The sequence below is a fragment of the Vreelandella arcis genome (assembly GCF_900103865.1).
GTDB lineage: Bacteria > Pseudomonadota > Gammaproteobacteria > Pseudomonadales > Halomonadaceae > Vreelandella > Vreelandella arcis.
Genome location: NZ_FNII01000020.1, coordinates 1 through 56,483, shown reverse-complemented (window position 1 = coordinate 56,483; position 56,483 = coordinate 1). Strand labels below are relative to the sequence as shown.

The 56,483-nt window shown below is 56.5% G+C and carries 53 protein-coding genes and 1 pseudogene; 29 read left to right on the top strand and 25 right to left on the bottom strand.

Annotated features, from left to right (window positions below):
- Both BLR97_RS17815 and BLR97_RS17810 read right to left on the bottom strand, forming a co-directional pair.
- Positions 1–212 (bottom strand): transposase (locus BLR97_RS17815; protein ID WP_211605194.1); only part of this gene is annotated, 212 nt, incomplete at its 3' end.
- Between the two features lie 58 nt (positions 213–270).
- Positions 271–939, bottom strand: coding sequence for an SDR family NAD(P)-dependent oxidoreductase (locus BLR97_RS17810; protein ID WP_089708007.1), 669 nt, complete (start codon positions 937–939; stop codon positions 271–273).
- Positions 940–1,171: 232 nt separating this feature from the next.
- Between BLR97_RS17810 and BLR97_RS17805 the strand changes: the two genes are divergently transcribed.
- The 5 genes from BLR97_RS17805 (at position 1,172) to recQ (ending at position 7,346) form a co-directional block, all read left to right on the top strand.
- Complete coding sequence (locus tag BLR97_RS17805; RefSeq protein WP_089708006.1) at positions 1,172–2,338, top strand: ABC transporter ATP-binding protein; 1,167 nt, start codon at positions 1,172–1,174, stop codon at positions 2,336–2,338.
- An 11-nt stretch (positions 2,339–2,349) separates the two neighbouring features.
- The gene (locus tag BLR97_RS17800) at positions 2,350–3,633 is read left to right on the top strand and encodes an ABC transporter substrate-binding protein (RefSeq protein WP_089708004.1); all 1,284 of its coding nucleotides are present in this window, start codon (positions 2,350–2,352) and stop codon (positions 3,631–3,633) included.
- A 74-nt stretch (positions 3,634–3,707) separates the two neighbouring features.
- Positions 3,708–4,592 (top strand): carbohydrate ABC transporter permease, encoded by an 885-nt coding sequence (locus BLR97_RS17795; RefSeq protein WP_089708002.1) that lies wholly within the window; start codon positions 3,708–3,710, stop codon positions 4,590–4,592.
- Entirely contained in the window at positions 4,589–5,443 is an 855-nt protein-coding gene (locus BLR97_RS17790) for a carbohydrate ABC transporter permease (protein WP_170833054.1), read from the top strand. The genes BLR97_RS17795 and BLR97_RS17790 overlap by 4 nt, the downstream gene beginning before the upstream one ends.
- Before the next feature lie 64 nt (positions 5,444–5,507).
- On the top strand, positions 5,508–7,346 hold the full coding sequence (recQ, locus tag BLR97_RS17785; RefSeq protein WP_089707998.1) for a DNA helicase RecQ: 1,839 nt from the start codon (positions 5,508–5,510) through the stop codon (positions 7,344–7,346).
- Between the two features lie 185 nt (positions 7,347–7,531).
- Here the strand turns inward: recQ and BLR97_RS17780 are convergent, their stop codons facing one another.
- Complete coding sequence (locus BLR97_RS17780) at positions 7,532–8,293, bottom strand: 3-keto-5-aminohexanoate cleavage protein (RefSeq protein ID WP_089707996.1); 762 nt, start codon at positions 8,291–8,293, stop codon at positions 7,532–7,534.
- Positions 8,294–8,405: 112 nt separating this feature from the next.
- Between BLR97_RS17780 and BLR97_RS17775 the strand changes: the two genes are divergently transcribed.
- The 6 genes from BLR97_RS17775 to BLR97_RS17745 all read left to right on the top strand — a co-directional run bounded on the left by BLR97_RS17775 (position 8,406) and on the right by BLR97_RS17745 (position 13,835).
- Entirely contained in the window at positions 8,406–9,359 is a 954-nt protein-coding gene (locus BLR97_RS17775; RefSeq protein WP_089707994.1) for a helix-turn-helix transcriptional regulator, read from the top strand.
- 384 nt (positions 9,360–9,743) lie between these two features.
- Positions 9,744–10,382: a TetR/AcrR family transcriptional regulator gene (locus BLR97_RS17765; protein WP_211605192.1), complete on the top strand. Its 639-nt coding sequence runs from the start codon at positions 9,744–9,746 to the stop codon at positions 10,380–10,382.
- A gap of 73 nt (positions 10,383–10,455) precedes the next feature.
- Positions 10,456–11,676: an MFS transporter gene (locus tag BLR97_RS17760; RefSeq protein ID WP_089707989.1), complete on the top strand. Its 1,221-nt coding sequence runs from the start codon at positions 10,456–10,458 to the stop codon at positions 11,674–11,676.
- Positions 11,677–11,701: 25 nt separating this feature from the next.
- A complete protein-coding gene (locus BLR97_RS17755) occupies positions 11,702–12,583 on the top strand; it encodes a DMT family transporter (RefSeq protein ID WP_089707987.1) in 882 nt (293 codons plus the stop codon).
- A 173-nt stretch (positions 12,584–12,756) separates the two neighbouring features.
- Positions 12,757–13,158 (top strand): MbcA/ParS/Xre antitoxin family protein, encoded by a 402-nt coding sequence (locus tag BLR97_RS17750; protein WP_089707985.1) that lies wholly within the window; start codon positions 12,757–12,759, stop codon positions 13,156–13,158.
- Positions 13,155–13,835: an RES family NAD+ phosphorylase gene (locus BLR97_RS17745; protein ID WP_089707983.1), complete on the top strand. Its 681-nt coding sequence runs from the start codon at positions 13,155–13,157 to the stop codon at positions 13,833–13,835. Before BLR97_RS17750 ends, BLR97_RS17745 begins: the two co-directional genes overlap by 4 nt.
- On the opposite strand, the gene BLR97_RS17740 is transcribed toward BLR97_RS17745, so the two are convergent.
- Positions 13,832–14,761 (bottom strand): LysR family transcriptional regulator, encoded by a 930-nt coding sequence (locus BLR97_RS17740; RefSeq protein WP_089707981.1) that lies wholly within the window; start codon positions 14,759–14,761, stop codon positions 13,832–13,834. The two genes, BLR97_RS17745 and BLR97_RS17740, sit on opposite strands and share 4 nt — an antisense overlap.
- Positions 14,762–14,850: 89 nt before the next feature.
- Here BLR97_RS17740 and BLR97_RS17735 point away from each other — a divergent pair, with 89 nt between their 5' ends.
- The 3 genes from BLR97_RS17735 (at position 14,851) to BLR97_RS17725 (ending at position 16,224) form a co-directional block, all read left to right on the top strand.
- Complete coding sequence (locus BLR97_RS17735) at positions 14,851–15,279, top strand: DMT family transporter (protein ID WP_089707979.1); 429 nt, start codon at positions 14,851–14,853, stop codon at positions 15,277–15,279.
- Positions 15,280–15,307: 28 nt separating this feature from the next.
- Positions 15,308–15,784: a DMT family transporter gene (locus BLR97_RS17730; protein ID WP_089707977.1), complete on the top strand. Its 477-nt coding sequence runs from the start codon at positions 15,308–15,310 to the stop codon at positions 15,782–15,784.
- Between the two features lie 155 nt (positions 15,785–15,939).
- Positions 15,940–16,224 carry a YrhK family protein gene (locus tag BLR97_RS17725; protein WP_089707975.1) on the top strand — a complete coding sequence of 95 codons (285 nt, stop codon included), beginning with the start codon at positions 15,940–15,942 and terminating at the stop codon, positions 16,222–16,224.
- Between the two features lie 50 nt (positions 16,225–16,274).
- Here the strand turns inward: BLR97_RS17725 and BLR97_RS17720 are convergent, their stop codons facing one another.
- The 5 genes from BLR97_RS17720 to BLR97_RS17700 form a co-directional block, all read right to left on the bottom strand.
- Positions 16,275–16,541 (bottom strand): DksA/TraR family C4-type zinc finger protein, encoded by a 267-nt coding sequence (locus BLR97_RS17720; protein WP_089707973.1) that lies wholly within the window; start codon positions 16,539–16,541, stop codon positions 16,275–16,277.
- A 45-nt stretch (positions 16,542–16,586) separates the two neighbouring features.
- Entirely contained in the window at positions 16,587–17,147 is a 561-nt protein-coding gene (locus tag BLR97_RS17715; protein WP_089707971.1) for a YgjV family protein, read from the bottom strand.
- 55 nt (positions 17,148–17,202) lie between these two features.
- Positions 17,203–18,372, bottom strand: a complete 1,170-nt coding sequence (locus tag BLR97_RS17710; RefSeq protein WP_089707969.1) for an MFS transporter — start codon at positions 18,370–18,372, stop codon at positions 17,203–17,205.
- A complete protein-coding gene (locus tag BLR97_RS17705) occupies positions 18,357–19,367 on the bottom strand; it encodes a GlxA family transcriptional regulator (RefSeq protein ID WP_089707968.1) in 1,011 nt (336 codons plus the stop codon). Before BLR97_RS17705 ends, BLR97_RS17710 begins: the two co-directional genes overlap by 16 nt.
- A 121-nt stretch (positions 19,368–19,488) precedes the next feature.
- Positions 19,489–20,172, bottom strand: coding sequence for a GntR family transcriptional regulator (locus tag BLR97_RS17700; RefSeq protein WP_089707966.1), 684 nt, complete (start codon positions 20,170–20,172; stop codon positions 19,489–19,491).
- 157 nt (positions 20,173–20,329) lie between these two features.
- On the opposite strand from BLR97_RS17700, the gene dctP reads away from it, so the two are divergent.
- The 5 genes from dctP to BLR97_RS17675 all read left to right on the top strand — a co-directional run bounded on the left by dctP (position 20,330) and on the right by BLR97_RS17675 (position 26,176).
- Positions 20,330–21,325, top strand: coding sequence for a TRAP transporter substrate-binding protein DctP (gene dctP, locus BLR97_RS17695; protein ID WP_089707964.1), 996 nt, complete (start codon positions 20,330–20,332; stop codon positions 21,323–21,325).
- 106 nt (positions 21,326–21,431) lie between these two features.
- Positions 21,432–21,950 (top strand): TRAP transporter small permease subunit, encoded by a 519-nt coding sequence (locus BLR97_RS17690; RefSeq protein ID WP_089708010.1) that lies wholly within the window; start codon positions 21,432–21,434, stop codon positions 21,948–21,950.
- Positions 21,951–21,952: 2 nt separating this feature from the next.
- Positions 21,953–23,287 carry a TRAP transporter large permease gene (locus tag BLR97_RS17685; RefSeq protein WP_089707962.1) on the top strand — a complete coding sequence of 445 codons (1,335 nt, stop codon included), beginning with the start codon at positions 21,953–21,955 and terminating at the stop codon, positions 23,285–23,287.
- 13 nt (positions 23,288–23,300) lie between these two features.
- Positions 23,301–24,656, top strand: a complete 1,356-nt coding sequence (locus tag BLR97_RS17680) for a malonyl-CoA decarboxylase (RefSeq protein ID WP_089707960.1) — start codon at positions 23,301–23,303, stop codon at positions 24,654–24,656.
- Positions 24,653–26,176 carry a malonate--CoA ligase gene (locus BLR97_RS17675; protein WP_089707958.1) on the top strand — a complete coding sequence of 508 codons (1,524 nt, stop codon included), beginning with the start codon at positions 24,653–24,655 and terminating at the stop codon, positions 26,174–26,176. The genes BLR97_RS17680 and BLR97_RS17675 overlap by 4 nt, the downstream gene beginning before the upstream one ends.
- Before the next feature lie 74 nt (positions 26,177–26,250).
- Here the strand turns inward: BLR97_RS17675 and BLR97_RS17670 are convergent, their stop codons facing one another.
- From BLR97_RS17670 to BLR97_RS17615, 12 genes are all read right to left on the bottom strand, one after another.
- Complete coding sequence (locus BLR97_RS17670) at positions 26,251–27,846, bottom strand: solute:sodium symporter family transporter (RefSeq protein WP_089707956.1); 1,596 nt, start codon at positions 27,844–27,846, stop codon at positions 26,251–26,253.
- Between the two features lie 319 nt (positions 27,847–28,165).
- Positions 28,166–29,371: a molybdopterin molybdotransferase MoeA gene (locus BLR97_RS17665; RefSeq protein WP_089707954.1), complete on the bottom strand. Its 1,206-nt coding sequence runs from the start codon at positions 29,369–29,371 to the stop codon at positions 28,166–28,168.
- Positions 29,364–29,885 (bottom strand): molybdenum cofactor biosynthesis protein B, encoded by a 522-nt coding sequence (gene moaB, locus BLR97_RS17660; protein ID WP_089707952.1) that lies wholly within the window; start codon positions 29,883–29,885, stop codon positions 29,364–29,366. Before moaB ends, BLR97_RS17665 begins: the two co-directional genes overlap by 8 nt.
- A gap of 5 nt (positions 29,886–29,890) precedes the next feature.
- Complete coding sequence (locus tag BLR97_RS17655) at positions 29,891–30,214, bottom strand: DUF1244 domain-containing protein (protein WP_089707950.1); 324 nt, start codon at positions 30,212–30,214, stop codon at positions 29,891–29,893.
- A 102-nt stretch (positions 30,215–30,316) separates the two neighbouring features.
- Positions 30,317–31,411, bottom strand: coding sequence for a formate dehydrogenase subunit gamma (locus tag BLR97_RS17650; protein WP_089707948.1), 1,095 nt, complete (start codon positions 31,409–31,411; stop codon positions 30,317–30,319).
- Between the two features lie 11 nt (positions 31,412–31,422).
- Positions 31,423–32,037, bottom strand: coding sequence for a formate dehydrogenase FDH3 subunit beta (fdh3B, locus tag BLR97_RS17645; protein ID WP_089707946.1), 615 nt, complete (start codon positions 32,035–32,037; stop codon positions 31,423–31,425).
- A 66-nt stretch (positions 32,038–32,103) separates the two neighbouring features.
- Positions 32,104–34,959, bottom strand: a complete 2,856-nt coding sequence (locus BLR97_RS17640) for a formate dehydrogenase subunit alpha (protein WP_089707944.1) — start codon at positions 34,957–34,959, stop codon at positions 32,104–32,106.
- A gap of 24 nt (positions 34,960–34,983) precedes the next feature.
- On the bottom strand, positions 34,984–35,184 hold the full coding sequence (locus BLR97_RS17635; protein WP_089707942.1) for a twin-arginine translocation signal domain-containing protein: 201 nt from the start codon (positions 35,182–35,184) through the stop codon (positions 34,984–34,986).
- 100 nt (positions 35,185–35,284) lie between these two features.
- Positions 35,285–35,899, bottom strand: coding sequence for a TorD/DmsD family molecular chaperone (locus BLR97_RS17630; protein WP_089707940.1), 615 nt, complete (start codon positions 35,897–35,899; stop codon positions 35,285–35,287).
- Positions 35,900–35,902: 3 nt separating this feature from the next.
- The gene (locus BLR97_RS17625) at positions 35,903–37,642 is read right to left on the bottom strand and encodes a 4Fe-4S binding protein (RefSeq protein ID WP_089707938.1); all 1,740 of its coding nucleotides are present in this window, start codon (positions 37,640–37,642) and stop codon (positions 35,903–35,905) included.
- 248 nt (positions 37,643–37,890) lie between these two features.
- Positions 37,891–38,520, bottom strand: coding sequence for a DUF3306 domain-containing protein (locus BLR97_RS17620; RefSeq protein ID WP_089707936.1), 630 nt, complete (start codon positions 38,518–38,520; stop codon positions 37,891–37,893).
- Entirely contained in the window at positions 38,517–38,957 is a 441-nt protein-coding gene (locus BLR97_RS17615) for a DUF3305 domain-containing protein (RefSeq protein ID WP_089707934.1), read from the bottom strand. The genes BLR97_RS17620 and BLR97_RS17615 overlap by 4 nt, the downstream gene beginning before the upstream one ends.
- Positions 38,958–39,121: 164 nt before the next feature.
- Here BLR97_RS17615 and BLR97_RS17610 point away from each other — a divergent pair, with 164 nt between their 5' ends.
- Genes BLR97_RS17610 through BLR97_RS17590 form a run of 5 tightly spaced genes read left to right on the top strand, consistent with a single transcriptional unit; the run spans position 39,122 to position 43,845 of the window.
- Positions 39,122–39,982 (top strand): formate dehydrogenase accessory sulfurtransferase FdhD, encoded by an 861-nt coding sequence (locus BLR97_RS17610; RefSeq protein WP_089707932.1) that lies wholly within the window; start codon positions 39,122–39,124, stop codon positions 39,980–39,982.
- On the top strand, positions 39,979–40,590 hold the full coding sequence (gene mobA / locus BLR97_RS17605; protein WP_089707930.1) for a molybdenum cofactor guanylyltransferase MobA: 612 nt from the start codon (positions 39,979–39,981) through the stop codon (positions 40,588–40,590). Before BLR97_RS17610 ends, mobA begins: the two co-directional genes overlap by 4 nt.
- A complete protein-coding gene (gene moeA / locus BLR97_RS17600) occupies positions 40,587–41,834 on the top strand; it encodes a molybdopterin molybdotransferase MoeA (RefSeq protein ID WP_089707928.1) in 1,248 nt (415 codons plus the stop codon). The genes mobA and moeA overlap by 4 nt, the downstream gene beginning before the upstream one ends.
- A complete protein-coding gene (gene moaA, locus BLR97_RS17595) occupies positions 41,831–42,823 on the top strand; it encodes a GTP 3',8-cyclase MoaA (RefSeq protein WP_089707926.1) in 993 nt (330 codons plus the stop codon). Before moeA ends, moaA begins: the two co-directional genes overlap by 4 nt.
- A 2-nt stretch (positions 42,824–42,825) precedes the next feature.
- Positions 42,826–43,845: a CobW family GTP-binding protein gene (locus BLR97_RS17590; protein WP_089707924.1), complete on the top strand. Its 1,020-nt coding sequence runs from the start codon at positions 42,826–42,828 to the stop codon at positions 43,843–43,845.
- Here BLR97_RS17590 and BLR97_RS17585 read toward each other — a convergent pair.
- Entirely contained in the window at positions 43,842–46,532 is a 2,691-nt protein-coding gene (locus BLR97_RS17585; RefSeq protein WP_244511378.1) for a bifunctional diguanylate cyclase/phosphodiesterase, read from the bottom strand. The two genes, BLR97_RS17590 and BLR97_RS17585, sit on opposite strands and share 4 nt — an antisense overlap.
- A gap of 160 nt (positions 46,533–46,692) precedes the next feature.
- On the opposite strand from BLR97_RS17585, the gene BLR97_RS17580 reads away from it, so the two are divergent.
- A complete protein-coding gene (locus BLR97_RS17580; protein WP_089707922.1) occupies positions 46,693–47,604 on the top strand; it encodes a LysR family transcriptional regulator in 912 nt (303 codons plus the stop codon).
- A 61-nt stretch (positions 47,605–47,665) separates the two neighbouring features.
- Here BLR97_RS17580 and BLR97_RS17575 read toward each other — a convergent pair whose 3' ends face one another.
- On the bottom strand, positions 47,666–49,186 hold the full coding sequence (locus BLR97_RS17575) for an NCS1 family nucleobase:cation symporter-1 (protein WP_089707920.1): 1,521 nt from the start codon (positions 49,184–49,186) through the stop codon (positions 47,666–47,668).
- Between the two features lie 543 nt (positions 49,187–49,729).
- Between BLR97_RS17575 and BLR97_RS17570 the strand changes: the two genes are divergently transcribed.
- Genes BLR97_RS17570 through preA form a run of 4 tightly spaced genes read left to right on the top strand, consistent with a single transcriptional unit; the run spans position 49,730 to position 54,815 of the window.
- On the top strand, positions 49,730–50,596 hold the full coding sequence (locus BLR97_RS17570) for a nitrilase-related carbon-nitrogen hydrolase (protein ID WP_089707918.1): 867 nt from the start codon (positions 49,730–49,732) through the stop codon (positions 50,594–50,596).
- Between the two features lie 34 nt (positions 50,597–50,630).
- On the top strand, positions 50,631–52,070 hold the full coding sequence (gene hydA, locus BLR97_RS17565; protein WP_089707916.1) for a dihydropyrimidinase: 1,440 nt from the start codon (positions 50,631–50,633) through the stop codon (positions 52,068–52,070).
- Between the two features lie 34 nt (positions 52,071–52,104).
- The gene (locus tag BLR97_RS17560; RefSeq protein WP_089707914.1) at positions 52,105–53,484 is read left to right on the top strand and encodes an NAD(P)-dependent oxidoreductase; all 1,380 of its coding nucleotides are present in this window, start codon (positions 52,105–52,107) and stop codon (positions 53,482–53,484) included.
- On the top strand, positions 53,481–54,815 hold the full coding sequence (preA, locus tag BLR97_RS17555) for an NAD-dependent dihydropyrimidine dehydrogenase subunit PreA (protein WP_089707912.1): 1,335 nt from the start codon (positions 53,481–53,483) through the stop codon (positions 54,813–54,815). The genes BLR97_RS17560 and preA overlap by 4 nt, the downstream gene beginning before the upstream one ends.
- Before the next feature lie 130 nt (positions 54,816–54,945).
- Here the strand turns inward: preA and BLR97_RS17550 are convergent.
- Together BLR97_RS17550 and BLR97_RS17545 are read right to left on the bottom strand one after the other, a co-directional pair.
- A pseudogene (locus BLR97_RS17550) lies at positions 54,946–56,148 on the bottom strand (methyl-accepting chemotaxis protein); the annotation flags it as partial.
- A 9-nt stretch (positions 56,149–56,157) separates the two neighbouring features.
- On the bottom strand, positions 56,158–56,483 hold a 326-nt coding region (locus tag BLR97_RS17545; RefSeq protein WP_139172921.1), incomplete at its 5' end, for an IS30 family transposase.

Genomic DNA, 56,483 nt, shown 5'->3' with positions numbered 1-56,483 from the left:
CGCTGACGAACCAGAGTGTCGAGCTTATGACGAACCTGTTCTGGTGCGCGGGGATCAAGAAGCACGGCGGCCAAGCGGCGTGTCAGGCGATGCTGTTTATCGACTTCACGAAGCAGGAGTAATCCGGCGTCCGACGTGATGTGGCCCCCGGAGAAGTCGGCTTCAATTTGGCGGCGCGAGAGTGGCGAGAAGGTCAGCTTTTCAGGTACCATTTTGGAAGCGGCTGTTGGTGCTTGATGGATTGGTTAGGTTCTTGAAATCATAGCACTTTCAGCCGCTTTCTATTATCCCCTGTGAGAAATTCGGGCTAGAGGTAATATAATTATAGCGTTCTTTATCTTCTCTGATAGCAGCAGTGTTATCTGTAACCATATACCCTGGAGCGATCGCGTTAACATTTAACCCCTTGCCAGCCCATTCATTCGCAAATGATTTTGTTAAACCGGCAATTGCGTGTTTAGTGGCCGCATAAGCTGGCACCTTCAATCCACCCTGGAAAGACAGCATTGAGGCTATATTAATAATTTTTCCTGATCCATTCTCGATCATGTGCGCGCCTATCCCCCGCGTTAATCGAAAAACAGCATTTAAATTCACATCAACGACGACATCCCAATCTTCATCTGTAAACTCTTCTGCTTTATTTCTTCTAATCACCCCTGCATTATTCACAAGAATATCCACTCTACCTGTTTTGCTGATGGACTCCTCTACAATGCGAGAAATCTGATCCTGCCGAGACAAATCAGCTTGAATTTGATAAAACTTACGACCTATATTTTCGATTGCTCGTTTCGTGTCCTCTTGATTACGTCGAGAACCAATTCCGATAATATCAGCACCTGCTTCAGCCAGGCCGATTGCCATGCCTTGCCCTAGACCGGCAGAGGATCCTGTTACCACTGCCACTTTACCTTCTAATGAAAATATCTTAGTCATAGTGCATCTATCCTATAAAACCCATAACTATTGATTTTTTTATAAAAATACAAAAAAGGCTACCTCAAATCTGCCATTGATATGAAATCCATATCGTCATCAGCAAAAATCATCAATGTCGCCTAGTAACTTTGCCCACATGACACTAGATTGCTATATAAGTGTCATGCAACGGCAACATATTCCACACAAGCTGGATCAATAATAACCCACAGTTCGTGATGTGTGTGCTATGTCAAACCAATCGCGTATCCGCCTGGAACGCGTTACCAAACGCTGGGACGCAACGCCTGCCGTCGATAGTATTTCCTTCGACGTCACGCCTGGGCAATTCGTCATTCTGCTGGGCCCGTCGGGCTGCGGTAAATCCACCACGCTGCGCATGATTGCCGGCTTGGAAGAAGCCAGCGACGGGCGTATTTACATCGGCGAGCGTGACGTCACCCGCCTACCCCCAGGGGATCGCGGGCTCAGCATGGTATTTCAGTCCTACGCACTGTTTCCGCATTTAAACGTGGCGGACAATATCGTATTTGGCCTGCGCAGCCGTAAAGTGCCTAAAGCCGAGCAGCGCGAGCGGCTGGCCAAGGTCGCCGAACTGGTCAGCCTCACTGATTACTTAAACCGCAAACCCGCCCAGCTTTCAGGCGGCCAGCGCCAGCGGGTTGCTTTGGCGCGCTCGGTAATTTCCGAACACCCCATCTGCCTGATGGACGAGCCGCTATCCAACCTGGACGCCCGGCTGCGCAGCGATATGCGCCGGGAAATCAAAGCGCTGCAAAGCCGCCTGGCCATGACGGTGATCTACGTCACCCACGACCAGGTCGAAGCGATGAGCATGGGCGATCGCGTCATTCTGATGCAGCACGGCAAAATCGTGCAGGACGACACCCCCGACGAGCTGTATAACCGCCCCGCGAGCGCTTTTGCGGCCAGCTTTATTGGCAGCCCGGCCATGAACCTGCTGCCGCTAGTAAAAGGCGAGCATGGCGCCACTATAGAAGGCGAACCCAGCACGCCGGTTGCACCCTTGGACGCCGCCGGTGGGCAGTTGGGTATTCGCCCGGAAGATATAGAGCTACGCCCCGCGTCGGCCTCCGGCGTACCGGCCAAGGTGCTGAGCGATGAGTATCTCGGTGCTGACACCATCGCCCATCTGGCGGTCGGTGAACACACACTTAGAGTGCGTTTGAGCGGCCGACACGACATTACCGGCCAACCATGCCGGATTGGCTGGCCCACGCCGGCGGCGCATCTATTCGGTGGCGATGGCCTGCGGCGTGATGACCTTGCCCTCTACCCACTGATGCCCACTGAGGCAATGGCGGTTGAAAGCCCTGCACCAGTGGGCACATCGCCAACCGATTCGCTCCAACCCCAGTACCATGCCCAACGTTGAGGTGCTTCCCCATGCGTGCACGTATCCCGTTTGCCCTATCGGCACTAACCGCTGGCTTGTTGACCGCCGGCCAGGCCGCCGCCAATGACCCTATCGAACTTACCATGTACTACCCGGTTGCGGTGGGCGGTGCGCTCACCGATGTGGTCGACAACTTGGTAGAAGAGTTTGAAAGCGAACACCCTGACATCGACGTAGAAGCCATCTACGCCGGTAACTACGACGATACCCGTGTACGCGCGATGTCCGCGATGGAAGCTGGCGATACGCCTCAGCTGTCGGTCATGTTCTCCATCGATCTTTACGAGTTGCTTGAGCAAAACGCCATTGTGGCCTTCGATGACCTGGTAGAAAGCGACGAGGAGCGCGAATGGCTCGACAGCTTCTACCCAGGCCTGATGGAAAACGGCCAGCTAGACGGCAAAACCTACGGCATTCCCTTCCAGCGCTCCACCATCGTGCTGTTCTGGAACAAAGACGCCTTTGAAGCCGCCGGGCTAGACCCCGAAACACCGCCCAAAAACTGGGAACAGATGGCCGAAATGGCGGCGACCGTGCGCGACGCCTCCGACGGTGAGCAGTGGGGCGTGATGGTGCCCTCCACCGGCTACCCCTACTGGATGTTCCAGGCCTTCGCTTTCCAAAACGGTCACCGGCTAATGAGTGAAGACGGCACTGAGGTCTACTTTGACGACCCAGCCGCCGTTGAGGCACTCGAATATTGGGTATCGCTTGCCACTGAACACGAAGCCATGCCTGACGACACCATTGAGTGGGGCACGCTGCGCCAGAATTTTCTCGAAGAGTCGACAGCCATGATGTGGCACACCACCGGCAACCTGAGCGCCGTGCGCAGCGAAGCGGACTTTGACTTTGGCGTGGCCATGCTGCCGATGAAAACCCAACGCGGTAGCCCCACTGGCGGCGGTAACTTCTATATTTTCGAAGACACCAGCGAAGAAGAGAAACGCGCAGCGATGACCTTCATCCGCTGGATGACCGCCCCAGAACGCGCCGCCGCCTGGTCGATCGAAACCGGTTATATGGGCGTCAGCCCCGCCGCCTACGAGACCGAGGCGCTGCGCGATTATGTTGAAGATTTCGCACCGGCCGCCGTGGCCCGCGACCAGTTGGAACACAGCACGGCGGAGCTCTCCACCTACCAGGGTGGCCGGGTGCGCCGCGCCTTGGATAACGCCGTACAAGCCGCGTTAACCGGCCAAATGACGCCTGAAGAAGCACTTAGCCAGGCACAGCAAGAGGCCGACAGCGTGCTGCGTCGCTACGCTCGCTGAGCCTCCTCTCTTGAGTTAACGGTTTTCCATGCTCGCCGGGGCGCGCCCCGGCTTTTTCAACTAGCGGTGCTCCTATGACCTTAAACGCCCACCGCAAAATGCAGCTATATGGCGCGCTGCTGTTACTTCCCGCTGCGCTGCTGTTAACCACCTTCGCTTACTTGCCCACCGTCACCACGGTTATCAATAGCCTATTTTTGCCCGGCTTTCGCGGCGAGCCCGCCGAGTTTGTCGGGGTCGAAAACTATCAGGTGCTGTTCGATGACCCCACATTTTGGCAGGTCGCCCGCAATAACCTAATCTACGCGCTGGGCACCATCCCTACGTCCATCGCGCTGGCCTTAGGCATGGCGCTGTTCGTCAACGGTAAGCTGCCGGGGCGCGGCTTTGTGCGCATGGCGTATTTCACACCCACCATTCTGCCGATGATCGCCGCCGCTAATATCTGGATGTTTTTTTACGCCCCACAAATTGGTCTGTTCAATAGCCTGCTCGATTCGCTGGGCATTCCTGGCGTTAACTGGTTGGGTGACCCAAGCGTTGCGTTAAGCTCGGTGATCGTGATGTCGGTGTGGAAAGAAGCCGGCTTTTTTATGATCTTCTATCTGGCGGCGCTGCAAAGTATACCGCCCGAGCTTAAAGAGGCCGCCGACCTTGAAGGCACCAGCCGCTGGAGCTTCTTCTGGCGGGTCACTTTTCCACTGCTGATGCCCACCACACTGTTTGTGCTGATCAACGCGCTGATCAATTCGGTACGGGTCGTCGATCACCTGTTTATTCTGACCAAAGGCGGGCCCAACAACGCCACCAACCTGCTGCTGTATTACGTCTATGAGAACGCTTTCTCGTTCTTTGACCGTACTACGGCGGCAACCATTACGGTGGTGATTCTGATTGTGCTGGCGGTAGTGGCCACACTGAAGTTCACGATTTTAGATCGCAGGACGCATTACCAATGAGTTCAACCTCATCGACATCAAAAATGGTCGCGCCCCACTCTCGCTTTGTCTCCGTTCCATCGCTGGAAACCGTGGCTGCATGGCTACTGGCGATTATTTGGGTGTTCCCGCTGCTGTACGCCTTTTGGGCGGCGTTTCACCCTAGCGAGTTTATGGTGAATTTTTCTCTATTTGCCCCGCTGACGCTGGAAAATTTTACCGATGCCTGGTCACAGGCGCCCTTTGCCCGCTACTACCTAAATACCTTTGCGCTGGTGACAGGCGTGGTGATCGGTCAGTTCATCGTGTGTACCCTAGCGGCGTTTGCCTTTGCGCGTTTCCCAATTCCCGGCAAGAACGTTCTGTTTATGCTGGTGCTGATCCAGTTATTTGTGTTTCCCGAAGTGCTGATCGTCGAGAACTACGCCATTGCCAGCGAGCTGGGGCTGATCAATACCATCACCGGGATTGGCTTACCTTACGTGGCCAGCGCCTTGGGTATTTTTCTGCTCCGCCAAACCTTTAAAACCATCCCAAGGGAGCTGGAAGACGCCGCCCGCATCGAAGGCTGCAACTGGCTGGAAATTTTGTGGAAGGTTTACGTCCCACTGGCTAAGCCCACCTATTTGGCTTATGGCCTGGTATCGATCAGCCACCACTGGAATAACTTTATCTGGCCCCTAGTGGTCACCAACTCGGTAGAGAGCCGCCCGCTAACGGTGGGGTTAGGCGTTTTCTCTGCGCCAGAAACTGGGGTTAACTGGGCCACCGTCAGCGCCGCCACGCTGTTAAGTATCGCCCCCCTACTGGTCGCCTTTCTGCTGTTCCAGCGCCAGTTCGTGCAATCGTTTTTACGGGCGGGGATTCGCTAGGCTGACGCCCCTCACATTTTTCGTGCACAATTCTCTCTTAAGTATGAGACACGGGAGAGCATTGATGCACGGCGACACCCACCCGGAAGCCCTAAAGGTGCTGCAGGAGGTATTTGGCTACGACAGCTTTCGCGGCCCGCAACAGGCCATCATTGAGCATGTGATGGCCGGCGGCGATGCGCTGGTGCTGATGCCCACCGGCGGTGGCAAGTCGCTGTGCTACCAGATCCCTGCACTGCTGCGCGAAGGCACCGCGATTGTGATCTCGCCGCTGATCGCGCTGATGCAGGATCAGGTGGCGGCGCTTGAGCAAAACGGCGTCAGAGCGGCTTACCTGAATTCCAGCCTCGATTATCACGAGGCAGTCGAGGTGGAGAACCGCCTGCGGGCGGGGGAGCTGGATCTTTTGTATGTCGCGCCCGAGCGACTGGCCACGGCGCGTATGCAGATGCTGCTGGAGCAGACCCAGATTGCGCTGTTCGCCATTGATGAAGCCCACTGCGTCTCTCAGTGGGGCCACGATTTTCGACCCGAGTATCGCCAGCTCTCCCATCTGCATCAGCGTTTCCCCCAAGTGCCCCGCATCGCCCTGACCGCCACTGCCGATGTGCCCACCCGGGGCGATATTATGGAGCATCTGCAGCTCCAGGAGGCAGCGCTTTACAACAGCGGCTTTGACCGACCCAACATTCGCTACCATATCGCCGAGAATCAGGGCAACGCCAAGGAACAGCTGCTGCGCTTTATCCGCGAGCACCACGACGGCGAGGCGGGTATCGTCTACTGCCTTTCCCGGCGCAAAGTGGAGGAGACCGCCGCCTGGCTGGAACGCCAGGGGCTGACGGCACTGCCCTACCACGCGGGGCTTCCCCCCGAGCAGCGACAGTACCACCAGACCCGTTTTCTGCGGGAAGATGGCGTAGTCGTAGTGGCCACCATCGCCTTTGGCATGGGCATCGACAAGCCCGACGTGCGCTTTGTCGCCCACCTCAACCTGCCCAAGAGCATCGAAGCCTACTACCAGGAGACCGGCCGCGCCGGGCGTGACGGCCTGCCCGCCAATGCCTGGATGGCCTACGGGCTTCAGGACGTGATCACGCTGCGCCAGATGCAGCAGGACTCCAGCGCCGCTGACCATCAAAAGCGCATCGAACAGCAGAAGCTCGACGCCATGCTGGGGCTGTGCGAAATCATCAGTTGCCGCCGCCAGGCGCTTCTTCATTACTTTGGCGATCATCTGGACGCAGCCTGCGGCAACTGCGATAACTGCCTGACTCCACCCGAGACCTGGGAGGCCACCGTGGCGGCGCAAAAGGCGCTGTCATGCGTCTACCGCACCGAACAGCGCTTCGGCGTAACCTATCTTGTGGACGTGCTGCTAGGCAAAAGCAACGAGCGCATCGCCCGCTTTGGCCACGACCGCCTCAGCACCTTCGGCATTGGTAAAGACCTCGCGGCCAGCGAGTGGAAAGCGCTCTTTCGCCAGCTGATTGCCAGCGGCTTTTTAAGCGTGGATATGGAGGGGCACGGCGGCATTAAGCTCACTGCCAATGCCAAGCCGGTGTTGCGCGGCGAGCAGAGCCTCACTCTGCGCAAGCCAAGCAAAAAACCCAGCAAAGCCAAAACCGCGCGACGGGGAAGCAAAAGTACCTCCGCGCCCCAGGGCCACGGCCCGCTGTGGGAAGCCCTGCGACAGCACCGCCGGGAACTGGCCGAAGCCCAGGGCGTGCCAGCCTATGTGATCTTCCACGACGCCACCCTGGCTGAAATGGTCGAGCAGAACCCCCAGAGTTTAGCGGCACTGGGCGCCATATCCGGCATCGGCGCGCGCAAGCTGGCGGATTACGGCGAGGGCTTTCTAGACGTTATTCTGGCGCATCAGGAAACCGAGCAAAGCAGCTGAACCAGCATGCCCAAGGGCAGTAGCGCTGTGGCGTCCGTCGCCCTGCTCTTCCAGCCCCCGTTCGTGCAGTCTTTTATAGGTATCCGGATTAACTGGTTGAAGGGGCCCTCAAGCCTTGCAAACCCTTAATCCTCCCAGGAGGTTGATAGATCGACGCCGACGTTCTGCTCTGGCCTCTTGGTCATTTAGGTATGGCAGACGTTACTCTCGATTAATGAGCGGGCAGCTTCAACCAGCTCGGCATTGCTTTTCGCCGCTCGACCATCCGGTAAGACTGTCACATCTTCTATCCCTGTCCTGATACCATGTCCCAACGAGAGCGCTCGTTGGTTCACCGCCCAACACGACCCATCGTATCCATGATGCACCTGCGGAAGGGTCAGGCCAGCAGACGATACGATTTCCCCCATTTCTTCCGCATCGCGCAAGGCAGCCACAGGATCTGGGTTGCAGGGTTCTATAAGGATGCGATGGCATCTATCGCGAAGCGGTGAATCAACAAAGATTCGGGCATCAGCGGGCGACAGTAATCCCGCTTCGATACCAACCCCACGCGATATAAGCCACTCACATAGTGCAATAATTCCTTTCTCCCCCTGATTCGCGGTTACCAGGTCTGGGAGCTCAGTCCAGGACTGCACCGTCTGCAAACGCCGTAAAGGATCGGAAATAATCGTTTCGGAAGTAGTAAGTGAAATTGGAACACCTGGACAACGAGCTCGGATTGCCCGTATGACAGCACCGCATTCAAAAGAGTTTAGAGTCTCTTTCCCAGCATTATCGTAAGCATGGACATGAACGGAATGAGCGCCAGCTTTAATTGTTGCCGCCGCGTCATTTCCAATCTCCTCAGGGGTCCTAGGGGCCGCCGGGTGTCGACGATCGCCATTTAGGGATACCTGTAAAAAGACCATGTTCGTCTCCATCGGAAAGCAATTCTTGTTCATTGACAGCCCCTCTATGCGCTCTATTACGAAAATCAGCGACTTCTCGACGCCTGGTTACGTAAACAAGATAGTGGTTAAATAGGAAATAATTTGTCCTATTAGAATCAAGAAAATGCTCAACCCCACCGCTCGTGTGCTAGCCCTGCTAGAGCTGTTGCAGACACACCGTCACTTAAGCGGCAGAGATCTGGCGAACCAACTCGGCGTGGACCGCCGCACTCTACGGCGCTATATCCGGATCTTGGAGGAACTAGGTATTCCGGTGACCACAGAGCGGGGATGCCACGGTGGCTACCGATTAATGCCTAGCTTCAAGCTGCCGCCGCTGATGTTCACCGCCGAGGAGTCTCAAGCTCTCGCGCTGGGCCTGAAGTCTGCTCTGCATCTGGGATTGAGCGAGTCGGTCCCAGCGGTGGAGAGCGCCCAGGCAAAACTGGAAAGGGTCATGCCCGCCGAGTTGCAGCAGCGGGTGCGTGCCATAGATGAGAGTACTCGGCTGGCGTTACCTACGACCCACGCCAAGAACAACGAGCAGCTGCTGGGACTGCTAGCCACTGCCACCCAAGAGCGCCAGCGGTTACGGCTTGACTATCTAGATAGCTACGATCAGACCTCCAGACGGGTGCTCAATCCCTATGGTTTGGTTTATCACAGTGGTCGTTGGTACGTCAGCGGTTGGTGTCACTTGCGCCGCGACCTGCGCAGTTTTCGCTTGGATCGGATCGGCGAGGCCGTCCCCCTCTCGGCCACCTTTGATCGGCCTACGGACTTCGATGCTGCCGCTCATCTGATCCACAGCCTTGCCTCCCTGCCCCGCGCCACCGCCGTCGCGCTGTGGCTCGACACCGACTTGGAGAGCGCCGCCGCCGAGCTCGATCCCCATATCGGCCTGCTGACCCCCGCAGACAGCGGCGTGATGCTGCACGGCAGCACCGATAGCCTGAGTTGGTTCGCCCGTCAGCTGACCCGCCTGCCCTTTGACTTCCGGGTCGTCGAACCCACCTCGCTGCGCGATGAGCTTCAACGCCAGGCGACGCGACTACAGCGCCTAGCCGAAGCAAACTAGCACTACCGTGTCACAAACATCTCCAGGTGTGAGTCCGCCATGATTCCTTGCGTCCAGCGCAGCGTGGTGATTGAATCACACAAGAAGCTCAAATGGTCGGTATTTTTAAAATTCGCTCACTTGGCGCAACCTAACCATCAGGCAGTGTTCACCGCATGCTATCGCTCCGTTTTTGATCGCCTTTTTGCTCTTCCAGCGCCAGTTCGTGCAGTCGTTTTTTACAGGCCGAGCTTCACTAGAGAGCTAGTTGAAAAGATTCAAGCATTGAGCGCTGCGGATTTGACAAGCGGGAGATGTCAGATACCCCTGTGGTTTACCCTCTTAGACATAGGCTTTCCAATACGGGAGCTTGTTTTGGATGAATTTATGTCCTAATATCGAAAAATGAGCATATCAGATAATATTTCAGCAATGTCTTCTATAAACGATTCTTCTAGAGGCAGAGGCCGTCCCAGGGAGTTCGACATTGACGAAGCATTAGACCGCGCGATCCTGCACTTCAGGAAGCACGGTTATAATGGGGTGTCGATTGCCGATCTTTCAGGCGCTCTTAAACTGTCATCCGGCAGTATCTACAAAGCGTTCCTGAATAAGCACAACTTGTTTTCTGCTGCACTAGACCGATACATGGCCCTACGCAGTGCCAGACTATTGGATATTATGAACAGCGAGGAGTCAGGGCGAGAGAAATTACGCCGCCTGTTAGTTTTTTACGCTGAGTCCTCTCATGCCTCAGAGGGCCGGTATGGCTGTCTTGTTATCGTTGGGGCAGTAGAGCTGGCCAGCACAGACGAAGAAATTGCCGCCAAAGTTTCTTCCGCACTAGAAGGAAATCAGAAACGTCTTAAGGACATCATTCTTCAAGGGCAAAATGATGGATCAATCTCAAAAAAAGTCGATGCTGAGACAACGGCGAGGTTAATGCTATCTCTGGCCCAGGGTATGCGTGTCTTGGGCAAAACTGGGCAGAAGCGCGAAGACATGATGGCGGTGGTGGATGCAGCGATGCAACTTCTCAACTGAACTGAAATAGCATCTGCTATTTGATATAGCCGTGATTATCCGCGGCTTTTTTTAGAATCATTTAGGAAACAAAATGACCCAAATTAAACATTCATCAAACGCCAATACAGTCCCAAGTGACACTCAACATGAAATATCACCTTGGCTGATACTGCTACTTGCGTGTGCATGTGGATTAATCGCCGCCAATATTTACTACGCACAACCCTTAGTCGGCCCGATAAGTCAGGAGCTTAGGCTGTCGGAGCAGTCTTCCGGCTTGATCGTAACACTAACGCAAATCGGCTATGGCGCAGGTCTATTGCTGGTCGTTCCCTTGGCTGACCTATTTGAAAATCGCCGACTGGCGATAACCATTCTTGCTATTGGTGCTGCTGGCCTACTCGCATCCGGCCTAGTCACTTCAACCACACCATTTCTGGCGGCCGCATTGCTTGTAGGTCTGGGCTCGGTCACCGTTCAAATCCTCGTACCTTATGCAGCGCACCTGTCACCAGAGGCTACTCGTGGACAAGTTGTCGGCAATGTCATGAGCGGGCTAATGCTAGGCATCATGTTAGCCAGGCCGGTAGCGAGCTTGATCACTCACTTTGCGACATGGCGGACGGTATTTTTAGTATCTTTCGTTGCCATGTTAGCCCTAATGCTAACCTTGCGCCTAGCGTTACCTAAGCGGACTGTGACAGCCAAAATTGGTTACCATCAAATGCTGATGTCCATGCTGCAACTGGTTCGAACCACACCCGCCCTTCGCCGCAGGGCGCTTTATCAAGCCTGTATGTTTGGCGCGTTCAGCCTGTTTTGGACAACCACTCCGCTATTGCTGGCGAGCCCTACCTTCGGATTAAGTCAAAAAGGCATTGCACTATTCGCTCTTGCGGGCGTCGCTGGTGCCATTGCAGCACCTATCGCAGGTCGTGTCGCCGATCGCGGCTGGATAAGGCCTGCGACAGCATTAGCAATGATCATGGCCATCGCGGCCTTCGCCATGACACATATCGGCACACAGGGTACGTCTCTTTCACTGGCGTTGTTCGTTGTGGCTGGAATCGTGCTTGATTTCGCCGTATCAGCGAATTTAGTACTTGGTCAAAGAATTATTTTTTCTCTGGCTCCTGAGATAAGAGGTCGCTTGAATGGATTGTACATGTCCACCTTCTTTTGTGGCGGCGCTATAGGGTCTGCCTCAGGAGGGTGGTCATTTGCTCACTATGGATGGCTCGGCACCTCAGTAGTAGGTACTGCTTTTGGACTTATTGCATTAGCGTATTTTCTGACCGAACCCTCAAGTTAACAAATCGATTAAGAAGTATAGAAACATGGTGTCTATTAAAACTAGCTTCGCGGCTTCTTGTGTATTTGTTTTACTATGGTCGACAGGCTTCATTGTAGGTAGGATGATTGTTGGATCTGCTTCACCCAATATATTTTTGGCGCTTAGATTCTTTCTTTCCTGCCTACTTTTCACAACCCTTGCACTAGGTTTAAACAAGAAGTGGCCCCCGCTTTCAGAGTGGTACAAGCATGCAATCGCAGGTTTTTTTATTAACGGAATTTATCTTGGCGGTAGTTATTGGGCTATTGCTCAAGGCTTCCCAGCTGCGCTCATGGCACTGTTTGGAGCATTACAACCTGTCGTGACAATGATAATTTTATTTTTCCTAATTGGTGAAAAACTATCCAGACTCCAAGGAATTGGCATACTTATCGGCCTCTCTGGCGTGATTATGGTGCTACTGCCATCTATAGAGACATCTGGGGGTCAAAACTATTCGCCGGTTGTGCTTCTCATAGCGGCTGCATCAATTCTATCTATTACATGGGGTACTATTCTTCAGAAATCGTCGATAGCCAGTTCCGAATTATTGCCATCTATGGCTATTCAAAACGCATTCGCTGCTGTCACATCGGCTGCATTGATTATTTTATTAAATGAATCGACGATTTCATTAAACTTAAATTTTATACTCGCGCTTGCTTGGGCTGTTATCGTCTTATCAGGGCTTGGAACTTTTCTTTTAATATGGCTGATTCGACATGGCAACACAACACAAACAACGTCGCTTTTATTGCTTTCCCCGCCTTTAGCAGCTATCGAAGCATGGCTCCTCTTTGGTGAACAATTGTCTTTGTTTCAGATAACTGGCTTTGCATTGTCCTTAACAGGTGTAGCCGTTTGTCGAAAAATAAGCGTTTCATAACAACACCAGGGTGGAAGCACGCTCGTTAAAGCTGTAATAAACAATCGAACACATGGCGATAAGTCGATAAACCAGATTCTCCAGACGACAGCACAGCAAATAGCTCAAATGGTCGATATTTTCAAAATTCGCTCACTTGGCGTAATGTATAGATAAGTGAGGAGGAAAAATAGATGGCTATTCAGCACAAAACAGCCGACAAGCGCCGCGAAATGGGGGCCGCTGCGATGCGCACCTACCCCAATATTTCACACGCATGGGGTTTGAAAGAGAGCGAAGCTGCTCTTCTGCTCGGGGTGCCTGATTCCACCTATCGGCGTTGGAAGCAGTCACCAGAGAATGCCCGCCTGGATGCTAATCATCTGGAGCGGATGTCATTGATTCTTGGCATCTACAAAGCACTGCATATACTGTTGCCCAATAAAGAAGCGGCTAACAGTTGGTTGCAGCGAGCCAACCGTAACCCTCTTTTTGCTGGCCACACACCAATGGAGCGTCTGTTAAATGGACAAGTCTCCGACCTCTACGTTGTTCGCCAGCATTTAGATGCCGCGCGTGGTGGAGGCCATGCATGACGTTCCCTCTGAGCAACGTTACGTGGCAACCTAGCTACCGGGTTATTCCCTCGCGTTTCCCTCCCATTGATTTATTCGAAGGCGTCAACAGCAACGCTGATGACAGGGACTTACTCAATGAGCTGGAGGGTGAAACCTCCGCAAGGCTACGTGAGGAAGCGGGCGCTATTCACTTGGTTCGTGATGACGACCGTCGCTACGGCCCCGGCTGGACGCCCGTCATGGCGGCCTTCTGCCACTTCCCAGCGACCGGTTCGCGTTTTAGCGATGGCACCTTTGGCGCTTACTACTGCGCACTCACCGAAGCCACCGCCATTTCCGAAACCGTTTACCACGCAGAGCGCTTTATGGAGGCGTCAAACGAACCGCCCATGATGCTTCAGCAGCGTGTTTATCTATCGGATTTAACGGGCCAACTGATTGATTTACGCCGACAGGATGTGGCCCAAACGCTTCTCAGACCGGATAGCTGGGCAGCCGGGCAAACCTTGGGTAGAACAGCCTGGGAGGAACAAACCGACGGCATCGTATACCCCAGTGTTCGGGATCCGGAAGGCGAGTGTGCCGCGGTGCTCCGCCCTCCCGTGCTCTCCGCCACAAGGCAAGGACGCCATCTCGGGTATGACTGGGATGGACAGCGAATCCGCCATGTTTATCAGCTGACGGTATTGCGCTAACCATCCCAGTAAGGCGGGTCACCAATTCGCGCGAACAAATGCTCCAGAAAGGTGGCCACTTTGGATGAGCGCAACCGATTTTCCGGATAAATCACATGGATTCCCTCTCGGGTCGCTTCACCCAACGCTTCATGATTTTTCAATATAGGAACCAGCGCCTCCTCGCGCAGGGCATCAAACAGCAGCCAGGTAGGAAATAGCACAATGCCTTGGCCCTGCAACGCCGCTTCAACCAGGCTTTCTGCGTTGTTGCTGTGGAGATTTCCTTTTACCGGGTAACGCTTTGCTGGGGCATCGTCATAATTACGGAAATACCACGGCTGCACGCCCCGTGTTCCTTTATAGACCAAGCAGTTATGCGTCTTTAATTCCTCCGGATGACGGGGCTCGCCGTGTCGCGAGAGATATTCGGGCGCAGCGCAGGCCACAAAGCGCTGGGTTGCCAATTGGCGAGCCACCAGGCTGGAATCGTCAAGCGCCCCAACCCGAATCACCACATCTGCGCCCTCATGTACCGGGTCGATAAACGCATCGCTCAGCGCCAGTTCTACCTCAACGGCGGGGTTTGCGTCCTGGAAGCGAGCTAATAAAGGCGCGATGTGCCGACGCCCGAATGCCACCGGCGCATTGATCCGCAGCAGTCCCTGGGGTTGCTTGGCCCCGCCGGTCACCTGCTCGGTGGCCAGATCCAGGCTATCCAACACGCGACGAATATCCTGATAATACCGCTCACCGGCATCGGTTAGCCGTACCGCCCGTGTATGGCGGTAGAGCAACCGCTGACCAAGTGTGCGCTCAAGCCCCGCGATATGTCGCGAAACCGAGGATGCCGGTAGGTCAAAGTAGCGCGCTGCTTCGGCGAAGCTGCCGGTTGAGGCGACACGAGCAAACAGACGCAGCGCCAACAAACGAATCGAGTTGTCCAAAATGCAATAGTCCTTTGCTCTTTTAACGCATTGTAGCAACAACACGAACTCACTACAGTGCTGGCTCCTCTTTCTCAGCGGAGTTACCTATGCAACACGCACTTATCCTGATCGGTGTGCTTATCGCCGGTATGGGGTTATCAGTCGAAGCCGGCTTGCTGGGGCCACTCGGCGAGCAGGTCGGCCATTTATCGGCCACTCTGTCGATTTTTATGGTGGGGGCGCTGCTGCTCTCGCTAGCACTGGTGTTTACCCCTAACCGCCAGCTAGGAACGTTATTCAAGCAGCCGCGCTGGTTACTAACGGGCGGCATTCTGGGCCCGGTCTACGTCATTGTCTTGACCCTTGCCACACCGCTAGTGGGCGTGGGCATGACCATGGTGGGCATTTTATGCGGCCAGGTAGCGGCCAGCGTCGCTATCGACCACTTCGGCTGGCTGGGGAGCGAGCAACGTAGGGTCGACGGTTATCGCGTCGGCGCCTTGGCGATGATACTTGCCGCCCTGTGGCTAATGTAACGGAAAAGGCTATTTAAGGAGCTCAACCATGCTACTTCCTTTTATCTTTTTGATTTTGCTAGCGGGCGGCGCGGTTCTGGCGGCCCAATCCTCCATCAATGGCCGCTTGGGCGCCAAAACGGGCGTTATCGAAAGCGCCTGGCTGACGTTTATTATGGGGGCCGTGCTGACCTTTTTGCTGATGTTCTTTTTTGAGCCAGCGCATGATGCGACCCTCTTCAGCGTACCCAAGTGGCAGCTCACAGGTGCGTTATTCGGTGTGGTGTATATGCTGGCGATTGTGTTTGCCGTCCCGCGGGTAGGTACCGCAGCAGCAACGGTGGCAGTGATTTCGGGCCAGCTGTTGATGAGTCTATTGATTGATCACTTCGGTTGGCTAGACAACGCTGTACGTCCACTAGATGGCTCACGCTATCTCGCCATGGCTCTGCTAATAGGCGCTATTGGGCTGATCTACTTAAGCCACCAACAGCGCCATCGTCGGATGGTAAACCAGCCTGGCTAGCTATCCAGATACGGTTGCGACCCCAGCGTTTGGCTTGGTAAAGCGCCTGGTCGGCGTGGAAAAGTATATCATCAGCGGTCATTTCCGTTTCGGCGAAGGCAAACATCCTTACCTCACTGGTCAAGTCAGTATCCGCTATTGAAAGGAGAACAGGCATGCAGCGCGAACAGAACCCACAAACACACGATTGGATCTTCACGCTGGGACGCCGTGAACTAGTCGTGCATCAACGCTATGAAGTGTTGAGCATGCTCAACGATTTTCTACTGGGGGTTTGGTTTACCATCGGCAGTGTCTGTTTCTTTTACGAAGGTGAGATACAAACTGCTGGCGTGTGGTTATTCGTCATTGGCAGCATACAGCTGCTGATTCGTCCCGCTATTCGTCTGCATCGCTATATCTATTTCCAGCGGCTTCCGGATACCAATCATGACGCCTAGTGGAAAGGCGTTAACCTTTGCGACTGAAATGCGGATTCATTCGCGTAAGCTCAACGCAGTTGGCTATCTTTACTGCCGCGTCGGTTATAACCGCTGAAGGCCGACTGCTTTTTGTCTAACTCACTCTGACAAGCGACGCAAAGCCGAACCCCTGGCATCGCCTTACGGCGCGCTTCGGGAATCGGCTCGCCGCACTCCTCACACTCAGCTAGGCTTTCGCCACGGGGCAGTTGACGGCGGGCACGCTGAACTGCATCGTCCAGCGTGCTTTCAATCTGCTCTTGTTCAGCGCCGTCTTTTGCCCATCCGCCTGCCATGGTCGCGTTCCTCGCTCAGCTAATCACGATCTCTTAGCATAGCAGCTAGGCTGATGGATCGTTCTTGGTGATGTCCTCAAACACCTCGGGGTATTTACGCTTGGCCCGCCATAGGCGAAAAATGGTCACCGTATTGGTGACGACAATCAGCGCTTCAGCGAGCGTACCGCCGATCGTGCCAATCAGCAGGTTGTTCAGCATCCACGCCAGGGCAGCCAGCCCCAAGAATACCCGCATGGCAATACCGCGCAGCAGGAACATGCCCAGGGTGCCAAGCACCATGGCGGTTAAGGGTAAAACGTCGACCCAGCTCTGCCAGGTGAGCGCCGCCGCGACTCCACTCACCGCCAGCACGCCCGCCATTACTCGCTTGCTGCCCAAATAGCGGCGGGCCAGGACGATGCGCACAATGACCAGCACTGTCAGCGCGGCGGCAGTCCAGCTCTCGAAGAAGGCAAACTGGAGCGCAAAGGCCACATTGGCCGAAATCAGCAGCACGAGCAGACGATCATCGTGCTTGCTCGCGAAAGCCACCAGGCAAATCACCAGCGCCACCAAGCCAAAAAATTGACCGGCCAAAGCACTGTGGCTATACGTTTCAAGCATTAAAGGATGGCTCCTGGTTTTCAGATATAGCCTAGCCTAAGGGCGATTTGGGCCTTTAGGCTAGGCTATCACGTCGCTTCCGGCGCTGCTGCAAGCCCATGGCGACGATCGGCAGCAGCGAGAAGGGTATTAATAGCAGGTTGAGCGACGTCCAGCCTAAGCTGCTGACCATAGGGCCGGCGAGCAGCGCCGTAATCGCCACCGTGGAAAACACCAGGCACTCGTTGGCCGCCTGGGTGCGGGCTTTTTCCACCGGGCGGTAGCTCTCGGTTAATAGCCCTGTGGCGGGCAGAAAAGTAAAATTCCAGCCCAGCCCGAGCAAAATCAGCGCGACATTGAAGCCCGCCACGCTCATCTGCCACTGCGCAGCCAGCAGGCTCGCCACCAATAGCAAACAACCTGCCATAATCATGCGCTGGTGGCCCCACTTGGCGGTTAAATGCCCGGTCACAAACGAGGGTAAAAACATCGCCACGACATGCCATTGAATGGTCATCGAAACGTGGTCAAAGGAATGGCCCGCCCCAGCCATGGCCAACGGCGTTGCGGTCATTGCCAGGTTCATTACCCCATAACCCACTAGGGCGGCACACACGGCGACCACAAAACTCGGCTGGCGCATGATTTCACCCATGGGCCGCGATACGCCGTCTGCGTGGGTTACCGTTGCGCTGGGTAACCGGGTGACACACAAAACTAGCAGCGCCAGTGCATACAAACAGCCCAGGCCAATAAAGCTGCCCAAAAATGCTACCTCAGCGATTTCGCGGCTGATGCGCGCCAGCCAGGGCCCGAAAAACGCGGCAAGAACACCACCGCCCATCACCAGACCAATCGCGCGATCACGCAAGGCCAGCGGTGCCGCTTCGACGGCGGCAAAACGATACAGTTGGCCAAACCCAATGCCGATACCAATTAGCCAGGTTCCCAACATAAACAGCCCAAAGTGCTCGGCCATCAGCGCCTGGGCTGCAACCGCCGTGCCCACGAGGCCGATCGTATTACCCAGTAAAAAGCCACGTTTTCGTCCTAGGCGCCCCATGATCAGCGAGGCCGGAATCGTTGCGCACATCAGCCCCAGCCATTGGGTCGCCACGGGGGCGGTGGCCCAAAAGGGGCTTGACGCCAAGGAGGCACCAATAAGCGGCGACACGGCAATCAATAAAATATTGCCGCTGACCAACAGCGCTTGGCAAAGCGATAACAGCATCACAGTGATGGGCATGGGGCGGTCTCCGCTGGCAGGGTTTGAAAGGTGGAGGCAAAACGTTGGCGATAAACCGAGGGCGATACGCCGTAGTAGCGCTGGAACTGACGACGCAGCTGCTCCGCACCACCTAACCGCCAGCGTTGTGCAAGGCGCTCAAGGGATAAATTTTCGCGCTCGTTGAGCAGCGTCAGGCGCGCTTGTTCAAGGCGCAGTTGGGTTAAGTAGGCGCCGGGGGTCGTATTTAAGTAACGCCTAAACAGCCGGGTTAAATGGCGCGGGGAGACCGCCATCAAGTCAGCCATGCTCTCAAGCCCATGGTTCACGCTGGGGTCGGCGTGGAGTTGATCCAGCAAGCGGCGCAGCGGCCCCACCTCTTGTTGGTGTCGCAATATCTCGCTGAACTGCGACTGCCCGCCTGGGCGTTGCAAAAACACCACTAACTCGCGAGCCACTCGCCCGGCTAATCCAGCACCGTGATCCGCCTCTACCAGCGACAACGCAAGATCAATCCCTGCGGTCACCCCGGCGCTGGTATAGCGACCGTTGCTCTCGATATACAACGCATCGGGCTCGACGCTTAGCGCGGGGTACTCATCGGCCAATTGAGCCACATGCCGCCAATGAGTCGTCGCGTGACAGCCATCCAGCAACCCCGCAGCGGCTAACAAAAACGCCCCGGAACAGATCGACCCAAGCCGCCGAACCCCTGGGGCAGCCTCACAAAGCGCCTGTTTAACGGCGGCTTTTTCAAGCTGCCGCATCACGCCACTACCGCCCGCCACCAAGAGCGTATCCAGGGGCAGTAATGTATTTAGCTGGTGGTAAGTATGCGTGGCGTGAACGGCTAAGCCGCCGTTAGTGGCCACTGGGCCGATGGCATCGGCAATCAGGGTCAACTGGTAGAGCGGTTGAGGGCTTAGCGCATTGGCACTGGCAAACACCTGCCAGGGGCCGCTCACATCAAGCAGTTGGCAGTCAGGATAGGCGATTAGCGCAATATGGCGAGACACGTTTTTTCTCCCATCATTGGATAGAAGAGAGTGTCCCTGTTAGGCGCGATGTCGGCAAGGACGGTTACCCCACCGATATAGACATCCTCACGTTTGTAGCAGGACGCACGCCTGAAACCGTTTAACCGGTTTGGGAGATAGGTGTCTGCATGCGACGCACGCTGGAGACAAAGTCGCTGAAACGCTCGCCCTGAATCAGAACGTGGTCGCTAAGCGCCTGCTGGGCGCGAGGCGCATCGCCGCATTCAATGGCGTCAAAAATCGCCTGGTGCTCGCTCAACGAGTTGTGCATACGCTGGCGAACCTGCAGTTGCAGTCGCCGATAGGGCTTCAAGCGCTGCTTGAGCTGGCGCGCCTCGCTAGCCAAAAAAGTGTTGTGGCTCGCCGTGTAAATGCAGTCGTGAAAGCCTTCATTCTCGTAATAATATTCGTCGGTGTCCCCCACCAGGGCCGCCGCTTCGCAGCGTTGATGCGCATCGCGTAGCGCTCCCAGCTCCTGTTCGCTAATACGTCGGGCCGCCAGCCGACCGCACATCCCCTCCAGCTCGGCCATCACTTCAAACATTTCGATCAGTTGATCGATGCCCACCTTGGCAACGAAGGTGCCCCGTTTGGGCGACACCGTGACCAGGCCGCTGGCCACCAGTTGCTGAATCGCCTCGCGAACCGGCGTGCGCGACACATTGAACTGCTGTCCCAGTGTTTCAGGGTCAAGCCGCTCGCCGGGCGCGCGGCGTCCGTTAATGATGTCGTCTTCCAGTGAGTCTTTGAGCCGCTGGGCGTTGGAGCGTTTTGAGCCGGGCATGCGTCACCTCCTTTATTAGCAGCGCTGCATCGTACAGAAAGCATGTGACATAAAGTTGACATTAGCATACGTAGCGCCTATTGATATATATATCAGCTCGCCTGATACATACATAATGCCAATCCAAGACCACAACAACAATCGTTGGAGACGCCTCATGCAACGTAAACATTTAGTAACTGCCACCGCCCTAGGTTTGATGATCGCCGCCTCACAGGCCTCGGCAAATACCGTACTGCGTGCCTCCCACCAGTTCCCTGGTGGCCAGGGCGACGTGCGTGATGAGATGGTTCAAATGATGGCTGAGGAAGTGGCCAATGCCGATGTTGGCCTGGAAATTGAAATCTATCCCGGTCAATCGCTGTTCAAGGCCCGGGAGCAGTGGGGCGCGCTGGCGCGGGGACGCCTGGATATCACCTCGCTACCCCTCGACTACGCCAGCGGCCGCCATCCGGAATTTTCCGCCACACTGATGCCCGGCCTTGTACGCAATCACGAACACGCCCAGCGTCTTAACGACTCTGAATACATGGGCATGATCAAAGACGTTATCCAGGAAGGTGGCGCACGTGTGCTAGCCGATGCCTGGTTATCGGGTGGTTTTGCGTCTAGCGAGCAGTGCATTACCTCGCCCGACACCGTGGACGGTCAGGTCTTCCGCGCTGCAGGCCCCGCGTTTGAAGAAATGCTCGAGGCCGCCGGTGCATCGATTGCCTCGATGCCATCATCGGAAATCTACACCGCCATGCAAACCGGCGTACTGGACGCCGCCAACACCTCGTCGATGTCGTTCGTTTCATATCGTCTTTACGAACAGGTGGAGTGCCTGACCGAGCCTGGCGACTTTGCCCTGTGGTTCATGTACGAGCCGATCCTGATCTCAGAGCAAGTCTGGCAGGGCCTCAACGACGAGCAGCAGACTGCTTTGATGGACGCGGGAGAAAAAGCCGAAGAGTTCTTTGCCGAAGAGGCCGCCGCCATTGACCAGCAGATGGTCGACGTCTACGAGGAAAACGGCGTTGAGGTCGTCAAGATGACCGAAGAGGATTACAACGCTTGGCTCGAGATCGCCCGTGAAACCTCGTACAAAAACTTCGCCGAAAACGTCCCTAACGGCCAAGCCATCATCGATGCGGCGCTAGCCGTCGAATAAGTCACGATGCATTCAACCTGTCCGGCCATCCTGCGGGATGGCCGGCATGATTGACGACTTACCCGACCTGATGACCCCGCTTGATGACACCGCTAGAGAGGGACGTATGGCAACAACAACGCACACTCCGGCAACACGCAGCGGCCTGATTGGCGGCTACATCCGGACAATGGATCAGCTTTCGCGCTTTTCGGCCTATATCGCCTGCGCCCTGTTTATCGCCGGGGTGCTGGCCATCTGCCACATGGTGTTCACGCGTTACGTGCTCGGCTGGAGCACCAGCTGGCAAACCGAATTTACGATTTTCTCCGTTACCGGGGCGATGCTGATGGGTAGCCCCTACGTACTCATGACCGGAGGCCACGTGGCCATCACCATCTTACCCGACGCCATTGGCGGCCTTGGTCGCAAGATAATGCTGACTATCGCCTCATTGTTTGGCTTGGCTTTTTGCGCCGCGCTTGCCTATGCCAGCTGGGTCTATGTATTGGAGGCGCTGCACGGCGAATGGACCACGGGCTCGGTGTGGAATCCGCCGCTTTGGCCGGCGCTGCTCCCTGTGGCAGTAGGTGCCACCTTGCTGTCGTTTCAGTACGTCGCCGATATACTGCGCGGGGAGGGCTGACCATGGATCCGATTACGCTGGGTATTATCGTTGCCGTGGGCCTGATCGTGCTGATGGCCATCGGCACGCCGATTGCCTTTGCCCTGGGCGGCGTGTCGCTGATGGCGCTGCTCTACGACCGAGGGCTTCCCGAACTGACTTACTTCGGGGAAACGTTTTTTGACCGTATTGCCGAATTTGGTTTTGTGGCGATCCCCATGTTCATTCTGATGGGCGCAGCCGTGGCGTCCTCGCCTACCGGACGCGATCTGTATCGCTCGCTGGATTTGTGGATGGGACGGCTACCGGCGGGGCTTGCGGTATCCAACATCGGCGCCTGCTCGATTTTTGCCGCACTGTCCGGCTCCTCCCCCGCCACCTGCGCGGCCATCGGCAAAATGGGCATTCCTGAAATGCGCACGCGGGGCTACCCCGATGGCGTCGCCGCTGGCTGTATTGCGGCGGGCGGCACGCTGGGGATACTGATTCCGCCTTCCGTGACCATGATCATCTACGGTATTTCAACCGAAACCTCCATTGGCCGTCTGTTTATCGCTGGCGTGGTGCCGGGCTTTATGCTCGCGGGGCTTTTCATGATCTGGACGATCATCGCCTGCAAGCTGGCAGGCGGTTACGCCAACCCCCTGGCAGTCTCTGCTGAAAAGCTCAAGAACACTGTCCAGCAGAATGTCGACAGCAACATGAAGGCCGTGGTGCGTGTACTGCCCTTCCTCGGAGTGGTTGCAGGCATTCTGTTAGCGCTGTACGGCGGGGTCGCGACACCGTCGGAAGCGGCGGGCGTGGGCGCCTTTCTGTGTCTGATGCTGGCCATTCTGATCTACCGCATGTGGCAAATCGGGCCGATCAAGCTGATCATGCGCGACTCCCTGCGCGAAAGCGTGATGATCATGCTGGTCATCGCCTGCGCCGAGGTGTTCGCCTACGCGCTATCGTCGATGTTCATTACCCAGACCGTGGCGGCCGCCATTGCCGATATGGACGTCAACCGCTGGGTACTGATGGGCGTCATCAATGTCTTTCTGCTGGTCGCCGGCTTTTTCCTGCCGCCGGTGGCGGTGATCGTCATGACCGCGCCGATCCTGCTGCCGATCATCCTGGCGGCGAACTTCGATCCTTACTGGTTCGCGGTGATTCTCACCATCAATCTGGAAATTGGCCTCATCACCCCACCGGTCGGGCTCAATCTGTTCATCATCAAAGGCATTGCACCGGATATCTCGCTGCGCGACATCCTGCTGGGCAGCCTGCCGTATGCGCTGTGCATGGTGCTCGCCATCCTGCTGCTGTGCCTGTTCCCGGGCATTGCGCTATGGCTGCCCAACCTGATCATGGGCTAAAGGGAGGATTACCATGAACATGACGTTTCTACAGGAACTGTTCAACAACATTACCCAGCGCGATGCGCTGCTGCGGCGGCGCCAGTCTGTCGCCTCAGCGGTAGACCACACTCACCTGGTCAAGGCCTGCCAGGCGTTACTGGAGAGCGACGGCGAAGCCTCCAGCATCGCCCTGGCCAGCCGCGCCCTGGCGATCTACCGGCGCCTATCAGATGACGAGAAACAGCGTTTTTTCAAACGCCTCGCCGAAGAGTTCGCCGCCGAGCCCGAGCACATTGACAGCGCCTACGCGGCCTACCGCGAGGCGCGGGACAACCGCTCCCTGCAGACGCTTTTCGAAGCCTGCGAACCGCTTCGTCAGGAGCTTTTCCGGCGGCTCAACTTCGCCAGCGACGGCACCTACGAACTGGTCAATATGCGTCAGGATCTGCTTGGCCTGCTGCGCGAGCAGCCCGACCTCGCACCGATCGATGACGACTTCGCGCACCTGTTCGGCTCCTGGTTCAACCGGGGTTTTTTGATGCTCAAGCGCATCGACTGGAACACCCCGGCGTCGATTCTCGAGAAGATCATCCGCTACGAAGCGGTGCATGAAATTCAGGATTGGGACGATTTACGCCGTCGATTGGACGCACGTGATCGCCGCTGCTTTGCCTTTTTCCACCCGGCAATCGGCGATGAGCCGCTAATTTTCGTCGAAGTGGCACTGCATAAAGGCCTCCCAAGCCGTATCCAACCGATCCTCTCTGGTGCAGAAGGCGGCATTGAAGACCCGGAAGACGCCGACAGCGCCGCCTTCTTCGGTATCAGCAACTGCCAAACCGGCCTACGCGGCATATCGTTCGGTAACTTCCTGATCAAGCAGGTCGTCCAGGAGCTTTCCCAGGAACTGCCGCAGCTCAAGTACTTTGTGACGCTCTCGCCGGTACCGGGGTTTGCCCAGTGGCTCGCCGAGCAGCGCGAGAATGACCAATGGCCCCCGAGCGTCCGTGACGCCCTGGCCGAATTGGATACACCTGGGTGGCACCGCGACAAGCAACGCCAGGAGCGGCTCAAAGCCATCATCCAGCCACTTGCCGCGCACTACCTGGTCGATGAAAAAAACCGCCACGGCCTACCGCTCAACCCCGTCGCCCGGTTTCATTTGGGGAACGGCGCCAAGCTTCAGCGTATCAACTGGCTTGGCGATATTTCCGACAAAGGCCTCAAGCAGGCCGCCGGCCTGATGGTCAACTACCTCTATGTGCTCGACTACATTGAGCGCAATCACGAAAACTATACCGCCAAGGGCACTGTGGCCTGTTCAAGCGATGTGCGCGACTTCGCCAAACGGGCGCGCAAGCTGGCCAAGGGAGAACTCACCAAATGAACCATAACCTGTTTGCCACCTTTGCCACGCAAATGCACCAGCGCGGGGACGCCGATTTTATTACTACCCGCGAAGGCCGCCACTATTCTTACGCCGATGCGCTCAAGCACAGCGCTGCCCTCGCCGGGGCACTCACCACGCTGGGCGTTCGCCGGGGTGACCGCGTGGCGGTTCAGGTGGATAAAAGCCCCGAGGCGATTTTGCTGTACCTTGCCTGCCTGCGAATCGGCGGCGTCTATTTACCACTCAACACCGGTTATACCGGCGAGGAAATTCGTTATTTCCTGACCGACGCCGAACCCGCGCTGTTTGTATGCCGTCCCGCCGTGGACGATGAGGCTCGACGAATTGCCGACGACACCGGCTGCCCAGCGGTCGTCACTCTGGGCGACGCGGCCGACGGCAGCTTAATGGAAGAAGCGACCAGCGCAACGCCGCATGATGGCATTGCCGAACTTAAGCCATCTGACCTGGCGGCAATTTTATATACCTCGGGCACCACCGGGCGCTCCAAAGGGGCCATGCTGACCCATCAGAATCTGGCGTCCAACGCCGAAACCCTGGTCAAGGCCTGGCACTTTAGCGCTGAAGACCGCCTCATCCACGCGCTGCCGATTTTCCACACCCACGGGTTATTTGTGGCCTGCAACGTGACGCTGATGGCCGGCTCCAGCATGCTGTTTTTGCCCAAGTTTGATGTCGACGTGATTTTTGACGAGCTGCCCAAAGGCAGTGTGATGATGGGTGTGCCCACCTTCTATACTCGACTGGTGCAGGATGACCGCATGACCCCCGACGTCACCGCCAATATGCGTTTGTTTGTTTCAGGCTCGGCCCCGCTAACCGCCGAGACCCACGAAGCTTTTGAGGCCAAAACCGGTCATGCCATTCTCGAACGCTACGGGATGACCGAAACTAACATGAACCTTTCCAACCCCTATTCTGGCGCGCGGCGTGCGGGCACGGTGGGGATACCTTTACCCGGTGTGGAAATGCGCATCACCGACCGGGAAACCGGCGATGAGGTTGCCCCCGGCGAAATTGGCATGCTGCAAATTCGCGGCCCCAACGTATTTATTGGCTATTGGCGTATGCCGGAAAAAACCCGCGAAGAGCTGTTAGAAGATGGTTTCTTCATTACCGGCGACCTCGCCATGGTCGACGAACAGGGCTATGTGCATATCGTCGGGCGAGATAAAGACCTGGTCATCTCAGGTGGGTATAACGTCTATCCCAAGGAAATAGAGCAGGTCATAGACGAGTTGGAGGGGGTGTCAGAGTCCGCCGTGATTGGCCTGCCCCATCCGGACTTTGGCGAAGGCGTGACCGCCGCTGTGGTGCCCCAGCCGGGTGCTAACATCGACGAGGCCACGGTACTCGGCCATCTGCAGGGTCGGCTGGCCAAGTACAAGCAGCCTAAACGCGTGTTCTTTATCGATACCCTGCCGCGCAACACCATGGGCAAGGTGCAAAAAAACGAGCTACGCAAACGCTTCCAGGACACCTACCAGTCAGCGTAACGCCTAAAACAAACGCCCCGCCCTTGGGAAACAGGTACGGGGCGTTTTCGTCTAGCCGGATGATAGTGAGGCGCTTACCCGGCGAACGAGGCGTACATAATAATCACCAACACCACTAGCACGATACCGGTGGGCACCGCGCCCTTCCATGGGGTAAGGTCAACATCGCCGGAGTGTTCCTGAACCCAGTCGGTCTCCCGCGGACGCAGCTTGCCAATCAACAACATCACTGCCACCAACAGCACAAACACCGCCGCGACAAAGTGGAATTCGTGCATGACGGCCGGCAGCTTGTTGAACGGCGGCACGAAATAGCCCGCGGCGATCAACAAACAGCCACCCACCAGACCAACTTTAGCGGCCATCGGCGGCACACGCTTGGTCAGCAGCCCCACCAGCACAACGGCCAGGATGGGAATAAAGTAGATGGCGTTCATCTTCTGCAAGTAGCCAAACAGACTATCCTGCCCTGCCAGTAGCGGCGCGATGATCATGGTGATAATCGCCATGACCCAACCAAACACCTTGCCCGACTTGACGACCTGCTCTTCGCTGGCGTTTTTATTGAGCACTTGCTTGTAAATGCCCAAGCTGAAGATGGTCGTTGTGCTGTTCAGTGCGGAGTTAAACGACGATAGAATCGCGCCCACCATCACCGCTGCGAAGAACCCGGTGAGATACGGCGGCAGCACGTTAAACACCAGGTGGCCGTAAGCTTCGTCGGCACGGATGCCGTCATCGGCGTACAGGTGAAAAGCAATGATCCCCGGCAGCACCAGGTAAAGCGGGCCCAGTAGTTTGAAGAAGCCGGTCAGCAGCACGCCCTTCTGGCCTTCTGCGAGGTTTTTGGCCGCAAAGGTGCGCTGAATAATTTGCTGATTGGTCGTCCAGTAGAACAGGTTGATGAGGAAAACGCCGGTAAACAGCGTGAAGAACGGCACCTGCTGATCGTCTCCGCCGATCGAATTTAGCTTGTCAGGATTGCTGGTTTTCAGCGTATTCCAGCCTTCCGCAATACCGTTGCCGTCGCTGACGGCTTGCAGGCCGAAGTACACGATCACAAAACCACCAATCAGCAAGCCAACGCCGTTAAGCGTGTCGGACACCGCGACCGTGCGCAGACCACCGAACAGCGCATAGATCGCGCCCACAATGCCAACCACCCACACGGTCAGCCACAGCAGCGTGGACGGCGAGCTAATGCCGGTCAGCGCGGGAAGGTCGAGCATGCCCTGTAGCCCCACCGCGCCGGAGTACAGAATAATCGGCAGCAAAATCACCGCATAGGCAATCAGGAAGATCACGTTGGCGATTAGTTGAGTGCCTTTATCAAAACGGATCAGCAACATTTGCGGCAACGTCGCGATACCGCTTTTCAAGAAACGCGGCAGGAAGAACAGCGCCAGCGCCACCAAGGCAATGACCGCGACAACTTCCCACGCCATCACACTTAAGCCATCGCTAAACGCTGCGCCGTTAAGGCCCACCATTTGTTCGGTGGACAGGTTGGTCATCAATAGCGACCCGGCGATCAACGGGAACGTGAGCGTCCGCCCCGCCAGGAAATAACCGCTGGTACTGCTGTGATCGTCCCGGCGCGTAATACGCCAGGTGATGAAGGCCACTAAACAAGTGAAGAATAGAAATGACGCCAGGGTGAGGGCATGCATAAGAACATCCTTCGGGGCGGTCGCGCATGCTTGTGTACTTTGAAGTACGAAACGCCAGCGCAGTGAATTTAGGTAAATTTACCGATTGGCGAGGGATTGTAGAGGGGTGACTCGATTCTACTATTGGCCTTTAGTCGAACATTTATGGCTAATGGTGTGTTTTTTTAACTATTTTTTCTAAATATCAGACATTTGTAGCGATCGCAGGCAAATTAACGATGGCCTGGTATGCCGAATAAATAGATGGGAAACGCTGGCGTCAGCGAGACACCAGCGGCAGGGTAAAGCGTAGAGGTAATGCGGAAAGATACCCGGGCGGTTAGCCCGCAAGCCATAAGCACTGCACTGGCTGCCCCGAGGCCAGTTGACTATGTGGCGGAATCACGGCAAGCGCATTAGCTTGAATGCACGACGAAAGCACTGAAGAGTTTTGGTCGTCGAAGGCCCTCGCCTCCGCACCCTGGGCATCAAACACCAAACTCACCCGCATGTAATGCTGACGCGGTCCGGTGGAGGTCGAAAAGCCCGCCCGCGCAGTAATGCAAGGCAGCGACGCTAGCTCGGGGCAGCCTAACAACTCCCCCATCAATGGGCGTAAAAACAGCCACGCGCCGACAAACCCCGAAACAGGATTACCCGGCAGGCCGATAAAACGCGCCTGACCATCGCCCCGGCGAGGCAAGCGCCCCAACGCCAGCGGTTTGCCTGGCCGAATCGCCAGCCGCCACAGAGATAGTTCGCCAAGCGCCGTGAGAGCAGTTTTGACGTGGTCTTCCTCGCCGACACTCACCCCGCCGGTGCTAACCACCACATCGGCATCTTCTGCCGCTTGGGCTAGCAACGCCTGAGTGCGTTCTGCGTTGTCGGGCACGCTGACCTGACTGACCACCTCAGCGCCAAAAGTTTCCAGCAACCGTGTGAGCATCGGGCGGTTGGAGTTATACAACTGGCCGGGCTTGAGTGGCGTTCCCGGATCAATCACCTCATCGCCGGTAGACAGCAGCGCGATGCGTGGCCGACAGCGCACCAATACGTGGGTGATACCCTGCCCCGCTAAGTGGCCAAGCGCCGCTGCTTCTAAACGCTCACCGGCGTTTAACAACACGTCACCCTGACGCACATCACGCCCTTGGAGGCGCACGTTATCGCCCGCAGGAATACCCCCTGGAAGGATCGCGACATTGCCGTCTACCTCAACGCGCTCCTGCATGACCACGCAATCGGCCCCTGGCGGAATTTCGCCGCCGGTAAAAATGCGCGCGCAGCTGCCGGGAGCAAGCGGTGTGGCGGGCGTGCCCGCCGCGATCCGCTGGCTGATATCTAGACGCTGCCCGGCATCCGCCGCACGCAGCGCATAGCCATCCATAGCGCTGTTGGTGTAGGGCGGCACATCAAGCTGAGCCGTAACGGAATCGGCCAGCACACGCCCGGCGGCGTCACTAAGCGCCACCCGTTCTGCCGCCGTGGGGGTGATATCGGCCAGTAGCGCAGCCAGTGCATCGTCGATGGTATGCAAATCAGCCATGCTGGCCACGCTCGGGAATCACCAGGTTGGCGAAGTTGCACGGCTTGTGGCGACTGTCGAGCTGCTCTGCCAAAATGCCATCCCAGCCGGTGCGGCAGGCACCGGTCGAGCCTGGCAGGCAAAAGATCACCGTGGCATTGGCCAGTCCACCGAGGCAGCGGCTTTGAATCGTGGAGCTGCCGATCTCGTCGCCGCTTAGCTGCCGGAAACGCTCGCCAAAGCCTTCAATGCGTTTATCCAGCAGCACGCCCACGGCTTCCGGGGTAGAGTCGCGGCCGGTAAAGCCGGTGCCGCCGGTGGTAATCACCACCTGCACGCTGGCTTCGGCAATCCACTGAGCTACCACGGCGCGAATGGTGTACACGTCGTCCGGCACGATACGCTTTTCGACCAGATGATGGCCGGCCTGGGTCAGCCGCTCGACCAGTGCCTGGCCGCTGCGATCGGTTTCATCGGTGCGCGTATCGGACACGGTTAACACCGCTATCGATAAAGGAATCATTGTCTCTTCCATCACCTTTACTCCTGCTTCGCAGCTTTCTTTTTCGCGTGATGGGCTTCCCAGGCCGCCATCTGCTCTGGTGTCGCGGGCGGCTGATAGAGTTCTTTCCACTCACTGTAAGGCATGCCGTATACGTACTCGCGGGCCTCTTCATAGCTCAGGCTTTCGTCCCGCGCTTCGGCTGCGCTGACCAGCCACTTGGAGAGACAGTTGCGGCAGAAGTCGGCCAGAATCATCAGGTCGATATTCTGCACGTCTTTGTTGTCGTCGAGATGCTGTAACAGGCGGCGAAACGCAGCGGCCTCGATCTCGGTACGGGTGGTGTCGTCAAACTGATCCATCGCGGTGCCCCTTTCGTCAAAACAGATTGTCTGTGGAGATGCACGCAGCATAACAAAAGACACCGCCCGCAGGCGGTGTCTTTTGCAACATTCCAGCGCACCTTACGAAGAGCGCGTGGCAGGCGAATCGCCAGCGCCTTTCGACGCACGCCGATCAACCAGCTCCTGTTCGGAAACGCTTTGATCTTTGACCTCTTCGTACCACAGGTTGTGGTGCTCTTTGGCCCAGGTTTCATCAACGTAACCGGTGGTCATGCCTTCCAACGAACCTTCCGTTCCCAGGGTGCCGATGTAGATATGACCGATAGACACGGCGGTTAGCCCCAAGGCACCAACAGCGTGGATGATATTCGCCCACTGCATGGTGTCGCGGCCTTGGCCGAAGTTGGGGAAATCAAGCACGAAACCGCTGGCCACCACCAGAACCCCTACTGTGGCCAAAATCCAATACCAGGCTTTTTCACCGCCGTTGGCAAAGCCGGCATCGACGTGTTTTTTGCCAACCATACCGCCGCCTTTCTTAAACCACTCGAGGTCATGCTTTTTAGGTATGTTGTCTTTGATTAAGCAGACCAACAGCACGATTAGCAGCACACCGAAGATCGGTCCAAGATAGTTATGCAGGAATTTAGAGGCAGAAATCATCCCCCCCCAAAAAGCATCGCCGAATAGGCCACGGAAGACGAACTTGCCGAACAGCAAGTTGAGACCGGTAAGCGCCAACACGATAAACAGCGAAGCGACCGACCAATGCAAGGCACGCAGAAACAACGGCCAGCGAAATAGCTTACGCCCCGTTCGCTCGCCTTCCAGTTCCTTGCGACCTACGATCAGGTAAAACAGCGTGATAATGACGATCATGCCGCCAATCACGATCAAACCGAAAGGTGACACCCAACGGTTGCGCCATTGACGCCAGGTCTCACCGCTTGAGTTGATCAGATTGTAGTCGCTCTCATAGCGAGAAGTACGGTAGTTATCACCGGTCTCACCACTGCGCACTTGCCGCCACTGATCCGCATCAATGCCGGGCGCCCCCGTGCTCATTTCACGGTCAGGATCGGCCTGGGCATGCACTACCTGGGCGACCCCTAGACTGAGTACCAATGCAAAGGCCAGCAGTAGCCAGCGCCACACCCCTTGCCAATGGGTCAGATGCGGCACCCCACCGGGTGCCTGAGCAGTCAACTGGTTCATGGAAAGCCTCCTTACCCTTTACGGGCAGCATCGTAGGCTAGGTTATCGGCACTGGCCTTTGGGTTGTTAGACCATGCACCGTCTTCATGACCACGATGCACAACGCGCTGACGGAAAATATCGGCAACGTCCTGGGCGTCACCTGCCAGCAGTGCCTTGGTGGAGCACATTTCCGCACATAGCGGCAGCTTGCCTTCGGCGATGCGGTTGGCTCCGTACTTCTCGTACTCTTCCTCTTTGGTTTCGGCGGGGCCGCCGGCACAGAAGGTACATTTGTCCATTTTGCCGCGCTCGCCGAATGCGTCCTGCTGCGGGAACTGCGGCGCACCAAATGGGCAGGCGTATAGGCAATAACCGCAGCCGATACACAGGTCTTTATCGTGCAGAACGATGCCGTCATCGGTTTTGTAGAAACAGTCGGTAGGACACACCGCCATACAAGGGGCGTCGTCACAGTGCATACACGCGACCGAAATCGACATTTCATCGGATTCGCCGTCATTCAGCGTCACAACACGCCGACGCTGTATGCCCCACTCGACATCATTGGCATTTTTACAGGCGGTGACGCAGCCGTTGCATTCGATGCAGCGTTCGGCGTCACACATAAATTTCATTTGAGCCATGGTGTTCTCCTTATCACGGTGCGGGATGCCTCCCGCACCGTCATGCTAGTCAGGTCTAGGCGGGCCTTAGGCACGCTCGATACGGCAGATGGTGCACTTGGTTTCTTGCATCAGTGTCACCGGGTCGTAGCCATAGGTCGTCGCGGTATTGGCCGCTTCGCCAATCACGTAGGGAGCGCTGCCTTCAGGGTAAATGCCTGCCAGGCTTTCGCCTTGGAACATGCCACCAAAGTGGAACGGCATAAAGGCGACCTTGCGACCTACACGCGGTGTGACCATTGCCTTCACTTTCACGCGGCCGCCTTCGGCCCCTTCGACCCAAACCTCGTCGCCATCGCTGATACCTAGATCATTGGCATCGGCCGGGTTGATCTCGACGAACATCTCTTGTTGTAGTTCGGCCAGCCACGACATGGAACGCGTCTCTTCGCCACCACCTTCGTATTCCACCAAACGCCCGGAGGTTAGAATGATGGGATAGTCTTCTACTGCGGGAGCAGCTTCCTGCACGCTCTTGTACATGGTCGGCAGACGCATAATCGAGTTGAAGTCGTCCCACGTCGGGTACTTATCGACCAGGTCACGGCGTGTTGAATACAGCGGCTCACGGTGTTTCGGTACTTGGTCGGGGAAAGTCCACACCACCGCCCGCGCTTTGGCGTTACCGTAAGGCGCACAGCCGTGCTCGATGGCCACGCGCTGGATACCGCCGGATAAATCGGTTTTCCAGTTTTTACCTTCCGCCGCTTGTTTCTCTTCGGCAGTAAGGTCGTTCCACCAACCGAGATCTTTCAGTAGCTGATCGTTGAACTCGGGATATCCGTCGTCGATATCACCGTTAACCGGGGCGGAGCCTTCGGCTAGTAGGTTGACGCCGTCGCGCTCGATACCAAAGCGGGCACGGAAGCCCATACCGCCTTCCATCACCGGCACGCTGGGATCGTAAAGGTTGGGCGAGCCTGGGTGATTGAACTCTGCCGTTCCCCAGCAAGGCCACGGCAGGCCATAGTAATCACCGTCAGCGGGTCCGCCTTCGGCGCGCAGGTTTTCAAAGCTGAAGGTATGCCAGTTTTTCTGGTGTTCTTTGAGGCGCTCGGGGCTTTGCCCGGTATAGCCGACGGTCCACATGCCGTTGTTGATTTCCCGCAGAATATCGTCGATCAGCGGCTCGTCGCCGTTCATCTGATAGTTCTTCACCAGCTCATTACCAAAGCCTAGCTTACGGGCAAAGAGATACATGATTTCGTGGTCGGGTTTAGACTCGAACAGGGGCTCAATGACTTTATCGCGCCACTGAAGTGAACGGTTGGTGGCCGTTACACTGCCGGTGGTTTCAAACTGGGTCGCTGCAGGCAGTAGATAGACGCCATCCGTACGATCATGCATAACCGCTGCCACGGTGGGGTACGGATCGACGATGACCATCATTTCAAGCTTTTTCATCGCCTGCTGCATTTCTACGCCACGGGTCTGGGAGTTCACCGCGTGTCCCCAATAGAACATGGCTTTGAGCGACGTCCGCTGTGAGATGTTTTCGTCTTCTTCCAGCACCCCGTCGACCCAACGCGACACGGTAATACCGGCGCTGTACATGGGCTTACCATCGGCATATTCGGTGTCGTCATAGCGGCCTTTGAGCCACTCGTAGTCGACATCCCATACCTGTGCCCAGTGTTGCCAAGCGCCTTCGGACAAACCGTAATAACCGGGTAGCGAATCGGAGCCCAAGCCTAGATCGGTTGCCCCCTGGACGTTGTCGTGACCACGTAGAATGTTTGCCCCGCCGCCCGCAACGCCAATGTTGCCGAGCGCGAGCTCAAGGATGCAGTAAGCGCGGGTGTTGTTGTTACCCGTGGTGTGCTGGGTACCGCCCATACACCACACCACACAGCCAGGACGATTTTCCGATAGCGTCTTGGCTACGTCGAACATGTCTTGTTCGCTAACGCCGGTGATTTCTTCCACCACGCTGGGTGGGAAGTTCGCCACTTCCTCGCGCACCTCGTCCATGCCGTACACGCGCTGGTTGATGTACTCGCTGTCTTCCCAACCATTTTCAAAGATGTGCCACAGAAGACCCCAGACGTAGGCGACGTCGGAACCCGGACGAATCCGTACAAACTTATTAGCCTTGGCTGCCGTGCGAGTAAAGCGCGGGTCGGCAACAATGATTTGGCAGTTGTTACGTTCTTTGGCAATCAGGAAGTGTTGCATTGCCACCGGGTGAGCCTCAGACGGGTTCGACCCAATGAACAATATTGCCTTGCTGTTGTGCGTATCGTTGAGCGAGTTGGTCATCGCCCCGTAGCCCCAGGTGTTGGCAACTCCGGCCACTGTCGTGGAGTGACAAATACGCGCCTGGTGGTCGGTATTGTTGGTACCCCACAAGGAAGCAAGCTTGCGCATCAGGTACGCCTGCTCGTTGTTAAACTTGGCCGAACCCAGCCAGTAGACGCTGTCCGGGCCGTGCTCTTCGCGCAATTCAAGCAGCTTGTCGCCAATCTCGTTGACGGCATCTTCCCAGCTCATGCGCTCCCATTCGCCGCCCACAAGCTTCATCGGGTATTTAAGACGCCGCGTGGAGTGGCCGTGTTGACGCAACGAAGCGCCTTTGGCGCAGTGTGCACCGCGGTTGATCGGGTGATCAAAAGCGGGCTCTTGTTTGGTCCAAATCCCTTCTTGCACTTCGGCGTACACGCCGCAGCCCACAGAACAGTGAGAGCAGATTGTACGTTTGGTTTCTACTGGGGAGTCGAGTACCGGCGTTTTATCCGCCGATTCGGCACGTCGCATCATGGGTGCGCCCATAAACCCTAGCGCGGCCACACCGCCCGTTGCTGCACCACTACGCTGTATGAACTGGCGGCGCGAAATACCCAGGCCGGGTGCTTTGGGAGTGTCTGTTTTGCGAGTTAAACGCATGGCAATTCTCCTGGCATTCCGCCGTCAGTCACGCAACGTCGCGTAAAAAGCACGGATGTGGTCGGTCTCACGATAGTTCGTTGTAGGCTTTTCACTGTCGGCAGGGGCGCTGTCGGCTTGCGCCAAGGTGGTATGGCCGACTGCGGCGGCCGCGCCCGCGGCAGCTGTCCCTAACCCGACGGTTTTCATAAACCGGCGGCGCTCAGGATTGTGTGACTTTTGCATGGTGTTCTCCTCTCTCTTGCCATGGCCTTTGGCCGTTTTATCTTATGCTATGGCTGCCGCGCACTCACCCGACGGTGAATCAACGCGTTAGCGCGTCACGTCAAGGTTCCACAATTCTTACCGGAGCATGGTTCGCTTCTATCGCTAAGCGATCCTCTTCGCTGTTCATGAAAGCACTACCCAACTGTCCTAGCGCTGCATAAAAAGCCGTATCGACTTGCCCTAAGTCGTTAAAACAATCGCTTGCCCAAGGGGCAAGGTGCTGCATAAAAAAGTGCGCTTGGTCGGAGCTAGTTGTTTCAATCAGCATCGACATTACTTCGCACAGTGCCGCAAGATGATCTTCGGGGTCGTTAGTGTGCTCGTTGCGTTCAAAACCCAACGCTTTAAGATCACCACGTAGCGCCACCAACGCCGCCTCCATCAGCTCACCGTTACGATACCAAGAGGCATACGGCACGATATCGCCCTGAATAACACCCACCAAGTGGCCGAAATGCGCCCTTTTTAAGCGCGCAGAGTCGGCTCCGTCAGCGGCTTGACTGAGCCCGAACCAGCACTCGGCCAAGCGGCTGCCATCTTGTTCAATGTCTAGCGACGCCAACCAGCCGAGCAATTCGTCAGTGGGTGCTTCGCGCAGTAGCGCGGCAATCAGCCGATAAATATCAACGCGTAATGCATCAGCTTCATTCAGTGTGGGGGCAGTTTGCGTCATGACTTATACCTTCAACTGAGCGTCGGGATCACGAATCATGGTTTTCCATACGTCTTTCACCCGACAATCCTCACACATCTCCAGGCGCAGCATGGCGTCGCCCGCAAAATAGGGATGATCAGCCAACTTGGCCTTAATATTGGCGACTGTACTCGCCGTGGCGAACGGCTTACCGCAGCCAATGCACTCAAAGGGGGCTTCTTCATGACAGACCTGGCGTGCTTCACGCTCGTCGGCAGCCAAGAAGCCCGGCATTAGCGTAATGGCATCTTCGGGACAAGCCTGCTCGCAAAGCCCGCACTGCACACAATCCGCCTCGCGGAAGTTCAGCGAAGGCGTGTTGCCGCCGGATGAAAGCGCAGGCGTTGGGCAGTTGCTAACACAGGCGTGGCACAGCGTGCAGGCATCGCTATCGACCTGTATGCCCCCGTACGCCGCGCCTTGTGGCATGGCGTGGCGCTGGCCGCTGGGCGCACCAAGCTTCCCCAATCGGGCCAGCACGATATTCAGACGGGCGCGCTTATCGGGCTCGGTCAGTGTCAACGGCTGATCGGTTAACGGCGTTAGCATAGGCAGCGCATCACGCGCTTGCTCATCCATGGCACCCAGCAGTTGAATGCGCGCTGGGTCATGTCCCAACGCAGATAGCAGTGCCTGCGCTTGGGCTAATTGGTCGACCAAAAAGGTGCTGAGCCGGGGGGGCATATCTGGATGCTGTTGGATACGCACTTCGGCTGCACCACTCGCCAGGGCGGTTAACCACTGGTCGTGTCCGGCAGCACCCAACTCTTCCAGAGGAATATCCATCACATGTCCGGCAGGCGCGACGCCAGCCGCCTGCTCGGCGGCCTGCGAGTCATGGGTGATAAACCGCAGTACGGGGGCTTGACCGCCAGCCTCACGGTAGGCAGCGAGCCAACTGGAGAGTGTGTCTTGTTGGCGGCGTGTATCAGGCAAGCGAAATTCGATCGCGCCGGTAGGGCACGCGCTGGTGCAACTACCTACGCCTTGGCACAAATAGGGGTCGATCTCGATTTGCGATTCGATGCGCCCTTGATGGCTGCTGATGGCATCGGCAGGGCACACATCCAGGCAGCGTGTGCAGCCGGTGTTGCCACTTGAGGAATGCGCACAGAGGTCACTGTTAACTTGGAAATAGCGTGGCTTATCGAATTCGCCGACCAGTTCAGCGACGGCTTCAATTCCGTCGCGACGTCGATCAGCGTCGAACCAGTCGAGAGTAACGTAACCTGGAGGTGGCAACTCACGCGCCAGCACCGGGCGGGCGCTTAAGTCCAACACCACATCAAAATGATCACGGTCAATAAAGGCTCGAGCCAAGTTAAGCGGCGCGTCGTTATCATCTATCTGAACGGCAAACGCGCCTAAATGGCCGTCGATACGTAATGCCTCTAACTGGCCGGGGGTCATCACGTGGCGGACAAGCGGCTGAGCATGCCCTTGGTGCGGCGCGTCTTGCGACGCAGCCTCTGGCGAATGCGCTGCGTTGTCCGCTGTGTTGGCAATAAGCAACGTAAGCGAAGCCAGCCCACTGCCCTGAAGGGCGCGGGCTGCTTGTTCGGCTGTGTCGCTCGAGCCAATCACTAGCGCGTGACCATGGCTATGATAGGTCACATTGGCGGGCGTTAAGTTCGCTGGCCACGAGATACGCTGGCGTACCGCTTCTCGGGCTTCGGCGTTACGCTGATCGTCTATCGACGCCAGCTGGATTCGTTGATTCATGCATTCTCACGGTCAGAGGATCATTTTTTTATTATGATTAATCGTATTTTTTTACCATTATGGCATAACGGCTGCACCAATATATAGCACTAGCCAGCTGATCAGTCCTCTTTGATCGTCTTGTTGCTTCCTTGTACAAGCCTATGGCGACTGGGTGGGCTTTGCCAAGGCTTTTAAGCCCCACACTTTCAACGCTGTTATTCCACATTTACTACAACGTATTGTTTCCAATCCACTAACGTCTTTTTTTATGCTTTGGTCTTAGAACTATCAGACTGGTCGTCTTGAACGGTCTTCTGTCCATTCTCAAGCTGTGTCGCAGTCACTTCATCGTCAGACTCTGGATGCTGGGTAGCGTTTTTTGCTGTCGAGAGGGCTGTTTGTTCACTTGCCGGGGGCTCGTCAGCATTTTGCTCCAGGGTCTCATCGGCTTTTTTGACCCACTGACGCAGCTTGCCCGCCAGCTCCGATGCCATTGGCTTTAGCTGCTGACGATAATCCAGGTCGTAGTCATCCAAGCCATCGCGGACGTTATAGTTACCGGTCGCCCAGAGTCGCTTCAACGCCCGACGTCGCAAGGTTGAACTCACGCCGGACACCATATAGCCACTAAAATCACTGCCCGCCTCCAGCGTTTCGGGGTCGGGGAGGGTCGCGTCTAAGCTACCAGGCGGTGGCGGTGCGCTGGCCCGCTCCTCTGAGTCATCAGCTGTTTCTGACTCATGCTTTTCCGGCGCTTCATCCAGAGGCTGTGAATCCGCTACTCCAGGATCCGCGGCGGTGTCATTATGCAGTTGCTTATCAGGCTCAGGCTCAGGAGCAGGATCTTCCGGCTCGATTCCCCGTTTAATACGCGACCAGCGTTCTAATCGACTCATTGCGGTTTCTCCTGGGTGGGCGTTTCTTTAGCTCGCCCGGCCCCTTTGTTTTTCTTCTTACGAATTTCCATGGGTGCTTCGCCGTGGCGGGCCAAATAGCTTTCGATCCATATCTGAATGGCCATCGGCATCGCCACCTCTAACACCTGCTGCTCTCCATCCATCCACCCAGCCGCTACGTCCTGGCTTGCAGTAATAGCGGCGGGCTCGGGGGCTTGCCCGGTAAACCCAGCGCGCACAAAGAGGCGGGGGGTAGAGGACGTGAGGTTAAATCGATATGCCGCACGCTCGGTCATATAGAGCTGAAGAAAAAGCACATGCGGGCCCTGCTCACCTAGTGTCAGGTCATCAATGCGCCACTGCGTTTCGCTAAAACGGTTTACCCGCTTGGTCTCGGCGACCAGTGTCATGCTTAGTGGGCGTAGATTATCGGTCATCACATTAGCCCTTATGCCTTGTCTTGGAAGACAGGTTCTAAAAAACAGGTTCTGAAAGAGGTTCGGGTAGACAAGTAAGCCTTTCGAGCGCCATCATCGTCAACTCAGACCTTTTTACTCAAGTATTTTTTAAGTACGTTTCTGAAGTACGACGAGGATTGTGAATGTCCGCCCTGGAGCTAAGCCGAGCCCGCTTACCGGCCACCACCGAGATTAACGTGGTAGACGAATTTGGTGATACCCGCCAGCAGGCCATTGCTGCCGAGCGGGCCTTGACCGTTTATCTCAACAAGCGTGAGATCGTCACGCTCATGACGCTGGGCGACGATCCAGAAGCGCTGGTGGTTGGCTACTTGCGCAACCAGGGTCTGCTGCGCGCCGCTGCCGACCTGTCTGTCGTTCAGGTCGATTGGGAGGTTGAAGCGGCTGTGGTCGTCACCGGCCACTTGCCCGACGATCTGGAGGCACGCCTCAGCACGCGAACAGTCACCACCGGCTGCGGACAAGGTACGGTATTCGGCAAACTCCTCGACCAGACCGCACTAACCGAGCTGCCCGACACGCGCCTGACCCAAGCGACGCTCTACCAGCTGTTGAAAAACCTCAACGCCTATAATGAGACCTACCGCAGCGCCGGGGCGGTGCATGGCTGTGCGCTATGTCAGCAGCACGACGTGCTGGATTTCGTTGAAGATGTCGGGCGGCACAACGCCGTGGATACATTGGCGGGCCGCCAGTGGCTTCAGCAGTCGGACAGCGCAAATGCCGATATTTTCTATACGACTGGGCGGTTAACGTCGGAAATGGTGCTCAAAGTCGCCCAGATGGGTATTAGTGTGTTGGTTTCGCGCTCTGGCGTGACCCAAAAAGGCGTCGAACTAGCCGAGCGCTTTGGCGTGATGCTGATCGCCCGTGCCAAGGGCAAACATTTGCAAGCCATCAACTCCCAGGGCCGCCTCACGCTGGATGCCATTCCACCGCGCCCTCCCCGCGCTCGTGCGGCAACACAGGAGGCGCGCTCATGATTCGCTCTCACGAACTCACCGGCATGATTCTCGCCGGCGGCGAGGGCCGCCGCATGGGCGGCCGCGATAAAGGCCTCGAGCCCTTCGCCGGGCTGCCTCTGGTGGCCCACGTCGCACAACGTTTCGATGGCCGCGTAGCCGAGCTGTTGATCAACGCTAACCGCAACGCTGATGCCTATAACTTATTTGCCGAGCGGGTCATCGAAGATGCTGAAAGTGGCTTCAAGGGGCCGCTGATGGGTATTTATAGCGGGCTGCGCGCTGCTAAAACGCCTTGGCTGCTGGTAGCCCCCTGCGACTCTCCTGCACTACCTAAGGATCTTGTATCACGCATGGTCGCGGGCATCGGTGAACACGATATTGGCGTTGCCTTTGACGGCGAACGCCTGCATCCGGTGGTGGCCTTGCTGCGTACTTCGCTGGCGGACGACCTAGCTGCCACCCTGGCCGAGGGGGAGCGCAAAATCGACCGTTGGTATGCGCGCCATGCGTGGTGCAAGGTGGATATGTCAGACTGTCCGGATGCCTTTGCCAACCTCAATACAGAGGAAGAAAAATTCCGTCTGGAAGCTGCTTTAACCCCCACGATAAAACCGGAAACGCCATGACGCTGTCCTGCTTTGAGCTCGGCGAGCAGATGCTCAGTGTGGATGAAGCGCGGACGGCGCTGGCCACGCTGGTCGAACGGCCCGTGGGTAGCGAGCAGGTGGCGCTGGCCGAGGCGCATGGCCGCCGCCTGGCAGACGCCATCACGGCCGCCATCAACGTGCCGCAGAATACCAACGCCGCGATGGATGGCGTGGCCTTGGCCTGGACGAACGACTCTCAAACCAGATGGGCATTGGCAGGCGATGCCTTTGCCGGGCAGGCATTCGAGGGCCGTGTCGCTGCCGGGCAGTGCGTTCGCATCACCACCGGCGCGCCGCTACCGCCGGGAACCGATACGGTCATCATGCGCGAGCAACTCACCGAGCATGACGCAAGCGTGGTGATCGACTCACCCGGGCGCGTCAAAAGCGGCCAAAATGTGCGCCAAGCGGGAGAAGACATTGCCGCTGGAAGCGTCGCCCTGGCTGAAGGCACACGGTTAGACGCTGCCGCCCTGGGGCTGATAGCCTCGCTGGGATGGTCACAAGTACCCGTCTATAACCGCCCCAAAGTGGCCATTTTTTCGACCGGTAATGAGGTCACCGCCCCCGGCGACAGCTTACCCAACGCCGGCATTTATGACGCAAATCGCTTTACATTGACAGGGCTGCTCATCGAATACGGGGTGGAGGTTGTCGACCTAGGTATTTTGCCGGATGATCTTAACGCGCTGACGGACACATTGTCGCACGCGGCGGCGCACAGCGATCTGGTGATTTCCAGCGGCGGGGTCTCCGTGGGTCATGCCGACTTTACCCGCGACGCCCTGGAGCGTTTGGGACGACTCGCCTTTTGGCGCGTGGCCTTGCGCCCTGGCCGCCCGATGGCCTGCGGCTGGTTGGGTACGACGCGTACACCTTTCGTTGGCCTACCCGGCAACCCCGTCGCGGTCATGGTAACCTTCTTACAGTTTGTAGTGCCGTTATTGCAACGGCTTCACGGGCGGCCGGTAACGCCGCCCCGCCGCCTCAACGCGATAGCCGATGAGGCATTGAAAAGCCGCTTTCAACGGACAGACTTTATTCGCGGCGTCTACCATAGTGATGAAAAGGGACAGCTACACGTGCGTAGCACCGGCTCCCAGGGGTCGGGCATATTAACCTCGATGGTGGCGGCCAATTGTCTAATTGAGCTCGCCGACGACCAAGACGGCGTAGAATCAGGCGAGGTAGTCAGCATACAACCACTAACGGGATGGCTATGACCGAGCAATTAATTGATAACTTTGGCCGCCGCATCAGCTATGTGCGTATCTCGGTAACCGACCGCTGCGACTTCCGCTGTGTATATTGCATGAGCGAGGAAATGACCTTCCTGCCTCGTGCTCAGGTTCTCACGTTGGAAGAGTTGGCCATGGTCGCTCGCGCCTTCACCGAGCTCGGCGTTGAAAAAATCCGCCTGACCGGCGGCGAGCCCTTAGTGCGTCGAGATATTAACCAGCTCGTTGATGAAATCGGCTCAATGCCTGGGCTAACTGACTTCACCATGACGACCAATGGGGCCAGCCTGCGCAAACACGCCAAGCAACTCTACGCGGGCGGGATGCGGCGTCTCAATATCAGCCTGGATTCGCTTGATCCGGAACGCTTCAAACAGCTCACCCGCACCGGTGACCTGGATAAAGTCATCGACGGTATTCACGCCGCTAAGGAAGCGGGCTTTGAGCGCATCAAGCTCAATGCGGTTATTTTGAAGGGCCGTAACGACGATGAAGTGCTGGATTTGGTCGACTTTGCCCGTCGTGAAGGAATCGACATTAGCTTCATCGAAGAAATGCCCTTAGGCGATGTGTCGGATCACTCCCGCGCGGAAACCTTCTATTCCAGCGACGATGTTCAGGCGCTGATTGAAACCCGCTATCCGCTGATCGCCACCCCGGAAACGACGCCTGGCCCTTCGCGCTACTTCCGGATGGCCGACAGCAACAGCCGTATCGGCTTTATATCACCGCATAGCCATAACTTCTGCGATACCTGTAATCGCGTGCGCGTGACCGTCGAAGGACGCTTGCTGCTCTGCCTCGGCAACGAGCATTCGGTAGACCTGCGTGCCGTGCTGCGCCGTCATCCCGGCAATATGCAAGCGCTGAAAGACGCGATTATCAATGCCTTGCCGCTTAAACCCGAGCGCCACCACTTCACCACCGACGGCGATGTCCAGGTCGTGCGCTTTATGAACATGACCGGCGGCTAAGCGTGGCAGCTCTTTCCAACGTACCGGTACATATCATTACAGGCTTCTTGGGAAGCGGCAAAACCACGCTTATCCACAGCCTGATTGAACAAAAGCCTGTGGATGAAAAATGGGCGATCCTGGTCAATGAATTTGGCCAGATCGGTATCGACCAAGCGATGTTTGAAACCCGCGATGACGTGGTCATAAAAGGCTTGCCGGGCGGCTGCTTGTGCTGCCAGCTTGCTTTTGTGCTGCAGGCCGCCCTGGTGAATCTTCTGGCGCGTACTCAACCTGACCGCGTGATTATTGAACCTTCCGGCCTTGGCCATCCAGCCGGCTTGGTGGATCTTCTTCGCGGCGAGGCGTTTCAAGGGGCCGTCGAGGTGCGCGATATTATTGCCACGCTAGATCCGCGCCGCCTGGATGACCCTCGCGTTCTGTCCCACGAGACCTTCCGCGACCAATTGGACATCGCCGACGCTGTCGCCTTGACCATGCGCGACCAGAGCACCGCTGAGCAACTCAGCGCAGCGCGTGCCTTCGTCGCGGAGCGCTGGCCACCGCGCAAATGGGTTCACGAGGCCAACAATGGCGAGCTGCCGCTTGCACGTGTACTCGACGGCGGAAACGCCCAAGGCAGTGTGACTACCCCGGCGACGCATCAACCGCTTTCCGCTTCACCCAGTTTAGAGGGCAGCTTCTTCGACGCGCCGCCTTCACCGGGCACCCCGCAGTGCGAAACGGGCACCTCGCTGGGGTACACCAGCATCGGTCTGCGCTGGCACCCAAGTGATTGTTTCGACCTAGATCGCTTAGCGGCTTACCTCGGTGAATTGCCCGCGGACGTCCGCGTTAAGGGCGTGTTTCATACCGATAGCGGCTGGCGGCAGCTCAACCGAGCGAGCGGCAGCCTAAGCGTCGCGTCCGCCTCCTGGCGACAAGACTCTCGCGTAGAGGTCATTGCCCCCGCGTCATCAGCACCGCGCTTGCCTGACGCTGCCGACCTAAAGGCCGCATTGGCGCGTACATTGACGGCTTAAGACGCATGCTCGGTCGTTAGCTGCGTCTCCAGCGCGGCTAACGGCATTGGCTGACCATATCGATGACCTTGATACGTTCGGCAACCGTGGGATAACAGCCAAGTCTGCTGCGCATCGCTCGCCACCCCCTCGGCGATCACCTCAAGCGATAGGCTTTTCGCCAGCGCAATGGTACTTTCCACAATCGCCGCATTCGCCTTACTTTCAATCACCTGCTGCACAAAGGACTTGTCGATTTTTAATTGATCGAGGGGCAAGTGGGCTAAATACGCCAGCGATGAATAGCCGGTGCCATAATCGTCCAGCGCAAAACGCACCCCATGCTGTTTAAGGCGCAGCATTTTTTCACGGGCATCATCGCGCGCTTCGACAAATAACGACTCGGTCACTTCCAGCTTGAGCTTGTGGCACGGCGCGCCCGTTCGCTGCAATATGGCCTCCACTTTGCCGACAAAGTCCACCTGCCGGAACTGAAGCGCGCTGACGTTAACCGCCACGCTTAGCTTGGCAAACGCAGGTTGACGGGCCCATTGAGCCAGTTGCCGGCAGGCAGTCTCCAATACCCAATCGCCGACCGGGTTAATCAATTCGGTCGATTCAAGCAAATGAATAAAAACGTCCGGCGTCACCAATCCGCGCTCGGGGTGCTCCCAGCGCAGAAGCGCCTCGACGCCGATGCAACGGCCGTCCTGGTCGACCTGAGGTTGATAGTGAAGTCGCCACTCCTCATTGGCCAGCGCCTGACGCAGCTCGTTTTCCAAGCGCACCCTCGCCAATAGCTCAGCTTGCATGGTGGGATCGAAAAAGCTCAATGCACTTCGACCGCTGCTTTTGGCCTGGAAAAGCGCCATGTCTGCCTGCTGTAAATAGTCGTCTACCGAGCTTGCATAATCGCTCACCACGGTAAGCCCAATACTGGCGGTCACGCTAAGGAGGTTGTCTTCAATGGTAATCGGCTGTTGAATCACATCTTGTAGTTTTTGCGCGATGTTCTCGGCAAGCTCGGCGGTATGCTCACGACTTTTGCCCATCCCACCAATCAGCACGGCAAATTCATCGCTCCCCAAACGCGCCAGGGTATCGGTTTCGCGTAGCATTTGCCCCATCAAACGGCCCAAATGCTGCAGCAATTGGTCGCCGACATAGTGGCCCAAGGTATCGTTAATTTGTTTAAAATTATCAATATCGATAAACAGCAAAGCGCCAAAGCGGCCATGACGAGTGACCTCTTTGAGTGTCGCCTCCATGCGATCCAAAAATAGTCGTCGATTGGCAAGCCCGGTCAGTGGATCGTAAAACGCCAACTGGTGAATTTCCTGTTCTGCTGCTTTACGCTCACTAATATCGCTCATCGTCGCCACGTAGTGGGTCAATGTACCTTGAGGATCGTAGACGGCACTGATGGTCAACCATTCAGGAAACACATCGCCGTTTTTGCGCCGGTTCCAAATTTCGCCTTCCCAACTGCCGGTTGATTGCACCCGCCGCCATATTTTGCGGTAAAACGCTGCCTCGTGGCGGCCGGAGTTGAGCATGCGTGTACTTTTCCCGACAACGTCGGCTTCGCTGTAACCGGTAATCCGCGTGAAGGTCTCGTTGACCTTCAAAATGCGCCCCTGCGCATCGGCAATCAGCATGCCTAAGTGGGTTTGAAATGCCGTGGCAGAAATACGTAGTTCGGCTTCACCTTGATGCAAACGGTGCTCAAAACGCAGCCGATTCAGGTAGTGACGCACACCCCAAGCACCCAGTAAGGCAATTAACAACATGAACCCTGCGAGGACTCCAGCTCGCTGCCGCCAACCGGCCAACTGAAGCTGAAGATCCTCGCCGACCACCACTAGCAGCGGCAACTCTTCAATCCACTGCATGTGAAACATCCGCTTGCGTTTATCCAGCGGTGAGATTAGTTGCAGCGACCACTTCTCGGCTCCCTGCTCAATCATCGCCAGGGTTTCCGGGCTGTCGACCTGCCATCCCGTCGTTATGGGGTCGTCTAACGCGGGTAACCGAGCGATCAACTTTAACTCGCCGTCTACCAGGGCAATGCTTTCACCATCGGACAAGCCTAAGCGCTGTAAAGCGCGTTCAAACACCGCAGGGGAAATACTGGCCACTACGATGCCGTTGAAATCACCGTTGTCACGGGTTAAGCGTCGTGCTTGATAGAGGTAGTAATCATCGTCATTGGAGGTAGAGTAAAGTGGCGTGACCAGTTCAGTACGATCCTCCTGGTCGCGAAACACTTGAAAAAAGGAGCTGCCGCTCAAGTCGCGCCCCACCTGTCCCGTGTTAAGCGCGCTGGCTTGAATAATCCCTTCGGCATCAATAACCCCAATATCATTGATCCAATCGACGTAGCGACTTCGATTGCGTAACGCATCTTGGAGCACCCGGGGTTCCCCTTGCGCCGGCATCCCCTGGAGCTCGACCAGCTCGGCAATGCCCAATAATGCCTGGCCACTTTGCGCGAAAACGCCCTGCGTCCACTCGGTGACGACATCGGCTCTGGCGGCGTTGCGTGTTTCAAGGCTATGAATTTCTTGGCGATATTGCTCGTAAAGTAGCCACGCAAAAATACTCAGCCACAGCAGCATTGCCACCCCGTAAAGCGTCAGGGCGCCATGGCGCTGTTGGCGATACTTTTTCGCCAAATCGGCCGATAGCGGAATAACAGGTTGTGGCATTGCGCGGGCGCCTTGTCATAAGGTGGCATTAAACAACCGACATTGTTTTAACATAAGCCAAAACATCCATGATATTGAAGGGCTATTTTTGAAAAGTATATCCGGCCTTTTCAACTTACCTATCATTAAATCAACTGATCACTCGCTATGAGAGCTTGCCATGCCCGCACTTGGTCAAATGAGCGATTATGAAATTCGCTTAATTCGTATTTTTCAAACGGTGGTGGAGTGCGGTGGCTTCACGGCGGCGGAAACGACCCTGGGTATCAGCCGCTCGGCCATTAGCCAGCACATGAACGATTTGGAAGGCCGGTTAGGCTTTTCACTCTGCCAGCGCGGACGTGGTGGGTTCAGTTTAACCGAGGAGGGTAAAGAGATTTATCAGGCGGGGCTTACACTGCTAACGGCGCTTGAAACCTTCAAAAGCGATGTCAACGCGCTACATCGGACGATTAAGGGCGAGCTCAATATCGGCATTACCGATAATTTGGTGACACTGCCCGCCATGCACGTTACCCATGCCCTGGCCAGGTTGAGCGCTCCCGAACACGACGTCACCCTGCATATTTATATGGAGCCTTCCGACGCAGTGATCCGAGGCGTAATGGACGGTCATCTGCACGTCGGTGTGGTGCCCGCCGTGAACCTACCCACCAGCCTGGATACCCAGCACCTTTATGACGAGCCCTCTTACCTGTATTGCGCGGCTGACCATCCGCTGTTTGATCGCGACGATGACCGCCTAACGATGTCAGAATTGGCCCACCACCCGGCGATTTCACCGCGCTACCCACTACCTGCTGAAGCGCGACAAGCCCACGATGCTCTCTGCCTGCGTGCTTCGGCCTCCGACCGCGAGGGAGCGGCGTTTCTTATTCTTACCGGGCGTTTTATCGGCTTTCTCCCCGAGCATGTAGCCGAACAATGGGTGGCCGCGGGCAAGATGCGCGCTTTGCACACGGCTACCCAATACTACCGTATCCCCTTTGTGCTGATCTCTCGCCGAGACCGCCGCCCTAACAGGGTGGTTGACGCCTTTATAAACTTCATTGACGCCCCTAGCGCTCGTTAAACGCTAACACCCGGCTCGTGGCCGGGTGTTAGGCTGACACTAATCAAGCAAAAACGCTTATTTAGTGCGGTTGCTCAGTAGGTTCGCGCTCCGTCATCGGCGCTGGGCCAACGGTGGGAGCCGTAGAAAGTAACTGGCTCGCAATATAGTAAATGATCGCTCCCAGCGCCGAACCGGTGAACCAACCAAAGTCGTAGAACCAGTACATCGTACCGGTGGTTAGCGATATGATGGTCAGCGCCACCGGTATACCAAAGGCGATGAAACCGGCAATGTTAACGGCGGGATAGGCATGGTTATCCATGTAGAGGCTGGGCACGTCTAGTCGCTGCTTTTTAATCAGGAAGTAATCCACCGCCATGATACCAGCGATAGGGCCCAGCAGGCTTGAGTAGCCCAACAGCCAGTTGGAGTACATCTGTTCAAGCGAAACGCCTGGAGGGATAATGCCCGCCTTTTGCAGTAGGTCATAAGCCATCAGCAGCACCCCTACTGCCCCCGTCAAAAGCACCCCACGCGTCTGGTTAATCCATTTCGGTGCGATATTTTGAAAATCGTTAGTGGGGGAAACAATATTCGCAGCGGTATTGGTCGACAACGTCGCAATAATAATCATGATCATGGCCAGCACGACCCAGAAGGGACTATTGATCATGCCTATCAGATTGACAGGATCAGCAATCGTTTGCCCTACCAACGACTCGGAAGCCGCCGTCATTACCACGCCCAACGCCGCAAAGAAAAACATCGTCAGTGGCAAGCCCATCACCTGGCCGACAATTTGATCCTTCTGGCTTTTAGCAAAACGGCTAAAGTCTGGAATATTCAGCGACAGCGTCGCCCAAAAGCCCACCATGGCAGTTAAGCCCGCAAAAAAATAACCATAAACCGAGGCGCCTTCAGGGCGTGAAGGGGGCTGCGCGAGTAGCTCGGTCATCGACATGTGCGGCCACGCCCACACCATCAGACCGACACCAACGGCCAGCAGCAACGGGGCCGCCAAGGTCTCCAGCCATTTAATCGACTCCGCCCCGCGAATCACCACGTATAAGTTCATCGCGCCGAAGGTAAAGAAACCGATGACCTCACCCACGCCTCCCAGCGACTCCCAGCCAGGCACCAGCTCAGCAAGCAGCAGATGAATGGCCAAACCACCGAACATGGTTTGCACGCCAAACCACCCACAGCCAACTAGCGCCCTTATTAAGCACGGTACGTTAGAGCCAAAAATACCAAATGAGGAACGAAGCACAACAGGAAATGGAATGCCAAACTTGGTGCCGGGGAAGGCATTCAAGGTCAGCGGGATCAACACGATCAGGTTAGCCAATAAAATGGCAAACAGTGCCTCCCCAACGCTTAGGCCAAAGTAGGCCGTTAGCACCCCACCCAAGGTGTAGGTGGGAACGCAAATCGACATCCCTACCCATAGCGCGGCAACGTTCCACTTTGACCACGTTCGCTCACTTGCTTGAGTAGGCGCAATATCCTCATTAAAACGCGAGCTAGTGCGTACGTCGTCGCCCACGTCCAACTCAATCAGCCCTGCTCGGTCTACCATCTGAGAGGTTGTTTTCGTCATTGGTCTCTCCTCAGTCATCCGTTTCCCAGAAAACCCTCGCGGTCTGAGGTGTTCTAAGCAATAAGCATGCCGACTATCCCATCATAAGCACTTAACTTATTGATCAAAAACTGTCTTCAAGGACAAGAATTTTATTGTTGTCGTCATCTTGCTGAGTTTTTTCCAACCTTAGGCCATTTAACCTATTACTGACCAGAAAAGGCTAGAACAAAAAAAATATTTGCACCAACTTTAAACATAAAAAAATCTAAACAAACTCAAAAGCATACGATAACTTATTGATTAATATTAAATATAAAAAGATACCAAAATAGTGCAAGGATTCACCACAACAGTGAAAAAGTCATTCAAAAACAAAAAAATCAAATTAACTCAAAGACTTAAATATTACGTTAAAAAAACCGTGAGCTAACTTGATAAAACCCACATCCTGGCGATACTTTCTTAAAAGCTGTCTTAATGGTCAGCTTTGATATACCACCCTGGCAAGCAATATATTAACTAAAACTGATAGTAAGTCTTAGCGCTAAGAGGGAGTCCCCGATGCAAAAGATGAAAATTGGCCTGATCCAAATGGGCCTGAAAACCAACACCGACCTGGAACCTGCAGCCATCCGCGACGCGATGAACGAAGCCCACTTACCACTGATTCAGCAAGCGGCCGACCAAGGCGTACAGGTGCTGTGTTTTCAGGAAGTGTTTAACCAGCCGTATTTTTGCCCCAGCCAAGACGCCAAGTGGTATGCCGCCGCCGAGCAGGTGCCGGAAGGCCCCACCTGCCAGATGATGCAAAAACTCGCTGCTGAACATCGCATGGTGATCATCGTACCGGTGTACGAAGAAACCGAGACCGGGGTTTATTACAACACCGCCGCCGTATTCGATGCCGACGGCAGTTATCTAGGCAAATATCACAAGACCCATATCCCTCAAATAGCCGGATTTTGGGAGAAATTCTTCTTCAAACCCGGCAAGTCCAACTGGCCGGTATTTGATACCGCCTACGGCAAAATCGGCGTGTATATCTGCTACGACCGTCACTTCCCTGAAGGCTGGCGGGCACTCGCACTCAACGGCGCCGAGGTGATCTTCAACCCCTCTGCCACCGTGGCCGGTCTTTCTCAATATCTGTGGGAGCTAGAACAGCCTGCCTCCGCGGCGGCCAACGGCTGCTTTATCGCCGCCATCAACCGCGTCGGCACCGAAGCACCTTGGAATATCGGCGAATTCTACGGTTCAAGCTACATCGTTAACCCGCGCGGCAAAATTGAAGCCCAGGCCAGCGACACCGAGGACGAACTGCTGGTGCATGAGATCGATTTAGACATGGTGCGCGAGGTGCGCAACAACTGGCAGTTCTTCCGTGATCGTCGCCCGGAAACCTATACCCGACTGACCGACGGCGAATGAATCTGCTGGCAAACAAACATAACAGGAGCGAACCATGAGCTTATTGATCAAAGGCGGCACCGTGGTTACCCACGCTGATACCTACCGTGCCGATGTGCTGTGTGTGGACGGAAAAATCCACGCCATCGGCACCGATCTGGACGTCCCCTCGGGCTGCGAAACCATCGATGCCAGCGACCAGTTGGTGATGCCCGGCGGTATTGACCCACATACCCACATGCAGCTGCCCTTCATGGGCACCGTGGCTAGCGAAGATTTCTATACCGGCACCGCCGCGGCCCTGGCCGGGGGCACCACCTCGATCATCGACTTCGTGATCCCACAGCCAGGTCAGTCGCTCCTTGAGGCCTTCGAAACCTGGCAGGGCTGGGCAGAAAAAGCCGCCACCGACTTTGCCTTCCACGTGGCAATCACCTGGTGGGACGATAGCGTACGGGAGGAAATGGGCACGCTTGTGCATGAACACGGCGTGAACAGCTTCAAGCATTTCATGGCCTACAAGGGCGCCATCATGGCCACCGACGATATTCTGGTGGAAAGCTTCTCGCGCTGTCTGGAGCTGGGTGCAGTGCCCACGGTTCATGCCGAAAACGGCGAGCTGGTCTATCACATGCAGCAAAAACTGCTCGCCCAGGGTCTCACCGGGCCGGAAGCCCACCCACTTTCGCGCCCGCCCCAGGTGGAAGGCGAAGCGGCCAGCCGGGCGATCCGCATCGCCAGCACCCTGGGCGCGCCGATCTATCTGGTTCACGTGTCCACCAAGGATGCGGTGGATGAGATCGCCTACGCCCGCCAGCAGGGCCATCCGGTGTATGGCGAATGTCTGGCCGGCCACCTGTTGATCGACGATAGCGTCTACCAGGATACCGACTGGGGCCGCGCCGCCGCCCACGTGATGAGCCCGCCGTTCCGGCCCAAGGGCCACCAGGAAGCGCTCTGGCACGGCCTGCAGTCGGGCAACCTGCAAACCACCGCCACCGACCACTGCTGCTTCTGCGCCGACCAGAAAGCCGCGGGCAAGGATGACTTCACCAAGATCCCCAACGGCACCGCCGGGGTCGAGGATCGCCTGGCCGTACTGTGGGATGAAGGCGTCAACACCGGCAAGCTCTCGCCCCAGGAGTTTGTCGCGCTGACGTCGACCAACACCGCCAAGATTTTCAACCTCTACCCCCGCAAGGGCGCCATTCAGGTGGGTGCCGACGCCGATATCGTGGTGTGGGATCCCAACGGCACGCGGACGATTTCTGCCAAAACCCACCACCAGAACGTCGACTTCAATATCTTCGAAGGCAAGACGGTGCGCGGTATCGCCCGCCACACCGTCAGCCACGGCAAATGGGTATGGCGCGACGGCGACCTACGCGCCGAGCGCGGCGCAGGCCGCTATTTGGAGCGCCCCGCCTACCCCGGTGTCTTCGAGCTGCTGGCCAAACGCGCCGAGCTGAATGCGCCGATGGCTGTAAAAAGATAACAGCTGTGCCCATAACAACAGCGGAGGCTCTACTGTGACTAGCCCACTGAACCACCTACCCAGCGCAAAAGAGGTCGGCACCTACGACCCGGATACGCTGGCAAGCAATTTTAGCGATTTACACCCACCGCTGACCCATCGCCAGGCGATGATCGAAAGCCAGCGCTGTCTCTACTGCTTCGATGCGCCCTGCGTGGAGGCCTGCCCGTCGGAGATCGACATCCCGAGCTTCATTCGCCAGATCAGCGAAAACAACATCAACGGCGCGGCGGAAACCATTCTGGAAGCCAACATCCTGGGCGGCAGCTGCGCCCGGGTGTGCCCGACGGAAATTCTTTGCGAGCGCAGTTGCGTGCGCAACCACGACGCCGAATGCCAGCCGGTACTGATCGGTTTGCTACAGCGTCACGCCACCGACCATATGCAGTTCGACGGCCACCCCTTCAAACGCGCCGCCTCCACCGGCCGACATGTGGCCGTGGTCGGCGCCGGGCCGGCGGGGCTCTCCTGCGCGCATCGACTGGCGATGCTCGGCCATCAGGTAACGGTTTTTGAAGCCGAGCAAAAGCCCGGCGGACTGAACGAATACGGCATCGCTCGCTACAAGATGACCGATGATTTCGCCCGTAAGGAAGTCGAGTTTTTATTGGAGATCGGCGGCATCGATATCCAGTACGGTCAGCGCCTGGGCGACAATCTGGAACTGGCCGCCCTGCATCAGCAGTACGACAGCGTATTTCTCGGCCTGGGCCTGGGCACCAGTCGCGCCTTAGGACTAACCGGCGATGAAGCGCCCGGCCTAATGCCCGCCGTGGACTACATCAAGACCCTGCGCCAAACCGACGATCTGGGCAGCCTGGCGGTCGCCAAGCGCTGCATCGTGATTGGCGCAGGCAATACCGCCATCGACATGGCCACCCAGATGGCCCGCCTGGGCGCCAGCGAGGTAACGCTGGTCTACCGTCGCGGCGTCGAGGCGATGTCCGCCACCGACCACGAGCAGGAGATCGCCAAAGCCAACGGCGTGCGCATGATCACCTGGGCACAGCCCGACGATATTCTGCTGGACAGCCAAGGCCGGGTAGCCGGCATGCGCTTTGCCAAGACCCGGGAACAAGCGGGGCAATTGACGGCTACCGGCGAAACCTTCGAGATTGCCGCCGATGCCATCTTCAAAGCCATTGGCCAGGGCTTTGATAGCTCAAGCTTAAAAGACCCCACCGCCAGTGAACTGGCACGCGAGGGCGAGCGTATCCACGTGGATGACATGTTCCGCACCTCGCTGCCCAATGTTTACGCCGGGGGCGATTGTGTAAAACCCGGCCAGGACCTCACCGTTCAGGCCGTGCAGCACGGCAAGCTTGCCGCCCACGCCATTCATCAGGCGCTCGTCGCCAAGCAGGAGGCCGCATGAACACCCTCAACTTTACCCCACCGGGCAAGCACGACAGCGGCGATAGCGTGGTCAACGGCGTTGATCTGTCGGTTAATTTTGCCGGTATCAAAGCCCCCAACCCGTTCTGGCTAGCCTCTGCCCCGCCTACCGATAAAGCCTATAACGTGGTGCGCGCCTATGAAGCGGGCTGGGGCGGCGTGGTATGGAAAACTCTCGGCGAAGAGCCGCCCGCGGTGAACGTTTCGTCGCGCTATTCGGCCCACTACGGTAAGAACCGCGAGGTAATCGGCTTTAACAACATCGAGCTGATTACCGACCGTTCGCTTGAGATCAATCTTAAAGAAATCACCCAGGTGAAGAAGGATTGGCCCGACCGGGCGCTAATCGTCTCCATTATGGTGCCTTGCAAAGAAGAGGCCTGGGCGTACATTCTGCCGCTAGTAGAAGCCACCGGTGCGGACGGCATCGAGCTTAACCTGGGTTGCCCCCACGGCATGCCCGAACGCGGCATGGGCGCGGCGGTGGGCCAAAACCCCGACCTGATCGAGAAAGTCACCTACTGGTGCAAGAAGCACTACTCCAAGCCAGTGATTGTGAAGCTAACACCCAACATCACTGATATACGTGTAGGCGCCCAGGCGGCGCTGCGCGGCGGGGCCGATGCGGTATCGCTGATCAACACCATCAACTCGATCACCAGCATCGATCTGGATAACATGGTCGCCAAGCCCACCGTCGGCCATCAAAGCACCCACGGTGGCTACTGCGGCAGCGCCGTCAAACCCATCGCGATGAACATGGTGGCGGAAATCGCCCGCGACCCGGCCACGCCAACGCTGCCCATTTCCGGCATTGGCGGTATTTCCACCTGGCGGGATGCAGCGGAATTTATCGCACTAGGTTCAGGCAGCGTGCAGGTGTGTACTGCTGCGATGCTCAACGGCTTCAGGATAGTGGAGGAGATGAAAGACGGGCTTTCCCGCTGGATGGCGGAAAAAGGCTACGACTCGATCGAGGCGTTCTCGCGCAAGGCGATCCCCCAGACCACCGACTGGAAGCACCTGGATATCAACTTCAAAACCATCGCCAAGATCGACCAGGATCTATGCATCGAGTGCGGCCGCTGCTATATCGCCTGCGAGGATACCTCACACCAGTCGATAGCCAAGCTTACCGAGCAGGACGGCTCGCGCCGCTATGAAGTGATTGAAGAGGAGTGCGTGGGCTGCAACCTGTGCCAGATCACCTGCCCGGTGGAAAACTGCATCACCATGGTGCCCCAGGAAACCGGCAAGCCCTTCCTGGCTTGGGATAACGACCCGCGCAACCCCTTCCGCGTGGCCTCTTAATTAACGCAAAAGATAACGCCACCGCCCTTACGTAGTGAAGGCGGTGGCGTTTGCGTAAACCAAAGAGTACTGCTTAATTTAAGCGCGACAAACGCTTAAGGCCGAAGCAGAAACCCTGTGGGCTACAGGCTTAAAACTCTTCCCACTCTTGATCAGCGTTCGCCTTGGCTTTGTTAGACAGCGCAGGCCGAAGCAAGGCCGCCTGCGGCTTAGACGATGTCAATGGTGCACGATGGGTAGTCGCCTGCCCTTCAACCAAACGGAAGGAAGACACAACGCTTTCAAGTTTGGCTGCCTGCTCTTCCAACGAACTCGCCGCTGACGATGCCTGCTGAACCAACGCCGCGTTCTGCTGGGTGACCTCATCCATCTGAGTAATCGCCTGATTGACCTGCTCAATCCCCGCGCTCTGCTCCTGAGAAGCTGACGAAATTTCATCCATAATATCGGTCACACGGCGCACAGAGGAAACCACATCCCGCATGGTGGTGCCGGCGCTTTCGACTAAGACCGAGCCTTCTTTTACCTGAGTAGACGAGGCATCAATTAAGGCCTTAATCTCTTTGGCAGCATCGGCACTGCGGCTAGCCAGGTTACGCACTTCGCTGGCCACTACCGCAAAACCGCGACCTTGCTCGCCCGCGCGTGCCGCTTCCACCGAGGCATTGAGGGCCAAAATATTGGTTTGAAAGGCAATGGAATCGATAACGCTAATAATATCCGACACTTTTTGCGAACTACTAGAAATGCCGTGCATAGTGGTAATGACTTGTTCGACCACTTCGCCACCCTTACCCGCCGTGCTTGAGGCGTCGTTGGCCAGTTGGCTCGCCTGACGGGCATTATCGGCGTTCTGTTTCACAGTAGTGGTTAACTGTTCCATGCTGGCGGCGGTTTCCTGGAGCGAGGCGGCCTGCTGTTCAGTACGCGACGATAGATCCGCATTGCCACTGGCAATTTCACGCGCACCGATATGGATCGAGCCACTGCTGTCACGTACTTCCGAAACCGTACTCGCCAAATTGCTCTGCATATACTGCATGGCGCTAAACAGCTTACCGATCTCGTTACGGCCACGGTCGCTTACTTGGCCTGAAAGATCATTTTTGGCAATACGCTCGAAGTGCGCCACCGCTTCATTTAGTGGTTTTACAATAGACCCCACCATGGCAATGCGCACAAATAGAACCATTAACGCCGCAATTAAAAGTACGGCGATATCAATATAGGTGATGAGCTGCATATCGTTTTCATAATCAGCAATCATTAATTTGTTTTGCTCAGCCCTATAATCATTGTAGGCGCTAACAGCTTCCATGAATTTTTTATTTAAATCCTGAATTCAAACATTAAGCGCAGCACCTGCGGTTTTTAGCGCCCCTGAATACTCTCCCAGGAACACTTGTGCCGGTGTCCGATACCCCAAGCGTTTTCTGGGGCGATTGTTCAGCTTGGCAACGACTCTCCTCAGTGCTGAGTCGCTCACCTTTCGGAAGTCCGTTCCTTTCGGGAAATACTGGCGAATCAGGCCGTTGGTATTTTCATTGGTACCACGCTGGCATGAGCGGTACGGGTCACAAAAATAGGTCTTGGCCGAGACGGCCTTGGCAACCTGTCGGTGCTCAGCGAATTCCGAACCGTTATCCAAGGTGATGGTCTGCACTGCGC

Bases quoted from the DNA above. Each gene is read 5' to 3' on its own strand.
- BLR97_RS17805 (WP_089708006.1), top strand. From the start codon at position 1,172: ATGTCAAACCAATCGCGTATCCGCCTGGAACGCGTTACCAAACGCTGG.
- BLR97_RS17765 (WP_211605192.1), top strand. From the start codon at position 9,744: ATGAGCATATCAGATAATATTTCAGCAATGTCTTCTATAAACGATTCT.
- BLR97_RS17635 (WP_089707942.1), bottom strand. From the start codon at position 35,184: ATGCAAAAGTCACACAATCCTGAGCGCCGCCGGTTTATGAAAACCGTC.
- BLR97_RS17640 (WP_089707944.1), bottom strand. From the start codon at position 34,959: ATGCGTTTAACTCGCAAAACAGACACTCCCAAAGCACCCGGCCTGGGT.
- BLR97_RS17810 (WP_089708007.1), bottom strand. From the start codon at position 939: ATGACTAAGATATTTTCATTAGAAGGTAAAGTGGCAGTGGTAACAGGA.
- BLR97_RS17735 (WP_089707979.1), top strand. From the start codon at position 14,851: ATGCAACACGCACTTATCCTGATCGGTGTGCTTATCGCCGGTATGGGG.
- BLR97_RS17800 (WP_089708004.1), top strand. From the start codon at position 2,350: ATGCGTGCACGTATCCCGTTTGCCCTATCGGCACTAACCGCTGGCTTG.
- BLR97_RS17750 (WP_089707985.1), top strand. From the start codon at position 12,757: ATGGCTATTCAGCACAAAACAGCCGACAAGCGCCGCGAAATGGGGGCC.
- BLR97_RS17700 (WP_089707966.1), bottom strand. From the start codon at position 20,172: ATGCCCGGCTCAAAACGCTCCAACGCCCAGCGGCTCAAAGACTCACTG.
- BLR97_RS17650 (WP_089707948.1), bottom strand. From the start codon at position 31,411: ATGAACCAGTTGACTGCTCAGGCACCCGGTGGGGTGCCGCATCTGACC.
- BLR97_RS17670 (WP_089707956.1), bottom strand. From the start codon at position 27,846: ATGCATGCCCTCACCCTGGCGTCATTTCTATTCTTCACTTGTTTAGTG.
- dctP (WP_089707964.1), top strand. From the start codon at position 20,330: ATGCAACGTAAACATTTAGTAACTGCCACCGCCCTAGGTTTGATGATC.
- BLR97_RS17730 (WP_089707977.1), top strand. From the start codon at position 15,308: ATGCTACTTCCTTTTATCTTTTTGATTTTGCTAGCGGGCGGCGCGGTT.
- BLR97_RS17760 (WP_089707989.1), top strand. From the start codon at position 10,456: ATGACCCAAATTAAACATTCATCAAACGCCAATACAGTCCCAAGTGAC.
- BLR97_RS17790 (WP_170833054.1), top strand. From the start codon at position 4,589: ATGAGTTCAACCTCATCGACATCAAAAATGGTCGCGCCCCACTCTCGC.
- recQ (WP_089707998.1), top strand. From the start codon at position 5,508: ATGCACGGCGACACCCACCCGGAAGCCCTAAAGGTGCTGCAGGAGGTA.
- BLR97_RS17610 (WP_089707932.1), top strand. From the start codon at position 39,122: ATGTCCGCCCTGGAGCTAAGCCGAGCCCGCTTACCGGCCACCACCGAG.
- BLR97_RS17685 (WP_089707962.1), top strand. From the start codon at position 21,953: ATGGATCCGATTACGCTGGGTATTATCGTTGCCGTGGGCCTGATCGTG.
- BLR97_RS17725 (WP_089707975.1), top strand. From the start codon at position 15,940: ATGCAGCGCGAACAGAACCCACAAACACACGATTGGATCTTCACGCTG.
- BLR97_RS17575 (WP_089707920.1), bottom strand. From the start codon at position 49,186: ATGACGAAAACAACCTCTCAGATGGTAGACCGAGCAGGGCTGATTGAG.
- BLR97_RS17585 (WP_244511378.1), bottom strand. From the start codon at position 46,532: ATGCCACAACCTGTTATTCCGCTATCGGCCGATTTGGCGAAAAAGTAT.
- BLR97_RS17720 (WP_089707973.1), bottom strand. From the start codon at position 16,541: ATGGCAGGCGGATGGGCAAAAGACGGCGCTGAACAAGAGCAGATTGAA.
- BLR97_RS17655 (WP_089707950.1), bottom strand. From the start codon at position 30,214: ATGGATCAGTTTGACGACACCACCCGTACCGAGATCGAGGCCGCTGCG.
- BLR97_RS17780 (WP_089707996.1), bottom strand. From the start codon at position 8,293: ATGAACAAGAATTGCTTTCCGATGGAGACGAACATGGTCTTTTTACAG.
- BLR97_RS17630 (WP_089707940.1), bottom strand. From the start codon at position 35,899: ATGACGCAAACTGCCCCCACACTGAATGAAGCTGATGCATTACGCGTT.
- BLR97_RS17795 (WP_089708002.1), top strand. From the start codon at position 3,708: ATGACCTTAAACGCCCACCGCAAAATGCAGCTATATGGCGCGCTGCTG.
- BLR97_RS17755 (WP_089707987.1), top strand. From the start codon at position 11,702: ATGGTGTCTATTAAAACTAGCTTCGCGGCTTCTTGTGTATTTGTTTTA.
- BLR97_RS17675 (WP_089707958.1), top strand. From the start codon at position 24,653: ATGAACCATAACCTGTTTGCCACCTTTGCCACGCAAATGCACCAGCGC.
- BLR97_RS17665 (WP_089707954.1), bottom strand. From the start codon at position 29,371: ATGGCTGATTTGCATACCATCGACGATGCACTGGCTGCGCTACTGGCC.
- hydA (WP_089707916.1), top strand. From the start codon at position 50,631: ATGAGCTTATTGATCAAAGGCGGCACCGTGGTTACCCACGCTGATACC.
- BLR97_RS17690 (WP_089708010.1), top strand. From the start codon at position 21,432: ATGGCAACAACAACGCACACTCCGGCAACACGCAGCGGCCTGATTGGC.
- BLR97_RS17745 (WP_089707983.1), top strand. From the start codon at position 13,155: ATGACGTTCCCTCTGAGCAACGTTACGTGGCAACCTAGCTACCGGGTT.
- BLR97_RS17710 (WP_089707969.1), bottom strand. From the start codon at position 18,372: ATGCCCATCACTGTGATGCTGTTATCGCTTTGCCAAGCGCTGTTGGTC.
- fdh3B (WP_089707946.1), bottom strand. From the start codon at position 32,037: ATGGCTCAAATGAAATTTATGTGTGACGCCGAACGCTGCATCGAATGC.
- preA (WP_089707912.1), top strand. From the start codon at position 53,481: ATGAACACCCTCAACTTTACCCCACCGGGCAAGCACGACAGCGGCGAT.
- BLR97_RS17775 (WP_089707994.1), top strand. From the start codon at position 8,406: ATGCTCAACCCCACCGCTCGTGTGCTAGCCCTGCTAGAGCTGTTGCAG.
- BLR97_RS17615 (WP_089707934.1), bottom strand. From the start codon at position 38,957: ATGACCGATAATCTACGCCCACTAAGCATGACACTGGTCGCCGAGACC.
- BLR97_RS17580 (WP_089707922.1), top strand. From the start codon at position 46,693: ATGCCCGCACTTGGTCAAATGAGCGATTATGAAATTCGCTTAATTCGT.
- BLR97_RS17680 (WP_089707960.1), top strand. From the start codon at position 23,301: ATGAACATGACGTTTCTACAGGAACTGTTCAACAACATTACCCAGCGC.
- moaA (WP_089707926.1), top strand. From the start codon at position 41,831: ATGACCGAGCAATTAATTGATAACTTTGGCCGCCGCATCAGCTATGTG.
- BLR97_RS17715 (WP_089707971.1), bottom strand. From the start codon at position 17,147: ATGCTTGAAACGTATAGCCACAGTGCTTTGGCCGGTCAATTTTTTGGC.
- BLR97_RS17620 (WP_089707936.1), bottom strand. From the start codon at position 38,520: ATGAGTCGATTAGAACGCTGGTCGCGTATTAAACGGGGAATCGAGCCG.
- mobA (WP_089707930.1), top strand. From the start codon at position 39,979: ATGATTCGCTCTCACGAACTCACCGGCATGATTCTCGCCGGCGGCGAG.
- moeA (WP_089707928.1), top strand. From the start codon at position 40,587: ATGACGCTGTCCTGCTTTGAGCTCGGCGAGCAGATGCTCAGTGTGGAT.
- BLR97_RS17625 (WP_089707938.1), bottom strand. From the start codon at position 37,642: ATGAATCAACGAATCCAGCTGGCGTCGATAGACGATCAGCGTAACGCC.
- moaB (WP_089707952.1), bottom strand. From the start codon at position 29,885: ATGGAAGAGACAATGATTCCTTTATCGATAGCGGTGTTAACCGTGTCC.
- BLR97_RS17570 (WP_089707918.1), top strand. From the start codon at position 49,730: ATGCAAAAGATGAAAATTGGCCTGATCCAAATGGGCCTGAAAACCAAC.